General features: G+C 69.4%; 44 protein-coding genes (2 of these 44 only partly in view). 14 read left to right on the top strand and 30 right to left on the bottom strand.

The window, feature by feature from the left end; genetic code table 11:
• The 18 genes from queC to ABQJ56_RS09395 all read right to left on the bottom strand — a co-directional run.
• Positions 1 to 481: the 5' portion of a 7-cyano-7-deazaguanine synthase QueC gene (gene queC / locus ABQJ56_RS09480; protein WP_367844765.1), read on the bottom strand. 215 nt of this gene lie to the left of the window's left edge; the window shows 481 of its 696 coding nt (coding positions 1–481); the start codon lies at positions 479 to 481; its stop codon lies beyond the left edge, outside the window.
• A gap of 71 nt (positions 482 to 552) precedes the next feature.
• Positions 553 to 1,242 (bottom strand): 7-carboxy-7-deazaguanine synthase QueE, encoded by a 690-nt coding sequence (gene queE, locus ABQJ56_RS09475; protein ID WP_367844764.1) that lies wholly within the window; start codon positions 1,240 to 1,242, stop codon positions 553 to 555.
• 10 nt (positions 1,243 to 1,252) lie between these two features.
• On the bottom strand, positions 1,253 to 2,068 hold the full coding sequence (ybgF, locus tag ABQJ56_RS09470) for a tol-pal system protein YbgF (RefSeq protein WP_496430679.1): 816 nt from the start codon (positions 2,066 to 2,068) through the stop codon (positions 1,253 to 1,255).
• A gap of 66 nt (positions 2,069 to 2,134) precedes the next feature.
• On the bottom strand, positions 2,135 to 2,644 hold the full coding sequence (gene pal, locus ABQJ56_RS09465) for a peptidoglycan-associated lipoprotein Pal (protein WP_077482362.1): 510 nt from the start codon (positions 2,642 to 2,644) through the stop codon (positions 2,135 to 2,137).
• Between the two features lie 249 nt (positions 2,645 to 2,893).
• On the bottom strand, positions 2,894 to 4,228 hold the full coding sequence (gene tolB / locus ABQJ56_RS09460) for a Tol-Pal system beta propeller repeat protein TolB (RefSeq protein WP_496430678.1): 1,335 nt from the start codon (positions 4,226 to 4,228) through the stop codon (positions 2,894 to 2,896).
• Positions 4,225 to 5,169, bottom strand: coding sequence for a cell envelope integrity protein TolA (gene tolA / locus ABQJ56_RS09455; RefSeq protein ID WP_367844761.1), 945 nt, complete (start codon positions 5,167 to 5,169; stop codon positions 4,225 to 4,227). The genes tolB and tolA overlap by 4 nt, the downstream gene beginning before the upstream one ends.
• On the bottom strand, positions 5,156 to 5,617 hold the full coding sequence (gene tolR / locus ABQJ56_RS09450) for a protein TolR (RefSeq protein WP_367844760.1): 462 nt from the start codon (positions 5,615 to 5,617) through the stop codon (positions 5,156 to 5,158). Before tolR ends, tolA begins: the two co-directional genes overlap by 14 nt.
• Before the next feature lie 12 nt (positions 5,618 to 5,629).
• Positions 5,630 to 6,313, bottom strand: a complete 684-nt coding sequence (gene tolQ / locus ABQJ56_RS09445) for a protein TolQ (protein ID WP_367844759.1) — start codon at positions 6,311 to 6,313, stop codon at positions 5,630 to 5,632.
• Positions 6,314 to 6,344: 31 nt separating this feature from the next.
• Positions 6,345 to 6,755, bottom strand: coding sequence for a tol-pal system-associated acyl-CoA thioesterase (gene ybgC / locus ABQJ56_RS09440; protein WP_437343410.1), 411 nt, complete (start codon positions 6,753 to 6,755; stop codon positions 6,345 to 6,347).
• Entirely contained in the window at positions 6,748 to 7,797 is a 1,050-nt protein-coding gene (ruvB, locus tag ABQJ56_RS09435; protein WP_367844757.1) for a Holliday junction branch migration DNA helicase RuvB, read from the bottom strand. The genes ybgC and ruvB overlap by 8 nt, the downstream gene beginning before the upstream one ends.
• 219 nt (positions 7,798 to 8,016) lie before the next feature.
• Positions 8,017 to 9,918, bottom strand: a complete 1,902-nt coding sequence (locus tag ABQJ56_RS09430; protein ID WP_367844756.1) for a potassium transporter Kup — start codon at positions 9,916 to 9,918, stop codon at positions 8,017 to 8,019.
• Positions 9,919 to 9,923: 5 nt separating this feature from the next.
• Positions 9,924 to 10,517 carry a Holliday junction branch migration protein RuvA gene (gene ruvA / locus ABQJ56_RS09425; protein WP_367844755.1) on the bottom strand — a complete coding sequence of 198 codons (594 nt, stop codon included), beginning with the start codon at positions 10,515 to 10,517 and terminating at the stop codon, positions 9,924 to 9,926.
• Positions 10,514 to 11,035, bottom strand: coding sequence for a crossover junction endodeoxyribonuclease RuvC (gene ruvC, locus ABQJ56_RS09420; RefSeq protein ID WP_367844754.1), 522 nt, complete (start codon positions 11,033 to 11,035; stop codon positions 10,514 to 10,516). The genes ruvA and ruvC overlap by 4 nt, the downstream gene beginning before the upstream one ends.
• 33 nt (positions 11,036 to 11,068) lie before the next feature.
• Complete coding sequence (locus ABQJ56_RS09415; protein WP_367844753.1) at positions 11,069 to 11,797, bottom strand: YebC/PmpR family DNA-binding transcriptional regulator; 729 nt, start codon at positions 11,795 to 11,797, stop codon at positions 11,069 to 11,071.
• 79 nt (positions 11,798 to 11,876) lie between these two features.
• Positions 11,877 to 12,509 carry an alpha/beta fold hydrolase gene (locus ABQJ56_RS09410; protein WP_367844752.1) on the bottom strand — a complete coding sequence of 211 codons (633 nt, stop codon included), beginning with the start codon at positions 12,507 to 12,509 and terminating at the stop codon, positions 11,877 to 11,879.
• Between the two features lie 178 nt (positions 12,510 to 12,687).
• On the bottom strand, positions 12,688 to 14,451 hold the full coding sequence (aspS, locus tag ABQJ56_RS09405) for an aspartate--tRNA ligase (RefSeq protein WP_367844751.1): 1,764 nt from the start codon (positions 14,449 to 14,451) through the stop codon (positions 12,688 to 12,690).
• 92 nt (positions 14,452 to 14,543) lie between these two features.
• On the bottom strand, positions 14,544 to 15,059 hold the full coding sequence (locus ABQJ56_RS09400; protein WP_367844750.1) for a DUF3011 domain-containing protein: 516 nt from the start codon (positions 15,057 to 15,059) through the stop codon (positions 14,544 to 14,546).
• Between the two features lie 104 nt (positions 15,060 to 15,163).
• Entirely contained in the window at positions 15,164 to 15,460 is a 297-nt protein-coding gene (locus ABQJ56_RS09395) for an FmdB family zinc ribbon protein (RefSeq protein WP_367844749.1), read from the bottom strand.
• A gap of 284 nt (positions 15,461 to 15,744) precedes the next feature.
• Here ABQJ56_RS09395 and ABQJ56_RS09390 point away from each other — a divergent pair, with 284 nt between their 5' ends.
• Positions 15,745 to 18,234, top strand: a complete 2,490-nt coding sequence (locus ABQJ56_RS09390; RefSeq protein ID WP_367844748.1) for a TonB-dependent receptor plug domain-containing protein — start codon at positions 15,745 to 15,747, stop codon at positions 18,232 to 18,234.
• 68 nt (positions 18,235 to 18,302) lie between these two features.
• Here ABQJ56_RS09390 and clpB read toward each other — a convergent pair whose 3' ends face one another.
• From clpB to rluD, 3 genes are all read right to left on the bottom strand, one after another.
• Complete coding sequence (clpB, locus tag ABQJ56_RS09385; RefSeq protein WP_367844747.1) at positions 18,303 to 20,885, bottom strand: ATP-dependent chaperone ClpB; 2,583 nt, start codon at positions 20,883 to 20,885, stop codon at positions 18,303 to 18,305.
• 128 nt (positions 20,886 to 21,013) lie between these two features.
• On the bottom strand, positions 21,014 to 21,763 hold the full coding sequence (pgeF, locus tag ABQJ56_RS09380; protein ID WP_367844746.1) for a peptidoglycan editing factor PgeF: 750 nt from the start codon (positions 21,761 to 21,763) through the stop codon (positions 21,014 to 21,016).
• Positions 21,764 to 21,879: 116 nt separating this feature from the next.
• Positions 21,880 to 22,854, bottom strand: coding sequence for a 23S rRNA pseudouridine(1911/1915/1917) synthase RluD (gene rluD, locus ABQJ56_RS09375; protein WP_367844745.1), 975 nt, complete (start codon positions 22,852 to 22,854; stop codon positions 21,880 to 21,882).
• A 95-nt stretch (positions 22,855 to 22,949) separates the two neighbouring features.
• Here rluD and ABQJ56_RS09370 point away from each other — a divergent pair, with 95 nt between their 5' ends.
• Positions 22,950 to 23,816: an outer membrane protein assembly factor BamD gene (locus ABQJ56_RS09370; RefSeq protein WP_367844744.1), complete on the top strand. Its 867-nt coding sequence runs from the start codon at positions 22,950 to 22,952 to the stop codon at positions 23,814 to 23,816.
• A gap of 219 nt (positions 23,817 to 24,035) precedes the next feature.
• Here ABQJ56_RS09370 and ABQJ56_RS09365 read toward each other — a convergent pair whose 3' ends face one another.
• Positions 24,036 to 25,658 (bottom strand): NAD+ synthase, encoded by a 1,623-nt coding sequence (locus tag ABQJ56_RS09365; protein WP_367844743.1) that lies wholly within the window; start codon positions 25,656 to 25,658, stop codon positions 24,036 to 24,038.
• A 116-nt stretch (positions 25,659 to 25,774) separates the two neighbouring features.
• Positions 25,775 to 26,389, bottom strand: coding sequence for a LysE/ArgO family amino acid transporter (locus ABQJ56_RS09360; protein WP_367844742.1), 615 nt, complete (start codon positions 26,387 to 26,389; stop codon positions 25,775 to 25,777).
• 105 nt (positions 26,390 to 26,494) lie between these two features.
• Here ABQJ56_RS09360 and ABQJ56_RS09355 point away from each other — a divergent pair, with 105 nt between their 5' ends.
• Positions 26,495 to 27,403 carry a LysR family transcriptional regulator ArgP gene (locus tag ABQJ56_RS09355; protein ID WP_367844741.1) on the top strand — a complete coding sequence of 303 codons (909 nt, stop codon included), beginning with the start codon at positions 26,495 to 26,497 and terminating at the stop codon, positions 27,401 to 27,403.
• A 65-nt stretch (positions 27,404 to 27,468) separates the two neighbouring features.
• Here ABQJ56_RS09355 and sucD read toward each other — a convergent pair whose 3' ends face one another.
• Together sucD and sucC are read right to left on the bottom strand one after the other, a co-directional pair.
• The gene (sucD, locus tag ABQJ56_RS09350) at positions 27,469 to 28,344 is read right to left on the bottom strand and encodes a succinate--CoA ligase subunit alpha (RefSeq protein ID WP_367844740.1); all 876 of its coding nucleotides are present in this window, start codon (positions 28,342 to 28,344) and stop codon (positions 27,469 to 27,471) included.
• 123 nt (positions 28,345 to 28,467) lie between these two features.
• Positions 28,468 to 29,628: an ADP-forming succinate--CoA ligase subunit beta gene (gene sucC / locus ABQJ56_RS09345; RefSeq protein ID WP_367844739.1), complete on the bottom strand. Its 1,161-nt coding sequence runs from the start codon at positions 29,626 to 29,628 to the stop codon at positions 28,468 to 28,470.
• A 433-nt stretch (positions 29,629 to 30,061) separates the two neighbouring features.
• Between sucC and ABQJ56_RS09340 the strand changes: the two genes are divergently transcribed.
• Positions 30,062 to 31,639 carry a sensor histidine kinase gene (locus ABQJ56_RS09340; RefSeq protein WP_367844820.1) on the top strand — a complete coding sequence of 526 codons (1,578 nt, stop codon included), beginning with the start codon at positions 30,062 to 30,064 and terminating at the stop codon, positions 31,637 to 31,639.
• A gap of 10 nt (positions 31,640 to 31,649) precedes the next feature.
• On the opposite strand, the gene ABQJ56_RS09335 is transcribed toward ABQJ56_RS09340, so the two are convergent.
• On the bottom strand, positions 31,650 to 32,609 hold the full coding sequence (locus ABQJ56_RS09335) for a LacI family DNA-binding transcriptional regulator (RefSeq protein ID WP_367844819.1): 960 nt from the start codon (positions 32,607 to 32,609) through the stop codon (positions 31,650 to 31,652).
• A gap of 279 nt (positions 32,610 to 32,888) precedes the next feature.
• On the opposite strand from ABQJ56_RS09335, the gene pgmB reads away from it, so the two are divergent.
• The 9 genes from pgmB to ABQJ56_RS09290 all read left to right on the top strand — a co-directional run bounded on the left by pgmB (position 32,889) and on the right by ABQJ56_RS09290 (position 49,852).
• Positions 32,889 to 35,966: a beta-phosphoglucomutase gene (gene pgmB, locus ABQJ56_RS09330; protein ID WP_367844738.1), complete on the top strand. Its 3,078-nt coding sequence runs from the start codon at positions 32,889 to 32,891 to the stop codon at positions 35,964 to 35,966.
• A 26-nt stretch (positions 35,967 to 35,992) separates the two neighbouring features.
• The gene (locus tag ABQJ56_RS09325; RefSeq protein WP_367844737.1) at positions 35,993 to 38,557 is read left to right on the top strand and encodes a TonB-dependent receptor; all 2,565 of its coding nucleotides are present in this window, start codon (positions 35,993 to 35,995) and stop codon (positions 38,555 to 38,557) included.
• Between the two features lie 163 nt (positions 38,558 to 38,720).
• The gene (locus ABQJ56_RS09320) at positions 38,721 to 39,980 is read left to right on the top strand and encodes an MFS transporter (protein ID WP_367844736.1); all 1,260 of its coding nucleotides are present in this window, start codon (positions 38,721 to 38,723) and stop codon (positions 39,978 to 39,980) included.
• Positions 39,977 to 41,332, top strand: a complete 1,356-nt coding sequence (locus tag ABQJ56_RS09315) for a sulfatase family protein (RefSeq protein WP_367844735.1) — start codon at positions 39,977 to 39,979, stop codon at positions 41,330 to 41,332. The genes ABQJ56_RS09320 and ABQJ56_RS09315 overlap by 4 nt, the downstream gene beginning before the upstream one ends.
• A gap of 136 nt (positions 41,333 to 41,468) precedes the next feature.
• Complete coding sequence (locus tag ABQJ56_RS09310) at positions 41,469 to 43,289, top strand: tetratricopeptide repeat protein (protein ID WP_367844734.1); 1,821 nt, start codon at positions 41,469 to 41,471, stop codon at positions 43,287 to 43,289.
• Positions 43,286 to 45,556, top strand: a complete 2,271-nt coding sequence (locus ABQJ56_RS09305) for a glycoside hydrolase family 65 protein (protein ID WP_367844733.1) — start codon at positions 43,286 to 43,288, stop codon at positions 45,554 to 45,556. Before ABQJ56_RS09310 ends, ABQJ56_RS09305 begins: the two co-directional genes overlap by 4 nt.
• Positions 45,553 to 47,220 carry a trehalase family glycosidase gene (locus ABQJ56_RS09300; protein ID WP_367844732.1) on the top strand — a complete coding sequence of 556 codons (1,668 nt, stop codon included), beginning with the start codon at positions 45,553 to 45,555 and terminating at the stop codon, positions 47,218 to 47,220. The genes ABQJ56_RS09305 and ABQJ56_RS09300 overlap by 4 nt, the downstream gene beginning before the upstream one ends.
• Before the next feature lie 65 nt (positions 47,221 to 47,285).
• On the top strand, positions 47,286 to 48,362 hold the full coding sequence (locus tag ABQJ56_RS09295) for an alpha/beta hydrolase (RefSeq protein WP_367844731.1): 1,077 nt from the start codon (positions 47,286 to 47,288) through the stop codon (positions 48,360 to 48,362).
• 89 nt (positions 48,363 to 48,451) lie between these two features.
• Positions 48,452 to 49,852, top strand: coding sequence for a sigma-54-dependent transcriptional regulator (locus ABQJ56_RS09290; RefSeq protein WP_367844730.1), 1,401 nt, complete (start codon positions 48,452 to 48,454; stop codon positions 49,850 to 49,852).
• A 789-nt stretch (positions 49,853 to 50,641) separates the two neighbouring features.
• Here the strand turns inward: ABQJ56_RS09290 and ABQJ56_RS09285 are convergent.
• The 4 genes from ABQJ56_RS09285 to ABQJ56_RS09270 form a co-directional block, all read right to left on the bottom strand.
• On the bottom strand, positions 50,642 to 52,204 hold the full coding sequence (locus ABQJ56_RS09285; RefSeq protein ID WP_367844729.1) for a response regulator: 1,563 nt from the start codon (positions 52,202 to 52,204) through the stop codon (positions 50,642 to 50,644).
• A 30-nt stretch (positions 52,205 to 52,234) separates the two neighbouring features.
• Positions 52,235 to 52,681 (bottom strand): response regulator, encoded by a 447-nt coding sequence (locus ABQJ56_RS09280; RefSeq protein WP_367844728.1) that lies wholly within the window; start codon positions 52,679 to 52,681, stop codon positions 52,235 to 52,237.
• Positions 52,678 to 54,480 carry a sensor histidine kinase gene (locus tag ABQJ56_RS09275; RefSeq protein ID WP_367844727.1) on the bottom strand — a complete coding sequence of 601 codons (1,803 nt, stop codon included), beginning with the start codon at positions 54,478 to 54,480 and terminating at the stop codon, positions 52,678 to 52,680. Before ABQJ56_RS09275 ends, ABQJ56_RS09280 begins: the two co-directional genes overlap by 4 nt.
• 99 nt (positions 54,481 to 54,579) lie before the next feature.
• Positions 54,580 to 56,916 (bottom strand): GH92 family glycosyl hydrolase, encoded by a 2,337-nt coding sequence (locus ABQJ56_RS09270; protein WP_367844726.1) that lies wholly within the window; start codon positions 56,914 to 56,916, stop codon positions 54,580 to 54,582.
• A 145-nt stretch (positions 56,917 to 57,061) separates the two neighbouring features.
• Here ABQJ56_RS09270 and ABQJ56_RS09265 point away from each other — a divergent pair, with 145 nt between their 5' ends.
• Positions 57,062 to 57,671, top strand: partial view of a LacI family DNA-binding transcriptional regulator gene (locus ABQJ56_RS09265; protein WP_367844725.1) — the 5' portion only. 452 nt of this gene lie beyond the right edge of the window; only the first 610 of its 1,062 coding nucleotides appear in the window; it begins with the start codon at positions 57,062 to 57,064; its stop codon lies beyond the right edge, outside the window.

Here is a 57,671-nt window from a genome sequence, read left to right as displayed (position 1 = left end):
CCACGCCGGCCTTGGTGGCCACGTTGGCCAGCCGCTCGAAGGCCTCGACGAAGGCGGGGCGACAATCCGGGTAGCCGGAATAGTCCACCGCGTTGACGCCGCACCAGATGTCGCTGGAGCCCAGCACCTCGGCCCAGCCCAGCGCGATCGACAGCATGATGGTGTTGCGCGCCGGCACGTAGGTCACCGGGATGTGGCCGTCGCCGTCGTGCGCGCCGTCGTCCAGCGGCACGTCGATGTCGGCGGTGAGCGCCGAGCCGCCGATGCTGCGCAGGTCGACCTGCACGGTCTTGTGCTCGGCCGCGCCGAGCATCTTCGACACGCGCCCGGAGGCTTCCAGTTCGGAACCGTGGCGCTGGCCGTAGGCCACGCTCAACGCGTGCACCTGGTAGCCCTGTTCGCGCGCGATGGCGATGGTGACGGCCGAGTCCATGCCGCCGGAGACGAGCACGACGGCCTTGCGCTGGAATGTCTCAGACATGGGGTTCATCCACTGAAGTACGGCCGGTCACCGGCCGGAAAAACGCCACCGGCAACACAGGCCGAAGCGCACTACTTTCCCCTGGCGTCGTTCCACAGCAGCTTGTGCATCTGCAGCTGGAAACGCACCGGAAGCTTGTCGGCGATGATCCATTCGGCCAGTTCGCGCGGTTCGACCTTGCCCCAGACCGGCGAGAACAGCACCATGCAGCGCCGCTCCAGCGCATGTTCGGCCACCACGCCGCGCGCCCATTCGTAGTCGGCGCGGCTGGCGATCACGATCTTCACCTGGTCGTGTGGCAGCAGGTGATCGAGGTTGGGCCACAGGTTGCGCGCGCTTTCGCCGGAATCCGGTGCCTTCAGGTCCATCACCTTGCGCACGCGCGGATCGACCGCGGCCACGTCCAGCGCGCCGGAGGTTTCCAGCGACACCTCGTGGCCGGCATCGCACAGGCGTTGCAGCAGGATCAGGCAGCGCTTCTGCGCCAGCGGTTCGCCGCCAGTGACGCAGACATGCCGCGCGCCATGGCTGGCGACCTCGGCCAGGATGTCGTCGATGGCGCGCCACTCGCCGCCATGGAACGAGTACTCGGTGTCGCACCACACGCAGCGCAGCGGGCAGCCGGTGAGGCGCACGAACACCGTGCGCCAGCCGATCGCGTCGGCCTCGCCCTGGATCGAGTGGAAGATCTCGGTGATACGCAACCGCCCGGCGACGGCCGGGGGCACGGCGTCGACCGCGCTGGTGCTGGTCTCGCTCACCACATGGCCCTCAACCAGCCGTGGTCTGGATGCGGCTCAGCCGCTCCTTCGCCAGGCTCGCGGCCTTGGAGCTGGGGTATTTGCTGACCACGGACTCGAGCGTGGCCTTGGCGGCCGGTACCTGCTTCAGCTCGTACTGGCAGTAGCCGACCTTGAGCAGCGCATCGGGCGCCTTCTCGCTCTGCGGGAACTGGCTCAGCAGGTGCTGGAAGGCCTGCAGCGCCACCTGGTAGTTGGTGGTGACGTAGTACGACTCGCCCAGCCAGTAGAACGCGTTCGGGGTGAGCGGGTGATCCGGGTACTGCTCGATGAACTTGCGGAAATCGCGCGAGGCGCCGACGTAGTCGCCGCCGCGCAGGGTCTTGAAGGCGGCGTCATAGGCCGCCTGTGCCGCGGCGTTGTCCGCGGCGGAAAGCGGCTTGCCGTTCCCGGCAGGCGGTGCCTTGGCGGCCGGGGCGGCCGCGCTGCCTGCCGCGGCGGCGGCTGTGGCGGCTGCGCCCGGAGCGGTGGCGCTTCCCGCGGTGGCCGGTGCGCTGCTGCCGGAAGCCGGCGCCGCGCCCGTCTTGCTGGCGGCCTCGAGGCGTCCCACGCGGGAGTCGAGGTCGATGTACTGGTCCTTGCTCTTGTCCTGGAGCTGCTGCAGCTGGTGCTGCAATTCCTCGATCTGGCCCTGCATCTGCTGCAGTTGCGATTGCATCTGCTGCAGCTGGTTGACCATCGCAACGCCGCTCTGGTCCTTGTTCTGCGCCCGCTGCTCAAGCAGGGAGACGCGATCGGCGAGGCTCAGGCGCGAGTCCTGCGCGAACACCGGCAGCACGAAAAGCATGGCGGACGCGATTGCGCCCGCCATGCCGATCCTGGCTGCAAGTTTGCCGGCCAGTGGTTTCATCGCTTACTCGGCCGTGTAGACGATCTCGACGCGGCGGTTCTTGCTCCAGCAGTCCTCATTGTGCTCGCGGCACACCGGCTTCTCCTTGCCGTAGCTGATCACGCTGATCTGGCTGGCGGAACCGCCATTGGCCTGCAGCGCGCTGGAGACCGCGTTCGCACGACGCTCGCCCAGGCCCAGGTTGTATTCCTTGGAGCCGCGCTCGTCGGTGTTGCCTTCGAGGCGCATCTGGGCCATCGGACGGTCCTGCAGGTACTTGGCGTGGCAAGCCATGATCTGCTGGAACTCCGGCTTGATCTCGGACTTGTCGAAGTCGAAGTACACGACGCGCTGGCGCAGGCAGGCATCGGTGTTGAGGTCGGCCGGCGTGTACTTGCCGCTGGTCTCGGCCGGCTGGGTCTGGGCGACAGGCTCGCTGGCCGGAGCCTGCGGCTTGACTTCCTGCTTCTTGGAACAGGCGGCCGCGCCAACGCAAAGCAGGGCGACCAGGGCGACGCGAACGGTCTTATTCATGGTGACGTTCCTTCAAACGTGTTGAGTTCCGGCATACAGTGACGGACTGGTTACGGGACGAAATCGCCGGTGGACCGGCTGTTGTTTATTCTGGTCTTGCAAGATCAACGGCGTGTGATGCGCGCCTTCAATGGCTGACCCTGGCGCGCGAAGGCGCTGCGGCCGGCAAAACATGCCGGGCGCGCCCCTTGCGGGCCGCCCCCGGCGGCATCGGCCGACGCATGCGAATGCGGCGGCACGAAAACTCATTCATTGCTGTCGATACGGCCCCCAAGCGGGATCGCTCACGCTGCCATTGGCAAGCGCGAGACGCTGGCGCACCATGCCATCGGCCGACGTAGCATACAGCACACCGCGCGGACCTTCAGTAGCGCCGTACAGCAGCATGCTGGCGTTCGGCGCCCAGCTGGGGCCGAAATCCAGAGACCCCGGCGAGAGGTAATGCACCTGCCCGCCCAGTCCCAGGTCCATCACCGCGATGCGGAACACGTTGCCGTTGCTCTGCACCATGGCGAGTTGCTTGCCATCGTAGCTGATGTCGGCGTTGGAGTTGGACTGGCCCTGGAAGCTGACGCGCTCGCCGGTACCGCCGCTGGCCGGGATCTTGTAGATCTGGGCACGGCCGGAGCGGTCGGAGGTGAAATAGATGGACTGGCCGTCCGGCGCCCACACCGGCTCGGTGTCGATCGCGAGGTTGTGGGTCAGCCGGGTCTCCTGGCGGCTGGCCAGGTCGAGCACGAACAGCTCGAGGTTGCCCACGTAGGAAAGCGCCACCGCCAGCTTCCTGCCATCGGGCGACCACGCCGGCGCGCCGTTGATGCCCTTGGCATGCGACTCCACCAGCTGGCGGGCGCCGGTGGTGAGGTCCTGCACGTAGATCTGCGAGTTGCCGCTCTCGAAGGAAACGTAGGCGATCTTCTTGCCGTCGGGCGACCACGCCGGTGACATCAGCGACTCGTGCGAGCGCGCCACCACCTGCGGGTTGTAGCCGTCCGAGTCGGCCACCACCAGCGAATAGCTGGTGTTGTTGCCCAGGCCGACCTGGGTGATGTAGGCGATGCGGGTCCAGAACGCGCCGCGCACGCCGGTGATCTTCTGGTAGATCGCGTCGGCGATCTGGTGCGCCACGCCGCGCAGGTCACCGGCCGGCGCGGTGTAGGACGCCGCCAGCAGGTTCTGCTGCTTGTTCACGTCCCACAGCTCGTAGTTGATCTTCAGCATGCCGCCGCCGGCGTCGCTGACGCTGCCCACCGTGATGAAGTCCTGCTTGAGCAGGCGCCAGGTGGCGAACTTGATGTCCGCGCCCTTGGCGGGGAACTCCACGATGTCGCTCTTGGCCAGCGAGCGGAACTTGCCGCTGCGATTGAGATCGTTGCGGATCACGTCGGCCACGTCGGTGGGCAGCGGCGCCACCCCGGGCTGGGCGAACGGCACCACCGCGATCGGGGTGGCGGTCTTCACGCCGCCGACGATCTGGATGTCGAGTCCGGAGGACTGGGCGGCCGCCGGTCCGGCGAACAGTGCCGTCGCGAGCAGCAGGATGAGGACGTACAACGGATTCGGTTTGCGCATCGGGCTCATCATTGCGGCGTGAATGTGAAGGTCAGGTTGCGCTGGAACACGCTCTCGAAACCCTTGTACGGCAAGGTCCTGGTGCGCAGGATAGCGTTCTCCACCGAACGTCGGCCCGCATCGTCGTACGGGCAGCTGGGATCGACGGTGGCGCTCATCACGTCGCCGCCCGGCAGCTGCACGATATGAACCTTGCACGGGGCATTCGGCATGTTATCCGGCCTTAACCAATTCGGCGTGACCGCATTCTGAATGGCTGCTGCATATTCGTCGGCAAGGTTGCTGTTCTGGGCATTGTTGCCGGTCTGCCGCTGCGCGGCATTGGGCAGGTCGGCCTGGCCGTTGTCCTGGGCATTCTTGAGGTCGGCCAGCTGCTGCTTGGCCTGCTTCGCCTTGCTGTCGGCGCGCTTGGTCTGTGCCGAGGCCGCGTCCATCTTCGCGAACAGGTCGTCGATCTTCTTCAGCTCTTCCTGCTTCTTCTTGGCGGCGGCCTGCGCGTCCAGTTCGGCCTGGCGCTGGCGCTGCTTCTCCTCCTGCACCTGCTTTTCCTCGGCCTGCTGCAGGCCCTGCTGGACCACGCGCTCCTGGTCCTTGATGTCCGGATGCTCTGGCGGCGGCGGCAGCGGCGCCACCTTGGGCTTCACTTCCGGTGGCGGCGGGGGCGGCGGCACCGCCGGCGGGGGCGGCACGGTGTTCGGGATCGGCTTGGTCTTTACTGCCTTCGGCGGCGGGCTGCCGGTGGGGCCGATCAGGGTGGCCTCGATCACCGGCCCCTTGAGTTCCAGGGGGCGCGAGCAGGTGATCGGGTTCATCCACGCCGGCAGGTGCAGCGCGCTGAAAAACGCCTCGTAGCTGGCGCACGGCAGCACCGCGAGGAACAGGAACGCCACGATGCCCAGGTGCAGCAGGGCGGACAGCACCACCGCCCGCGGGGTCGCCTTACGGTCGTCCATGGGACCCCTGACCCTGGCCGGAACCGTCGCCAGGCGTGCTCATCAGGCCGACCTTGTCCACCCCTGCCTGCTGCAGGTCCGCCAGCACCTTGTACACGCCGCCGTAGTTGCCGCCGGTATCGCCGGCCACCAGCACGCTGAGTTGCGGGTTGGCGTCCATGAAGGCCTTGACCTTGGTCTGGAGATCGGCCTCCTCCAGCGGCTGCGGCTTGCCGTTGCCTATGACAAGGGCCAGGCTGCCGTCCTTCGCCACCTGCACGACCAGCGAATCCTTCTTGCCTTGCAGCGCCTTGGCATTCGCCTGCGGCAGGTTCACGTCGACGTTGGAGTTCAGCATGGGCGTGGTGACCATGAAGATGATCAGCAGCACCAGCATCACGTCGATGTAGGGAACGACGTTGATCTCGGATTTCAGCTTGTAGCGCCGGTGGCGCTTCGCATTGCGCATGGCAGGCTCCGCTCAGGCCGCGTCGTCGGACTGGATCTGCCGCTGCAGCACGGAGGAAAACTCCTCCTGGAACACGTCGTAGCGCGAGGCGATGCGCTCCACCTTGGTGGCGTAGCGGTTGTAGGCCCACTGCGCGGGGATCGCCGCGAACAGGCCCATCGCGGTGGCGATCAGCGCCTCGGAGATGTGCGGCGCGACCACGGCGATGGTGACGTCCTTCATGTCGCCCAGGCCCTGGAACGCGCCCATGATGCCCCACACCGTGCCGAACAGGCCCACGTAGGGGCTGATCGAGCCGACGTTGGCGAGGAACTCCAGGCTGCGCTCCAGCACGCCGATCTCGCGGGTGCTGGCCACCTGCATCGCGCGCTCGGCGCCCTCGATCACGCCGCGCGCATCGTGCGTCTTGCGCTGGCGCTGGCGGGCGAATTCGCGGAAGCCCGACTCGAAGATGGTTTCCATGCCGCCCTCGGCGCCGCGGTGGCTCACCTCGCGGAACAGCTGGGCCAGGTCGCCGCCGGACCAGAAGCGCTCCTCGAAGCCCTCCGCATTCTCCATCGCGGCCTTGGTCTGGCCGTACTTGCGGATGATGATGACCCACGACAGGAAGGAGAACACCAGCAGGATCAGCAGCACGCCCTGCACCGGCAGGCTGGAATTGGCGATCAGTTCGAAAACGTTGAGTCCGCCGTTCATGGGCTTGGGGTACTCCGCACAGGCAGGGTGGTCAGGGGGAAGGTTCGGGGATCAGGTCGGCGGGTATCGCCACGGCGCGCATGCGCCGGGTGTCCACGCAGGCCACGCGCACGTTGGCGCGGACCAGGCAGGCACCGTCGGCGCGGGCGATCGTCTGGCCGAAAAGGATACTGGCTGCGCGCCGTTCCTTGACAGCCACCGTCACCGTCAGTTCATCGTCCAGCAGGGCGGCGCGCAGGAAATCCAGCTGCATCTCGCGCACCAGGAAGGCCAGCCCGGTGGTCTCCTTGAACGCCATCTGGCCGATGCCCAGCGCGCGCAGCCATTCGGTGCGGGCCCGCTCCAGGAAGCGCAGGTAGCTGGCGTGGTAGACCACGCCGCCGGCGTCGGTGTCCTCCCAGTACACCCGCACCGGCCAGCGGAAGGGCTCGCGCTCAGCCATCGAGGGCATCCCCCGCGAACAGGTCGGCCGGCTGCGGCTGGCGCGGCGGCGGGGCGAGGCCGAGATGGCGCCAGGCCCGTGCGCTGGCCATGCGGCCGCGCGCGGTGCGCACCAGGAAGCCCTGCTGGATCAGGTAGGGCTCGACCACGTCCTCCAGCGTGCCGCGGTCCTCGCTGAGCGCGGCGGCCAGCGATTCCACGCCCACCGGGCCGCCGTCGAAATTCTCGATGATGGTGCCCAGCAGGCGGCGGTCCAGCTCGTCGAGGCCGTCCGGATCGATCTTCAGCATGTCCAGCGCGGCCTGCGCCGCGGCCAGGGTGATCTGGCCGCCCGCGCGCACCTCGGCGTAGTCGCGCACCCGGCGCAGCAGGCGGTTGGCGATGCGCGGCGTGCCGCGCGCGCGGCGGGCGATCTCCTGCGCGCCGTCGATCTCGCAGGGGATGCCGAGGATCTTCGCCGCGCGGCGCACGATCGCGGTCAATTCATCGACGGTGTAGAACTCCAGCCGCTGCACGATGCCGAAGCGGTCGCGCAATGGTGCCGTAAGCATCCCGGCCCGCGTGGTGGCGCCGATCAGGGTGAACGGCGGCAGGTCGAGCTTGATCGAGCGCGCGGCCGGGCCCTCGCCGATCATGATGTCGATCTGGAAATCCTCCATCGCCGGATAGAGCACCTCCTCCACCGCGGGCGACAGCCGGTGGATCTCGTCCACGAACAGCACGTCGTTCGGCTGCAGGTTGGTGAGCAGCGCGGCGAGGTCGCCGGCGCGTTCCAGCACCGGGCCGGAGGTGGAGCGCAGGCTCACGCCCAGCTCGTTGGCGATGACATGGCTCAGCGTGGTCTTGCCGAGACCGGGCGGTCCGAAGATCAGCACGTGGTCCAGCGCGCCGCCACGCCTGCGCGCCGCCTCGATGTAGATCTCCAGTTGTTCGCGCACCGCCTGCTGGCCGAGGTATTCGGCGAAGCGCCGCGGACGGATCGTCGCCTCCAGCGCCTCGTCGTCGAGCTGGGAGACGGGGGTGATGAGACGGGGGTCGGTCATGGCGCCATTATGGCGGCACTGGCTCCGAAAAAGGAGCGAAAAGCAAGAGCAAGAGCGCCGTTCCTATGAGCCCAGGAAGGGCTTTCCTGCCCTTCCTGGGCTCGCCCCGGCCGGACTACGCCCGATCGGGGCTCCGCATGCCGACCGCAGCGCGGTCGGCATGCGGGCGGTCCATCCATGGACCGCGGGGCGCGGGCGGAAATCTGATCCGTGTGCGGATCAGATTTCCACCTGCGCCCCCAGCTCTATGAGGCGGTTGCCGGGAATCTGGAAGTATGCGGTGGCCGGCAGCGCGTTGCGCGCCATGAAGGCGAACAGCTTGTCGCGCCACAGCGCCATGCCGGGCCGGCGCTTGTCGGCCACGATGTTCTCGCGTGACAGGAAGAAGGTGGTATCCATCATGTCGAAGCCGAGGCCGGCGCGCGCGCATTGCGACAGCGACAGCGGCACGTTCGGGTCTTCGGCGAAGCCGAAACGCAGCGCGATGCCGTAGAACTCGTCGCCCAGCGCGTCGATGTGGATGCGCTCCTCGGCGTCCGCCACCGGCGTCTCCAGCATCTCCACCGTCAGCAGCACGTTGCGCTCGTGCAGCACCTTGTTGTGCTTGAGGTTGTGCAGCAGCGCATGCGGCACCGCGTCCTGGTTCGCGGTAAGGAACACCGCCGTGCCCGGCACGCGCAGCGGCGAATGCTCGCGCATCGCCTCGATGAACGGCGCCAGCGCCAGGCCGCCCTGCTTGATCTCGCGCACCACCAGCTCGCGGCCGCGGCGCCAGGTGGTCATCCAGGTGAATACCGCCAGGCCCAGCACCAGCGGGAACCAGCCGCCGTACTCGACCTTGATCAGGTTCGCGCCGAAGAAAGACAGGTCGATCACCAGGAACAGCACGCCCGCCGCAAACACCACCGGCAGCTTCCAGCCCCACTGCCGGCGCGCCACGATCAGCGCCAGCACCGTGGTGATGCTCATGGTGCCGGTCACCGCGATGCCGTAGGCCGCGCTCAGGCGCTCGGAACTGCCGAAATGCAGCACCGCGAACAGCACCATCAACAGCAGGAAGTTGTTGACCCAGGGCACGAAGATCTGCCCGGACATCTCGCGCGAGGTGTGCACGATCGGCATGCGCATCGAATAGCCCAGCGACATCGCCTCGCGGGTCATCGAAAACGCGCCCGAGATCACCGACTGCGAGGCGATCACTGCCGCGGCGGTGGCCAGCCCGATCATCGGGTACAGCAATACCTGCGGCACCAGCTTGAAGAACGGGCTGTCGATCGCCTCCGGGTGCATCAGCAGCAGCGCGCCCTGGCCGAAGTAGTTCAGCACCAGCGCCGGCAGCACGAAGCTGAACCAGGCCACGCGGATGGGCTTCTTGCCGAAATGCCCCATGTCCGCGTACAGCGCCTCGGCCCCGGTCAGCGCCAGCACCACGCCGCCCAGCGCGATGAAGGCCTGCAGGCCATGGGTGAAGAAGAACCTCACTCCGTACCAGGGGTTGATCGCCAGCAGCACCTGCGGGTGGCGCACGATCATGTTGACGCCCAGCAACGCGATCACCATGAACCAGACCATCATCACCGGGCCGAACAGCTTGCCTACCCGCTCGGTGCCGTGCCGCTGCAGCAGGAACAGCAGGATCAGCACCACCACGGTGATCGGCACCACCCATTTGCCCAGCCCCGGCGCGATCACCTTCACGCCCTCGACCGCGCCCAGCGTGGTGATCGCCGGCGTGATCACGCCGTCGCCGTAGAACAGCGCCGCGCCGAAGATGCCGAGGATCACCAGTACCCAGCGCAGCCGGGGCTGCTCGCGCACGCAGCGCTGGGCCAGCGCCATCAGCGCCATGATGCCGCCCTCGCCCTTGTTGTCGGCGCGCATGATGAACACCACGTACTTCAGCGACACCACCAGGATCTGCGCCCAGAAGATCAGCGACAGCACGCCGTAGACGCTGGCCGGCGAGGGATGCAGGCCGTCGTGGCTCAGCGTGGTCTGCAGGGTGTACAGCGGACTGGTGCCGATGTCGCCGTAGACCACGCCGATGGCGCCCACGGCCAGCGCGGCAAGGCGCCGCTTGGTTTCGGCAGCGGCATCGCCGCTGGCAACGGTATGGCTCACTTGACTCAACTCCCCAGCGCGGCGCGCAGCGCCTTGCGGATGATGGCTTCGGCGTCGTCGCCATCGGCGGCGGCCTTCTGCACCAGCCGCGCCACCTCGGCGGGCTTGTAGCCCAGTTGCTGCAGCGCCACCGTGGCCTCGCCGGCCGCATCCAGCGGCGCACCCGCCGCCGCGGCGCCCGGCAGGCTGGTGGCCATGCCGTCCACGCGGTCGCGCAGTTCCACCACGATGCGTTCGGCGGTCTTCTTGCCGATGCCGGGGATCTTGGTCAGCGCCACCACGTCGCCGGCATGCACCAGGCGCGCGAAATCGTTCGTCGACACGCCGGACAGCACCGCCAGCGCGATCTTCGCGCCGATGCCCGAGACCTTCTGCAGGTTGCGGAACAGCGCGCGCTCGGCCTCCTGCAGGAAGCCGTACAGCGCCACGCTGTCTTCCTTCTGCGCGTAGTGGGTGAGCAGGGTCACTTCCTTGCCCAGCCCGGGCAGGTCGTAGATGGTGGACATCGGCGCCTCCAGCTCGTAGCCGACGCCGCCCACTTCCACCAGCAGCCACGGCGGCTGCTTCGCCACCAGCGTCCCGCGCAGGCGACCGATCATCGCCGCCGCCTCCAGGCCGTGCGCGGAATGCCCACGCGTTCCAGGCTGGCGCGCGTGTGCGCATGCGCCACCGCGATCGCCAGCGCATCGGCGGCGTCGGCCTGCATGGGGCCTTTCAATCCCAGCAGCACGCCGACCATGTGCTGCACCTGGGCCTTGTCGCCGCGACCGCTGCCGACCACCGCCTGCTTCACTTCCGTCGCTGCATATTCGTGCACCGCGATTCCCCGGCTCACCACCGCGCAGATCGCGGCGCCCCTCGCCTGCCCCAGCTTCAGGGCCGAATCGGCATTGCGCGCCATGAACACGCGCTCGATGCCGCACTCGTCCGGGCGATGGGCGGCGATGATGTCATTCAATTCGTCAAAAATGCGTTTCAGGCGCAGCGGGAAGCTGGCCTCGCCCGCCACCGCCAGGGCGCCGTGGAACACATGCGTGAGCTTGCCGGCAGCATCGACGTCGATGATGCCCACGCCGGTACGCTGGCTGCCCGGGTCGATGCCGAGGATGCGGGTCATCACGGAGTGCCGGCGACCGCGACGCGTGGCCGCTTACGCACCTGCCTCGGCCGGCAGCAAGGCGTTGTGGTAGACCTCGCTCACGTCGTCCAGCCCGTCGAGCTTGTCGAGCATGGCGGTGAGCGCTTCCAGTGCCTCGCCGCTCACCGCAGTGCGGTTGTTGGGACGCATGCCCACGCCGGCGTGCTCGGATTCCAGCCCGGCCGCGGCCAGCGCCTGCTGCACCGCCTCGAAATGCTCCGGCGCGCACAGCACGGTGCTCTCGCCATGCTCGTTGACCACGTCGTCGGCACCGGCTTCCAGCGCCGCCTCCAGCACCCGCTCCTCCTTCGCCGCGTCGCCGCCGGTGGCGAACACCAGCTCGCCGCAGCGGGTGAACTGGAAGGCCACCGAACCCGAGGTGCCGAGGTTGCCGCCATGCTTGGTCAGCGCGTGGCGCACATCGGCCACGGTGCGTACGGGGTTGTCGGTGAAGCAGTCGATGATCAGCGCGATGCCGCCCGGGCCGTAGCCCTCGTAGCGCATCTCCTCGCCGGCGCCGTCGGCGCCCGAGCCACGCTTGATCGCGCGCTCGATGGTGTCCTTGGTCATGTTCGCCGCCAGCGCCTTGTCCACCGCGGCGCGCAGGCGCGGATTGCTCGCCGGATCGGCCACGCCGGCGCGGGTGGCGACGGTGATCTCGCGGATCAGCTTGGTGAACACCTTGGCGCGCTTGGCGTCCTCGGCATTCTTGCGGCCTTCGATGGACGGACCTCTACCCATGGCGGTTCCCGGACTCGGTTCAAAAAGGACAAGCGGGCGATTTTACCGCAAGTCGCGGCAGCAACCGCCAGTCCGCCGGTCAAATCGCCGCGGAATCGAACCGCCCCTGGCGCAGGAACGCGGTCGTCAACCGCGCCACTTCCTGCGAAAACAGCAGGCCGGTGTGGTTGGCCTCGACCACGCAGTGGCCGGCCACGCCGGGCAAGCGGGTTTCCTCCACCGCCACGGTGCCGTCGTGCTCGCCATCCAGCTGGCCCAGCATCGCGCCCAGGCCCAGCGGCAGGCGGCCGGCGATCACGCCGACCTCGCGCGGACCGTCCCAGCGCTCGAAACCCTGCTCCAGCAGGGTGCGATTGTGTCCCAGCAGCACCTCGCTGCCACGCCCCCAGGCGGCGAAGGCGCGCGCCGCCGCACTGCCCTTGAGCGGCGAACCGAGGCAGACCACGCGCCCCGGCGGCAGTGTCGCCGCATCGAGGCAGGCGCGCAGCGCCAGCAGGCCGCCCAGGCTGTGACCCACCAGGTGCACCGCATCGGGCGCGCATTCGCCCATCCGCGCCTGCAGCCGCGCGAGGATGCGCTGCTGCGACGAAGCCACGCTGAGGTAGTCGAAGCGATGCACGCGGAAGCCGTCGGCGATCAGCCGACGGTGCAGCAGGCCCAGCGCGAAGCCGCGCATCCACAGGCCGTGCAGCAGGATCACGTGTTCGGTCATGAGCTTCCCGGGTCACTCCCTCTCCCCTTTGGGGAGAGGGCGGGGTGAGGGGCCAATCTTGCGTCGAGGCCAGCCTCGCCCCTCATCCGGCCCTTCGGGTCACCTTCCTCGCTCCTCAAGGCCGGCGCCATCCATGGCGCCTCCCCGCGTACTCCCCAGCGGGGAGAAGGAAACATAGTCAGGCTTTCGTGGCCACCACCGCCACGTGCAGTTCCTTCAGCTGCGCCGCCGACACTACCGACGGCGCATCGGTCATCAGGTCCTGTGCGCTGGTGGTCTTGGGGAAGGCGATCACGTCGCGGATCGACTCGGTGCCCGCCATCAGCGCGGCGATGCGGTCGATGCCGAAGGCCAGGCCGCCGTGCGGCGGCGCGCCGAACTTCAGCGCCTTGAGCAGGAAGCCGAACTTGGCCTCGGCTTCTTCCGCGCCGATGCCGAGCAGCTCGAACACCGCGCTCTGCATCTCCGGGCGATGGATGCGGATCGAGCCGCCGCCGATCTCGTTGCCGTTGAGCACCATGTCGTAGCCGCGGCTCACCGCGGTGGCGGCGTGGCTCTTGAGGTCGGCGATGTCGTCGATCTTCGGCGCGGTGAACGGGTGGTGCAGGGCCACGTAGCGCCGCTCGTCCTCGTCGTACTCGAACATCGGGAAGTCGGTGACCCACAGCGGCTTCCAGCCGTCCTCGACCAGGCCACGATCCCTGCCCACCTTGAGCCGCAACGCGCCCATGAAGTCGGTGACCGCCTTCCACTTGCCCGCGCCCACGAACACGATGTCGCCGGACTCGGCGCCCGTGGCCTTGAGCACGGCGTCCAGCGCCGCATCGTCGAGGAACTTCGCCACCGGCGAGTTCACGCCCTCGCGGCCCTTGGCGAGGTCTTCCACCTTGATCCAGGCCAGGCCCTTGGCGCCGTACCTGGCGACGAACTCGGCGAGGCCATCGATCTCCTTGCGCGACAGCGCTGCGCCACCGGGCACGCGCAGCGCGGCCACGCGTCCGGCCGGATCGTTGGCCGGATCGGCGAACACCTTGAACTCGAGGTGCTTCAGCGCCTCGGCCACGTCCGCCAGCTCCAGTGCGATGCGCAGGTCCGGCTTGTCCGAACCGTAGCGGCGCATCGCCTCGGCCCAGCTCATGCGCGGGAACGTCGCGTCCAGTTCCACGCCCTGCACTTCCTTGAACACGTGGCGGATCAGCTCCTCCACGAAATCCTGCACGTCCTTTTCCTCGACGAAGGCGAACTCGAGGTCGAGCTGGGTGAACTCGGGCTGGCGGTCGGCGCGCAGGTCCTCGTCGCGGAAGCAGCGCGCGATCTGGTAGTAGCGGTCGAAGCCCGCCATCATCAGGATCTGCTTGAACAGCTGCGGCGACTGCGGCAGCGCGTAGAACTGGCCCGCATGCACGCGGCTGGGCACCAGGTAGTCGCGCGCACCCTCCGGCGTGGCCTTGGTGAGGATCGGCGTCTCGATGTCCTGGAAGCCGCGCTCGTCGAGATAACGGCGCAGCGCCTGCACCAGCCTGATGCGCTTGCGCATCATCGCCTGCATCTCGGGACGGCGCAGGTCGAGGTAGCGGTAGGTCATCCGCATGTCCTCGTTGGGATTCTCGTGCAGCGCGAACGGCAGGTCCTTCGCGGCGTTGAGGATCTCCACCTTGTCCGCCAGCACCTCCACCGTGCCGGTGCGCAGCTTGTCGTTCACCGAGACGCGCTTGCGCAGCGTGCCGGTGACGCGCACGCAGTATTCGTAGCCCAGCTCGCCGGCCACCGCGAACGCATCGGCGTTGTCGCGCTCCACCACCACCTGCGCCAGGCCCTCGTGGTCGCGCAGGTCGACGAAGGCGACATGGGCCTGCAGGCGGATCTTGTTGACCCAGCCGCACAGGGTGACGGTCTGGCCGAGCAGCGACTCGTCGATGAGGCCACAGTAATGCGTGCGCATGCGCTTGAAGCTCCGGGCCACGGCCCTTGGGGAAACGGGAGGAAAGACCCGGAATATTAGCATCCCGGCCGCAGCGGCCGGCAGCGGCGCGGCTACCGGCGCGGCCGGTCGCCGCGGGCATCGCGGAACTGGGCCCGGCAGCCACCCTTCACCCACACGCTGTAGGAGTCACTGCCCCAGGTGCGCCCCTCGATGCAGGCCGCGTCGGACATCTGCCGCGACAGCACCGAGTAACGCCACGGCATCTTGCAGCGCGTGCCGCGGCTGTCGTTGCTGGCGCAATAGACTTCCCGGCTGTCGCGGTCATGCCGGCCGTAGCCTCTCGCATCGCTGAAGTTGCCGCGGCAACCGCCCTTGACCCACACGCTGTGGGGATCGCTGCCCCAGGTGCGGCCCTGGACGCAGGCCGCCTTGGACATCTGCTGGGCGAGCACCGAATCGCGCCACGGCACCTGGCAACGCGTGCCGCGGCTGTCGTTGCTGGCGCAATAGACCTGCTGCCCCGGGCCACGACTGCCGTAGCCCTGGGCCAGCGCGTCGCGCGGGGCGACGCCCGCGCCGATCAGCAGCATGCCGCCGGCCAGCACGATCTTGAGCTTGGTGTGCATGACAGCCCTCCATGACGGTGATGGTGCCGCCACGATAACCGAGCCGCCAGCCCGCAGGTACCACGGAACACACGCCGCGGCATGCGGCGATTCAGCCTGCAGGGTCAGTCGCCCGGACTGGGTGCGGGCGCCGGCGCGGGTGCCGGGGCGGGTGCCGCAGAAGGTGCGGGCGCCGGCGCGGCGGCGCCGTCGCCAGCCAGGTTGCGCTTCTTGTCGCCGTCCTTCTTGAAGTCGGTCTCGTACCAGCCGCCGCCGGCCAGCCGGAACGCGGGGGCGCTCACGCGCCGACGCACCTGCGGCGCACCGCACGCGGGGCAATCGGCGGGATCGGCATCGGACAGTTTCTGCAGGCGGTCGAAGCGATGACCACACTGGCTGCATTCGAATTCGTAGATGGGCATGGGCACTCCGGAACTGCCGGGTCGCCGCGCCCGGGCCGGGCAGGCGACGCTGCAGCATCCCATTATTCGGGCCATGCCCCCGCTTTTCAATGCGCCACATGGCGCATGGACAGGCGGGTCCGGATCGCGGCAGGCTGGCCAGCAGGGGACTCCGGACCGTCACGCGACACGCACAGACACGCAAGCTGCTTCATTTGGACGTCTATACGGCTATTGACTGGCAACGGCCGTACCACTAGCCTGCGGTTGTTGCAACGCAGCAAACATCTGCCCGGGGAGACACCATGAACAAGCCGCACCGCATCCTGCTTCCCACCACGCTGGCCGCTTCCGTGCTGCTGGCACTGGTCGCCATGCCTGCCGCCGCCCAGGACAACGCCACCAGCAACTCCACCACGCCCGCCAAGGCCAAGCAGCTGCAGACGGTGATCGTCACCGGCACCCGCTCCGCCAGCCGCACCGAAAGCAGCGCGCTGACGCCGATCGACGTGGTCTCCGCCCAGGTGCTGCAGCAGACCGGCACCACCGACCTGCCCACCGCGCTGGCGCGCATCATCCCCTCGCTGAACTTCCCGCGCCCCGCCGCCGCCGACACCGCGGACACCCAGCGCCCTGCGCAGCTGCGCGGCCTGTCGCCCGACCAGGTGCTGGTGCTGGTGAACGGCAAGCGCTGGCACCCCGGCGCGATCCTGCTCAACAACGGCGTGATCGGCCGCGGCTCGCAGCCGGTGGATCTCAACACCATCCCGCTCTCGGCGATCGACCACATCGAGGTGCTGCGCGACGGCGCCTCGGCACAGTACGGCTCCGATGCCATCGCCGGCGTGATCAACGTGATCCTGAAGAAAGGCGCCAAGGGCGGCGACGTGGAAGTGAGCGGCGGCCAGTACTCCGCGGGCGACGGCCGGCAGTGGCTGGGGTCGGCCAACTTCGGCATCCCGCTCGGCAACGACCAGGGCTGGATGCGCTTCACGCTGGAAAGCGGCAACGAGGACAACACCAACCGCGCCGGCCCGGACAACCGCTCGCCGGCCTGGCAGGCGCTGGGCGTGAACTTCCGCCAGGGCGATCCCTGGGTGCACAGCAACAACGTGCTGCTCAACGCGCAGTACGACATCACGCCGGACGTGCAGTTCTACGCGTTCGGCCACTACGGCCGCCGCAACAGCATCTCGCCGGCGTTCTTCCGCTACGGCCTGAATTCCCCCTCGCCGAAGAGCCCGCTGATGGCCTCGATGTATCCCGACGGCTTCCTGCCGCTGGAGAACGCCGACTCCTTCGACCAGTCGCTGGTCGCCGGCCTGCGCGGCACGGTGGACGGCTGGCGCTGGGACGTCTCGGCCAACGCCGGCGGCAACCGCGTCTCCTACGAGACGCAGGACAGCATGAACTTCGCCTACTTCAACGACTTCGGCACCTCGCCAGCGGTGTTCCAGGACGGCATCCTCAAGGCCAACCAGCAGTCGTTCGACATCGACATCGCCAAGGACTTCCGTCCCGGCTGGCTGCCGAATCCGCTGACCGTGGCGTTCGGCACCGAGTACCTGCGCCAGAGCTACCAGATCACCCCGGGCGACCTGGCCTCCTGGTACGTGGGCACCTCGGGCGTCTCCGGCGGCGCGCAGGGCTTCGCCGGCTGGCAGCCCGTCAACGCCGTGAACGCCGCGCGCCACGACGTGGCCGAGTACCTCGACTTCGAGACCAACCTCACCGACAAGCTCGGCGCCTCGCTGGCGGTGCGCCACGAGGACTACTCCGACTTCGGCAACACCACCTCGGGCTCGCTGTCGGCGCGCTACGACTTCACCGACAGCTTCGCCCTGCGCGGCAGCGCCTCCACCGGCTTCCGTGCACCGGCGCTGGGGCAGGAATACTTCTCGCAGGTCTCCTCGCTGTACTTCGCCAACGGCAACTCGGCCGGCCTGCCGGCCGGCATCTACAACAGCGGCCTGGTGCCGGTGGGCAGCCAGATCGCCACCCTGCTCGGCGCCGAGGCGCTGAAGCCGGAGAAGTCGCGCAACTACACCCTGGGCGCGGTATGGAACCCCACCGACACGCTGAACCTCAGCCTGGACGTCTACCAGATCTACATCGACAACCGCATCGCGTTGTCCGGCGCCATCTCCACCACCTCGCCGGCCGTGACCAGCTACCTGGCCGCCAACGGCATCACCAGCCTCAACTACAGCAGCGTCAACTACTTCACCAACGCGGGCGACACGCGCACGCGCGGCGTGGATTTCGTGGGCAGCTACCTGTCTGACTTCGGCGACGCCGGCACGCTGAGCAGCACGCTCACCGCCAACTACAACCAGAACAAGGTCACCAGCGTGAAGCCGAACCCGGCGGTGCTCGGCAACCTCGGCGTCAACTTCGTGCGCCTCAACCGCCAGGACATCGAGGGCTACCTGGCCAACTCCTCGCCGCGCAGCAAGCTGATCTGGAACGAGCTGTACACGGTGGGCAACTGGAGCGTGAACGGCACGCTGACCCGTTACGGCCGCTACACCAGCTACGTCAGCAGCCTGGCCAGCTACAACCCCGCGAAAGGCGTCGTCGACCAGACCTTCAGCCCCAAGTGGATCTTCGACCTGTCGGGCAGCTACCGCTGGCAGAGCTGGACCTTCACCCTGGGCGTGGACAACGCGCTGAACGTCCATCCCGACCGGAACATCGCGAACAACACCAACAACGGCACCCTGCCCTACTCCACGTTCTCGCCGTTCGGCTACAACGGCGCCTACGCCTACGGCAAGGTGCGCTACAGCTGGTGACGCGACAGCGCGCAGGGAATGCAACGAAGAACCCCGGCGATTCGCCGGGGTTCTTCGCTTCCGCCTGATCAAGCCGGCTGGAACACCAGATGGCCGCCGGCGGCATCCACCGCGATGACGTTGCCCGGCGCGTAGCGGCCTTCGAGGATTTCCTTCGCCAGCGGGTTCTCCAGCTGCTGCTGGATCGCGCGCTTCAGCGGCCGCGCGCCGTACACCGGGTCGAAACCCACGTTGCCGAGCAGGTCCAGCGCCTTCTCGCTGATCTCCAGCTTGAGCTGGCGCTCGGCGAGGCGCTTCTCCAGCGCGGTGAGCTGGATCAGCGCGATGCGGCGGATCTGCTTCTTCTCCAATGGGCGGAACACCACCAGCTCGTCGAGGCGGTTGATGAACTCGGGACGGAAGTGCGCCTGCACCACGCCCAGCACCGCGGCCTTCATCTGCAGGTAGTCCGCTTCCGAATCGCCCGCCTGTTCCTGGATCAGCTGCGAGCCGAGGTTGGAGGTCATCACGATCACCGTGTTGCGGAAGTCCACGGTGCGGCCCTGGCCGTCGGTGAGGCGGCCGTCGTCCAGCACCTGCAGCAGGATGTTGAACACGTCCGGATGGGCCTTCTCCACCTCGTCCAGCAGGATCACGCTGTACGGGCGGCGGCGCACCGCCTCGGTGAGGTAGCCGCCTTCCTCGTAGCCCACGTAGCCCGGGGGTGCGCCGATCAGGCGGCTCACGGCGTGCTTCTCCATGAACTCGCTCATGTCGATGCGCACCATCGCGTCCTGCGTGTCGAACAGGAACTCGGCCAGCGCCTTGCACAGCTCGGTCTTGCCCACGCCGGTGGGGCCGAGGAACAGGAAGGAGCCACTGGGCCGGTTCGGGTCGGACAAGCCCGCGCGCGCACGGCGCACCGCGTCGGACACCGCGCGCACGGCCTCGTCCTGGCCCACCACGCGCCTGTGCAGTTCGTCCTCCATGTGCAGCAGTTTCTCGCGCTCGCCTTCGAGCATCTTGCTGACCGGGATGCCGGTCCAGCGCGCCACCACCTCGGCGATTTCCTCGGCGGTGACCTTGTCCTGCACCAGGGTGAACTCCTGCTTCTCGGCCGCCTGCGCCGCGGCGAGCTGCTTCTCCAGTTCCGGCAGCCTGCCGTACTGGATCTCGCTCATCTTGGCGTAGTCCTGCCGGCGCTGCGCCGCGTCCAGCTCCAGCCGTGCCTGCTCGATCTGCTCCTTCACCTTGGTGGTGCCCTGCAGCGCGGCCTTCTCCGATTTCCACACCTCGTCGAGGTCGGAGAACTCGCGCTCCAGCTTGGCGATGTCGGTTTCCAGGTCGGCGAGGCGCTGTTTCGACTCGCTGTCCTTTTCCTTCTTCAGCATCTCGCGCTGGATCTTCAGCTGGATCAGCCGGCGCTCGAGGCGATCCAGCTCCTCCGGCTTGGAGTCGATCTCCATGCGGATGCGCGAGGCCGCCTCGTCCATCAGGTCGATGGCCTTGTCGGGCAGCTGGCGGTCGGGGATGTAGCGGTTGGACAGCGTGGCCGCGGCGACGATCGCCGGATCGGTGATCTCCACGCCGTGGTGCACCGCGTAGCGCTCCTTCAGGCCGCGCAGGATCGCGATGGTGTCCTCCACCGAGGGCTCGCCCACGAACACCTTCTGGAAGCGGCGCTCCAGCGCGGCGTCCTTCTCGATGTACTGGCGGTACTCGTCCAGCGTGGTGGCGCCGATGCAGTGCAGCTCGCCGCGCGCCAGCGCGGGCTTCAGCATGTTGCCGGCGTCCATCGCGCCCTCGGCCTTGCCGGCGCCGACCATGGTATGCAGCTCGTCGATGAACAGGATGATCTGGCCCTCGTTCTTGGCGAGGTCGCTGAGCACCGCCTTCAGGCGCTCCTCGAACTCGCCGCGGAACTTCGCGCCGGCGATCAGCGCGCCCATGTCCAGCGCCAGCACGCGGCGGTCGCGCAGGCCTTCCGGCACCTCGCCCTTGACGATGCGCTGGGCCAGGCCCTCGACGATCGCGGTCTTGCCCACGCCGGGCTCGCCGATCAGCACCGGGTTGTTCTTGGTGCGCCGCTGCAGCACCTGGATGGTGCGGCGGATCTCCTCGTCGCGGCCGATCACCGGATCGAGCTTGCCCGACTCGGCGCGCTCGGTGAGGTCGATGCAGTACTTCTGCAGCGCCTGGCGCTGGTCCTCGGCATTCTCGCTCTGCACCTTCTCGCCGCCGCGCACCTGCTCGATGGCGGTTTCGAGGTTCGCCCTGGTCGCACCCGCGGCCTTCAGCGCCGCGCCCAGCTCGCCCTTGTCCTCCAGCGCCGCCAGCACGAACAGTTCGCTGGCGATGAACTGGTCGCCGCGCTGCTGCGCCAGCTTGTCGGTGAGGTTGAGCAGGCGGTTGAGCTCATTGCCCACGTTGAGGTTGCCCTCCTGCCCGCTGACCCTGGGCAGGCGGTCGAGCAGCTCGTTCACGCGCTGGCGCAGCGCCGGCACGTTGACCCCCGCGTGCGTCAGCAGCGGCGCAGTCGAACCGCCCTGCTGGGCGAGCAGCGCCGCCATCACGTGCACGGGTTCGAGCATGTTGTTGTCGCGGCCCACGGCCAGCGACTGCGCGTCGGCCAGCGCCTGCTGGAAACGCGAGGTGAGTTTGTCCATACGCATCGGTGCCATCCCCGCAAATGGTTTGGCGGCCGCGCCGCCACTGGGCAGGGAGATGCGGACGGCGCCCGCTGATTCAAGCAGGAAGGGCGGCCAGCCGGCGTCAAGGCTTCAGCCGGCGGGCAGGCTGATCAGTTGCCCGCCAGCCAGATCAAGCTTGCGAAGCGCCCGCTCCGCGCGCCCTCGCGCCGATACGAGTAAAACCGCGTATCGGTGAAGGTGTCGAACCCGCCACCATGCACGCGCGCCACGCCGGCCGCCGCCAGGCGCTGCCGCGCCAGGCCCTCCAGATCGCAATGCCAGTGCCCCGGCCGCGTCGCCACGAAGCAGGCGGCCGCCACAGGCGAGCGCTCCACGAAGGCGGCGCGCACCTCCTCGCCCACCTCGTAGGAAGGTCCGCCGATGCACGGCCCCAGCCATGCCAGCAGGCGCGACGGCGCGATCTGCATCTGCTCGATGGTGGCCTCCAGCACGCCGGCGGCAAGGCCGCGCCAGCCTGCATGCGCGGCGGCTATGGCGCTGCCATCGTCGGCGCAGAACAGCACCGGCAGGCAGTCGGCGGTGAGGATGGCCAGCGCGGTGCCGGGGATGCGCGATACCGCGGCGTCGGCCTGCGGCTCGGCGGCGCCGGGCAGCGGGCCCAGCTCGGCGACGGTGGTGCCGTGCACCTGGTGCAACCAGCGCGGAGCGCTGGACAGGTTCAGCGCCTGCTGCAGCACGCTGCGGTTGCTGCCCACCACCTCGGCGGATTCGCCGCTGCGCAGGCCGAGATTGAAGCGGCCGAACGGCGGCGCCGAGACGCCGGGGCCTTCGCTGGTGCTCGCCGCCGCGTGCACGCGCACCGGCGCCGGCCAGTCGGGAAAGATCCAGGAATCGGTCATGCCCTTCGACGCGATGAGGGACGGGGAAGCGCCTAGCTTCGCATACCTGCGCGCTTCATGGCTCGGAAGCAGCCCACCCCGATTCTCCCTGCGCGCAGGAGGACGACGCGCGATGCTCAATCGTCGTCGTGGCCGCGGGCGACGAGGTCGTCACGCAGGGCTGCGATCAATGCGGTCATGTCGGCGGGGCGTGCGGCGGCGAAGGACAGCGGCTCACCCGTGACCGGGTGCTCGAACGCCAGCCGCTCGGCATGCAGCGCCTGGCGGCGGAAGCCGCGCAACGCGGCGACCAGTTCCGGCGTGGCGCGCTTCGGCAGCTTCAGGCCGCCGCCGTACAGCGGATCGCCCACCAGCGGATGGCCGGCATGGGTGAGGTGCACGCGGATCTGGTGGGTACGGCCGGTCTCCAGGTTGCACTGGATCAGGCTGTGCGCGCGGAAGCGCTCGCGCAGGCGGTAATGGGTGACGGCGCGCTTGCCGCTTTCCTCGTCGCGCACGGCCTGGCGCAGGCGGTCGCCCATGCTGCGGCCGATCGGCGCGTCCACCGTGCCGCCGGAAACCAGGCTGCCCAGCACCACGGCCTCGTACTGGCGCTCGACGTCGTGGCGCGACAGCAGCTCCACCAGCGCGGTCATCGCGGGCAGGGTCTTCGCCACCACCATCAGGCCGGAGGTGTCCTTGTCCAGCCGGTGCACGATGCCGGCGCGCGGCAGCTCGGCCAGCTTCGCGTCGTGGTGCAACAGCGCGTTGAGCAGGGTGCCGGAGGGATTGCCCGCGCCAGGATGCACCACCAGGCCGGCCGGCTTGTCCAGCACCAGCAGGTGTTCGTCCTCGTGCACGACGGCAAGCGCGATGGCCTCCGGCGCGCTGGCCACCTCGGCCTCCAGCTCGGCCTCCAGGCGCACCAGCTCGCCGCCGCGCAGCAGCTGGCGGGGCGCCGCCGTGGCGCCGTCCAGCGTGGCCGCGCCGGACTTGATCCATGCGGAAAGACGCGAACGCGAGTAGTCGGGGAACAACTCGGCCAGCGCCTGGTCGAACCTGCGTCCGGCCGCGGACAGCGGCACCCGGGCCTCGTGGCGTATCACGGTCATGCGCCGGCCCCCGCCGGACGGGGGGCGGCATGCCGCGGAGCGGCACCGGTTTGGGCTATCATGCCTTTTCGATCAAACATCTGAATCCCTAATTCATGCGTCCAACAATCGACTCGCTCAAGCTGCCGATGACCACCCGGTTCTGCCTCAGGACGCTCGCCGTGCTCGCGCTGGCGCTGGCGATGAGCGCATGCTCGCTGTTCCACCACAAGCGCGACAACATCGATACCATGCCAGTGGGCGCCTTGTACAACAACGCGCACACCTCGCTGGAAAACGCCGACTACTCCGCGGCCATCAAGGCCTACCAGCGCCTGATCGCCCGCTTCCCGTCCGGCGACTACAACGAGCAGGCCCAGCTGGAGCTGGCCTACGCGCAGTACAAGGACAGCCAGTCGGATGACGCGTACTCGACGATCAACCGCTTCATCAAGACCTATCCGGCCAACAAGCATGTGGATTATGCCTATTACCTGCGCGGCCTGATCAATTTCGACCGTACCACCGGCTTCGTGGACCGCATCTCGCACGACAAGGAGGCGCAGTCGCGCCGCGACCAGGCCTACAACCTGCAGGCCTTCGACGACTTCGCCGAGCTGTCGCGCCGCTTCCCGAACAGCGCCTACGCGGCCGACGCGCGCCAGCGCATGATCTACCTGCGCAACGTGCTGGCCCAGTACGAGATCAACGTGGCCGAGTTCTACCTGCACAACCGCATCTACGTCGGTGCCGCGGACCGCGCGCAGTACGTGATCGAGCACTACCAGCAGGCACCGCAGACCGGCGACGCGCTGGCCATCCTCACCCGCAGCTACCTCGCGCTGAAGCAGGACAAGCTGGCCGCGCAGTCCCGCCAGGTGCTGGCGCTCAACTACCCGGACCATCCTTACCTGAAGGATCCGAAGTGGCCGCACGAGATGTCCATCTGGCACAAGATGATTCCGTTCACCAGGCACCACTGAGACGGTCGACCAGGCACAAAAACCGGCGAGTGATCGCCGGTTTTTTTGTGCGCGGTTTTCGCAGGCCTGGCGCGCCCCGCCCCTTCCTCGCTCCTCCGCGCGGAGAGAGCACGGGGATGCGCCCGGCTCCGGGGAGCCAAGCAAAGCAGGGCCAGCCATGGCGCTCGTCTCCGCGTCCGCAAGCGGAAGAGTGGGCAATCGTGCCGTGCGTGCCGCGGATCAGCGCCAGCCGGAAGTGATGGGGTAGCGCCGCTCGCGGCCGAACGCGCGGGTGGTGACGCGCGGACCCGGGGCGGACTGGCGGCGCTTGAACTCGTTGGCCAGCACCAGCCGCACCACGCGGTGCACCATGTCCGCGGCGAAACCGGCCGCGATGATCTCGGCCTGCGACTGCTCGCCCTCGATGAAGCGCGCAAGGATCGCATCCAGCACCTCGTAGGGCGGCAGCGAATCCTGGTCGGTCTGGTTGTCGCGCAGCTCGGCCGAGGGCGGGCGCTCGATCACGGCCACCGGGATCGCCTCCTCGCCGCCGGCCTGCGCGTTGCGCCAGCGCGCGAGGCGGTACACCGCGGTCTTGTAGACGTCCTTGAGCGGCGCATAGGCGCCGCACATGTCGCCGTACAGCGTGCAGTAGCCCACCGCCATCTCGCTCTTGTTGCCGGTGGCGAGCAGCAGGCGGCCGTGCTTGTTGGACAGCGCCATCAGCGTCACGCCGCGCGTGCGCGATTGCAGGTTTTCCTCGGCGGTGTCGGCGCTCTTGCCCCCGAAGGCGGGAGCCAGCGCGGCGAGGAAGGCCTCCGTCATCGGTTCGATGCCGATGATGTGGTAGTCCACGCCCAGCCGTTCGGCCTGCGCGCGCGCGCCGTCCAGCGACAGCTGCGAGGTGTAGCGCGTGGGCATCATCACGGCGGTGACGCGGTCCGCGCCCAGCGCATCCACCGCCAGCGCCAGGGTCAGCGCGGAGTCGATGCCGCCGGACAGGCCCAGCAGCACGCCGGGGAAGCCGTTCTTGTCGATGTAGTCGCGGATGCCGCGCACCAGCGCGGCATACAGCACGGCCTCGCTGCACGCATCGCCCGCCACCGGCCAGCGCTCGGCACGCAACGTGCGCGTGGCCGGGTCGAACTCGGTCCACAGCAGCGCGTCGACGAAGGCCGGCGCGCGGGCGGCGATCGAACCGTCGCCGTTCACCAGCAGCGAGCCGCCGTCGTAGACCACCTCGTCCTGGCCACCGACCAGGTTGAGGTAGGCGAAGGCGCAACCGGTTTCCCGCGCGCGCGCGACCAGCACCGCCTCGCGCTCGGCCTGCTTGGCGTCGTCCCAGGGCGAAGCATTGATCACCACCACCAGCTCGGCGCCGGCGCACGCCACGGCGGCGGCCGGCTCGGGTCGCCACACGTCCTCGCAGATCAGCAGGCCGACGCGCACGCCGGCCAGCGTGGTCACCGCGCTGGCGTGGCCGGGGCGGAAATAGCGCTTGTCGTCGAACACGCCGTAGTTCGGCAGCGCCTGCTTGTGCGCGATCTGCGCGATGCGGCCGTCGCGCAGCAGCGCGGCGGCGTTGAACACCTCGCCCTCGCTGTGCGGAAAGCCCACCAGCACCGCCAGGCCGTTCGTCCCGGCCGCCAGCGCCTCCAGCTCCTGCTGGCAGGCTGCAAGAAAACTGGGGCGCAGCAGCAGGTCTTCCGGCGGGTAGCCGGAGAGGGTCAGCTCGGGGAACACCACCAGGTCGGCGCCACCGCTGCGGGCCTGCGCCATCAGGTCGCCCGCCTTCGCGGCATTCGCCGCGACCGCACCGACCGGGAAATCGTGCTGGGCCAGCGCCAGTCTCAGGACAGCCATGGATCAAGCTCTTCGGGGGATGGGATCGGGGACGGAATGGTAGTGCATCGCCATCCGGACAAGAGGCCGCGATATCCCGAGCCTCCCGTCGCCCCGCCACCGCGACGCCGCCGGCCTCAGGTCAAAGGCTGCAGCAGCAGCATGGCCAGTCCCCACATCAGCCCCGCCACGAGCACGTCGAACACGCGCCAGGCGGCCGGGCTGCGGAACACCGGCAGCAGCAGCCGCGCGCCGTAGCCGAGCGCCGTGAACCACAGCACGCTGGCGGTGCCGGCACCGGCGGCGAACGACCACCGGCCGCCGCCGTCGTAATGGGTGGACAGGCTGCCGAGCAGCACCACGGTGTCCAGGTACACGTGCGGGTTGAGCAGGGTGAAGCCCAGGCAGGCCAGCACCGTGCGCCCACGCCCGGCCGCCGCCGCGTCGGCGGGCCGCAGGCCGCTCTCGCCGCGCCAGGCGCGCCGCGCGGCCAGCAGGCCATACGCGGCGAGAAAGGCGGCGCCCACGAAGCGCAGCACCTGCAGCAACCCGGGCTGCTGCTTCACCGCAAGCCCCATGCCGGCCACGCCCAGCGCGATCAGCACGACGTCGGCCAGCACGCAGACCAGCACCACCGCGCCGACATGCAGGCGCTGCAACCCCTGGCGCAGGACGAAGGCGTTCTGCGCGCCGATGGCGACGATCAGGCCGGCGCCGGTACCGAGTCCGGCGAAATAGGCGGATGGCAGCATGCAGGGACCTCGCGGAGGGAGGCCCACTTTCGAATGGACGTCCGCAACAGTAAAACTATATTTCCTTAAGCCGGTTCAATTTTCCTGAACCCCGGAGCCCGTCCCGTGCGCTTGCTCAATCCCCAACTGGCCGCCTTCCTCGCCGTGCTGGACGAAGGCAGCTTCGACGGCGCCGCCCGGCGGCTCGCGCTGACGCCCTCCGCCGTCTCGCAGCGCATCAAGGCGCTGGAGGACCGCCTGGGCCAGGTGCTGGTGCTGCGCCAGTCACCCAGCCGGGCCACCCCGGCAGGGGAACGGCTGCTGCGCGGCGTGCAGCAGATGCACCTGCTGGAGTCCGAGATCCTGGGCGACTTCGCCGTCGAGACCGCCCATGCCGCGCCGGTCACGGTGTCCATCGCCGTGAACGCGGATTCGCTCGCCACCTGGGTGCTCGGCGCCCTGGTCGAACCGCACCAGCGCGACGGGCTGCTGTTCGACGTGCGGGTGGAGGACCAGGACCATTCCGCCGGCCTGCTGCGCGACGGCTCGGTGCTCGGCGCGATCACCGCCGACGCCCGCCCCGTGCAGGGCTGCACGGTGAAGAAGCTGGGGGTGATGCGCTACCTGCCGATCGCCTCGCCGGGCTTCGTCGCCCGGCATTTCCCGCGAGGCCCCGACGCCGCCTCGCTGGGCGCGGCACCCATGCTGGTGTTCAACCGCAAGGACGCCCTGCAATGGCGCTTCGTGCGTAGCGTGACCCACGCGCGGCTGGCCCCGCCCATGCATTACCTGCCTTCTTCCACCGCCTTCGTGGAAGCCGCGGCGTTGGGCCTGGGCTGGGCGATGGCGCCGGAGGCCATGCTGGAACAGCCCTTCGCCCAGGGCGTGCTGCAGCCGATCGCCCCCGGACGCTGGCTGGACGTGCCGCTGTACTGGCAGCACTGGTCGATCCGTTCGGCCGCGCTAGGCAAGGTCACCGACGCCCTGCTGCGCGCGGCGCGGCAGGGCCTGCGCGGCACGCGCGCTTCTCCGTAGACGCAGGAACCAAAAAGAAGGGCCGCACGACGGCGGCCCTTCTCGCATCGACCGGGCGGACCCGATTACTTCTTCATCAGCCTGGCGAGCGTCTTGCCGAGGTCGGCCGGCGACTTCACCGTGGTGACGCCGGCCTTCTCCAGCGCGGCGAACTTCGCCGCCGCCGTGCCCTTGCCGCCGGAGATGATCGCGCCGGCATGGCCCATGCGCTTGCCGGCCGGGGCCGAGGCGCCGGCGATGAACGACACCACCGGCTTCTTGACGTACTCGCCGATGAACTCGGCGGCATCTTCCTCGGCGCTGCCGCCGATCTCGCCGACCATGATGATGCCCTCGGTCTGCGGGTCGTCCTGGAACAGCTTGAGGCAGTCGATGAAGCTGAGGCCGTTGATCGGGTCGCCGCCGATGCCGATGCAGGTGGACTGGCCCAGGCCCTCGTTGGTGGTCTGGAACACGGCTTCATAGGTCAGCGTGCCCGAACGCGACACGATGCCGACCTTGCCCGGCTGGTGGATGTGGCCCGGCATGATGCCGATCTTGCACTCGCCCGGGGTGATCACGCCGGGGCAGTTCGGCCCGATCAGCACGGTCTCCGGATGCTGCTGCAGCACGTTCTTCACGCGCAGCATGTCCAGCACCGGGATGCCCTCGGTGATCGCCACGATCACGCGGATGCCGGCGTCGACGGCTTCCAGGATGGAGTCGGCCGCGAACGGCGGCGGCACGAAGATCACCGACGCGTCGGCGCCGGTCTCATCGACCGCCTCGGACACGCTGTTGAAGACCGGCAGGCCGATGTGCTCGCTGCCGCCCTTGCCGGGGGTGACGCCGCCGACGACCTGGGTGCCGTAGTCCAGCGCCTGCTGCGCATGGAAGGTGCCCTGCTGGCCGGTGAAGCCCTGCACGATCACCTTGGTGTTCTTGTTGATCAAAACGCTCATGGATCAATCCTCGAAATGCTTGCCCGTAGGAGCGGCCTGGGTAGGAGCGCCTTCAGCCGCGATGGCTGCAGGATCGCGGCTGAAGCCGCTCCTACAACCACCCCGCGCCGCGCCCACAGGTGATTATTTGGCGGCGGCCACGGCTTTCTGCGCCGCGTCGTTGAGATCGTCGGCCGGCGTGATCGCCAGGCCGGAATTGGCCAGCAGCGCGCGGCCCTGCTCCACGTTGGTGCCCTGCAGGCGCACCACTACCGGGATCTTCAGGCCCACTTCCTTCACCGCGGCGATGATGCCCTCGGCGATCAGGTCGCAGCGGACGATGCCGCCGAAGATGTTGACCAGGATGGCCTTCACCTTGTCGGAGGAGAGGATCAGCTTGAACGCCTCGGTGACGCGCTCCTTGGTGGCGCCGCCGCCCACGTCGAGGAAGTTGGCCGGCTCGCCGCCCGCCAGCTTGATCACGTCCATGGTGGCCATCGCCAGGCCCGCGCCGTTGACCATGCAGCCGATGCTGCCGTCCATCGTCACGTAGTTGAGGTTGTTCTGCACCGCGGCGGCCTCGGCGGCGTCTTCCTGGGTGAGGTCGCGCATCGCGGCGAGGTCGGCGTGGCGGAACTCGGCGTTGTCGTCGGAGTTCACCTTGCCGTCCAGCGCGGCGAGGCTGCCGTCGGCGAGGATCGCCAGCGGGTTCAGCTCGACCAGCGAGAGGTCCTTCTCGTTGAACAGCTTGTACAGGCCCAGCATGATCCTGGTCAGCTGGTTGACCTGCTTGGGATTCAGGTCCATCGCGAAGCCGAGGTTGCGGCACTGGTAGGGCTGCAGGCCCTCGACGAAGTCCACCACCACGGTGTGGATGTCCTCGGGGGTGTCCTTGGCCACCTGCTCGATGTCCACGCCGCCGTGCTTGGAGGCGATGAAGGAGACGGCCTTGGAATCGCGGTCCACCAGCACCGACAGGTACAGCTCCTTGGCGATGTCGGTGGCGTCGGTGACCAGCACCAGGTTCACCGGCAGCGCGCGGCCGGCCGACTGGTAGGTCTCCATCTTGGTGCCCAGCATGCCCTTGGCGGCGGCGTGCACGTCATCGAGGCTCTTGCAGAATTTGACGCCGCCAGCCTTGCCGCGGCCGCCGGCGTGGATCTGCGCCTTGACCATCCATTGGGAACCACCCAGCGCCTTGGCGGCGTCGACGGCGGCGTCGGGAGAGTTGGCGACCTTGCCCGGCGGTACGGTGATGCCGTACTGCGCGAACAGTTCTTTGGCCTGGTATTCGTGGAAATTCATTCGATAGCCTCGAGCGAACGGGAAAACGGCCTCGCGCGGAGAGGGACGCGGCGCGGGCTTGCGGGGAGTCGGACGGTGCGAGTACATCGCCGGCATGCGGTGCGCACCGCCTGCCCGTCAGGGCAAAACCGCGCAACACGGCCGCTTATTTTCGCGGAAGCGGCCTCCGATGGAAAGGGGCGGCCGCGGAACCGGCTCCGGGCATGGCTTTCCGCCCGCCCGCGGGAGCCGCGCCGCCCTGGCCGTCCGCTGGCGGCATGGCATCGCGGGATCCGCCCGCCCCGCCAGCGAGGCCGACTGGACGGCTCGAAGTTTCCGAGTAGGCAACCCTATACTTCCCCGGCATCGCCCCGGAGTGCCGTCCATCGTGTCCAGCCCCGTCCTGCCGCAGCTCAACGTCCAACGAGCCGTTCCGGCGGCGATCCGCCACGAGATGCTGTTCCTCAACACCTTCCGGCTGATCCAGGCGGTGGTGTACATCGGCCTCGCGTTCGCGCCGATGCAGATCGGCGGCGTGCCGCTGACCTCGCCGCAGCTCGCCCTGCTGGTCACCCTGCCCTACCTGCTGTTCGCCATCGCGGCACTGGCGCTGACTGGGCGCTGCGTGCCCTACGCGAAGGTGACCGTGTCGATCTGGCTGGTGGTGGACATCGCCGCCGCGGTGCTGGCGCTCAGCGCGATCGACTACGCCCGCATCGGCATCGCGATGATGCTGGCGGTGAACCTCGGCGTGGGCGCGCTGATCCTGTCGCTGCGGCTGTCCAGCTTCTTCGCCGCGCTGGCCACGCTGGGCCTGCTCACCCACGCCCTGCTGGCCCAGCCCGGCATCGCCTCCGGCGACCGCAACCTGCTGGAGTCGGCGCTGTTCGGCCTGGCCTATTTCGCGATCACCACGCTGTGCCACGTGCTGGGCCGCCAGCTGCGCGCCAGCGAGGCGCTGGCCGAGCAGCGCAGCACCGACCTGGCCAACCTGTCGCAGGTCAACGAGCTGATCATCCGCCGCATGAAGACCGGCGTGCTGCTGGTGGACGACGCCAACCGCATCCACCAGATCAACGAGTCGGCCTGGATGCTGCTGGGCAACCCCAGCGCCGAGCAGCGCGACCTGGGACGGCTGGCGCCGGAACTCTCGCGCCGGCTCTACCACTGGATGACCTCGGGCAAGCTGGACGAGACCGCCACCCAGCTCGCCGACGGCGTGCCCGAGGTGGTGCCGCGCTTCTCCCGCCTCGCGCCGAACGACGACTCGCTGGTGCTGATCTTCCTCGACGACACCTCGCTGCTGTCGCGTCGCGCCGAGGAACTCACGCTCAGCTCGCTGGGCCGGCTGTCCGCCTCGATCGCGCACGAGATCCGCAACCCGCTGGCGGCGATCCGCTACTCCGCGCAGCTGCTCGCAGAGTCGGAGAAGATGGACGCCTCCGACCAGCGCATGGTGGAGATCATCAACAACCACTGCGTGCGGCTCAACGAGATCATCGAGAACATCCTGCAGCTGTCGCGGCGCGAGCGCTCGCGGCCGGAAACGCTGGACCTGGGCCGCTGGGCGCAAGGCTTCGTCGACGAGTACAAGCTCGGCAACGACATCGGCAACGACACCCTGCGCGTGGTCGTGGGCGGCACGGCCGCGGTGGCCGCGATGGCCGACCCGCAGCAGCTGCAGCAGGTGATGTGGAACCTGGTGCAGAACGCGCTGCGCTACGGCCGCCTGCCCGGCGAGCCGGCGCGGGTGATGGTGATCGTGCGCAACGGCGAGCACGGCGAACCGATCCTCGAGGTGACCGACCGCGGCCCCGGCATCGCGCCCAAGGTGGCCGCGCAGATCTTCGAGCCGTTCTACACCACCCACGAATACGGCACCGGCCTCGGCCTGTACCTGGCGCGGCAGATGGCCGAGGCGAACCAGGCCTCGCTGGAATACGTGCGCGTGGCCGGCGGCGGCAGCTGCTTCCGGCTGCTGCTCACGCCGCCGCAGATGAACCGCCTGGCCGGCGAGGCGGCAGTGGGCTGAGAATCCCGGCTCAGGTCGCCCGCACGATCAGGCTGGTCGGCAGCATCTGCGAGGCCACCGGCTGGCCGTCGATCAGCGCCAGCACCTTGCGCGCCAGCAGCACGCCGCCCTCCTGCCAGTTCTGCCGCACGGTCGACAGCGGCGGCAGGAAGCTGGCGCCGTGCGGGGTGTCGTCGTAGCCCACCACCGAGACGTCGTTCGGCACCGACAGGCCCAGCTCCACCAGTGCACGGATCGCCCCCATCGCCAGCAAGTCGCTGCAGGCGAAGATCGCGTCGAAGTGCACCTTGCGGCTGGCCAGCGAGCGCACCGCGTCGACGCCCGACTCCAGCGTCCAGTCCACCCGCTGCAGCAGCAGCGGCTTGATGCCGTGGCCGGCCAGCTCGTCGACGAAACCGTGCAGGCGCTGGGCCATCTCCGGATGGTCGGAGTTGCCGATGAACACCGGGTGGCGCCGCCCGATCGACAGGAAGCGCTCGGCCACGCTGACGCCGCTGTGGCGGTTGTCGCTGCCCACCACGATGTGGCTGTCCTGCGCCGATTCGGCGCCCCACACCACCATCGGCAGGCCCATGCGGTCGTACAGCTTCACCGCGTCCTGGTGCACGCCCTGGCCCAGCAGGATCAACCCGTCGGCCGCCTGCACCGCGGCGTTCGCGGCGTCGTGGCGGGTGGTCAGCAGCACGCTGTAGCCGGCCGAGGTCAGCTCCTGCGAGATGCCGCCCAGCAAGGACAGCGGATAGGGATCCCACATGGTGCGGCCGGACGAGGGCCTCATCTCCACGATCACCGCCACCGTGTGGCTGCGCCGCAACCGCAGGTTGCGCGCGCTGACGTTGAGCTTGTAGCCGTGCTTGCGCGCCAGTGCCTGGATGCGCTCGCGAGTCTCCAGGGTCACCAGCGGGCTTTCGCCCAGCGCCCGCGACACGGTGATCTTGGACACCCCGGCCAGCTTCGCCAGGTCCGCCATGGTCAGGCCGGATTGCGCCGCGGCAGGCTGCTTCTTCTTGGCGGAACTCACGCGACGGCACTCCGGGCGATGGCTGCGGGCAGCAAACGAGGAGCTAGTGTCGCCCGCGATGAGGGCATGTTCAATGCGCCGGCGGCTGGTCGGCCGGTCGCTCCGGGTCTGTTCCACTGCGAATGATATCGATATCTTGATATCGATATCATTCGCCCGTATGCTGCACCCGAACCCGCGCCGGATGCTGTCCCGGCGCCAATGCAACCAGGCAAGGGGAGTCATCCAGTGCAGACTCATGATGCGGCTGCGCCTGCCCTGCCCGCCGACGCGGGCACGGTGCCGCATGCGCCCGCCGCCATCGACCCCTGGCAACTCGTCCGCAGCGATCACGACCGCGCCGGCTTCGCCCAGGACGAAAGCCTGTTCGCCCTCGCCAACGGCTCGCTGGGCGTGCGCGGCGGCCTGGAGGAAGACGACAGCCCCAGCCAGGGCTGCTTCCTCGCCGGCGTGTGGGAACGCTCACCCATCGCCTACCACGAACGCTTCACCGGTTACGCCCGCCACACCGACACCCGCGTGCCGGTGGCCGACGCCAGCCGCATCCGGCTGCGGCTGGGTGGTGCGCCGGTGCGGCTGGACGAGGGCGAGTGGCTGGCGCTGGAACGCCGGCTCGACCTGCGCAATGGCTGCTACCGCCGCACGCTGGGCTGGCGCGCGCCGGGCGGTGGCACGCTGGAGATCACCGCCGAACGGCTGGTGCCGCTGGACCGCCCCGGCCTGCTGGCGATCCGCTACCGCGTGCGCTCGATCGACTACCGCGGCCCGCTCACGCTGGAATCGGCGATCGATACCGCACGCACCGCCACCGGCCAGGGCGACGACCCGCGCATCGGCGCGCACCTCAGCGGCGGCCTGCAGCTGCACGACGCCCATGCCGACGCGGACGCCGCCTGGGTGGCCCAGCACACCACGCACAGCGGCATCCGGCTGGTCTGCGCGCAGGCGCATCGCCTGGCCGATGCCGCATTGACGTTCCAGGACGCGACGCGCACGCCGCACGGCGTGGCGCAGACCTGGGCCGGCCAGCTCGCCCCCGGCACCGAGCTGGTGCTGGAGAAATTCGCGGCCTGGGCCTGGTCGCCGCCCGGAGCCGGCCCCGCCATCGATCCCGTCCTGCTGTCCAGCGCCACGGATGCGCTGGATTCGGCCGGCCACGCAGGCTTCCCCTCCCTGCTGGCCGGCCAGGCGGGGCAACTGGCCGCGCTGTGGCGCAATGCCGACCTCGCCATCGACGGCGCGCCGGAGGTGGAACAGGCGCTGCGCTTCAACCTGTTCCAGCTGTTCCAGTCCGGCAACCGCGACGACCACGGCAGCGTGGCCGCCAAGGGCCTCACCGGCGAAGGCTACGAGGGCCACTGCTTCTGGGACGCCGAAGCCTTCATGCTGCCGGTGCTGGCCACGGCGGCGCCCGAGCTGGCGCGGCACATGCTGGCCTGGCGCCACGCCACGCTGGACCGCGCCCGCGCCCATGCCCGCGAACTGAACCACCCGCGCGGGGCGCTGTACCCGTGGCGCACCATCGCCGGCGACGAATGCTCGGCCTACTTCCCCGGCGGCTCGGCGCAGTACCACATCAACGCGGCGGTGGCCTGGGCGGTCCGGCTGTACGTGGACGCCAGCGGCGACGAGGCCTTCCTGCGCGACATGGGCGCGGAGATGCTGTGCGAGACCGCGCGCATCTGGCTGCAGATCGGCCACAGCAGCCCGCGCCGGGGTGGCGCCTTCTGCATCCACGAGGTGACCGGGCCGGACGAATACTCCGCGCTGGTCGACAACAACCACTACACCAACCGCATGGCGCAGCGGCACCTGCGCGACGCCGCCGCCACCGTCGAGTGGCTGGCCGCCGCGCATCCCGCCGAGCACGCCGCGCTGGTGCAGCGCATCGGCCTGGACGCGGCCGAAGTCGCGCAATGGCGGCGTGCCGCCGACGCGATGTACCTGCCGGTGGACGCGGAGCTGGGCATCTTCCCGCAGGACGACGGCTTCCTCGACAAGCCGCGGCTGGCGCCGGCGCAGATGCGCGATCCCGCGCTGCGCCCGCTGCTGCTGCACTGGCACCCGCTGACCATCTACCGCCACCAGGTGTGCAAGCAGGCCGACACCCTGCTGGCGCTGGTGCTGGCCGGCGAGGACGTGGACGTGGCCGCCAAGCGGCGCAACTTCGACTACTACGAAGGCGTCACCGTGCACGACTCCACGCTGTCCGCCTCCACCTTCGCGGTGCTCGCCGCCGAGGTGGGTCGCGAGGCGCAGGCGTACCGCTACTTCCTCGACACCCTGCGGGCGGACCTGGACGATTCGCACGGCAACGCCGGGCACGGCCTGCACATGGCCGCGATGGCAGGCAGCTGGCTGGCGCTGAGCTGGGGCTTCGGCGGCCTGCGCGTGCGGGGCGGCAAGCCCGCGCTGGCGCCGCAACTGCCCGCGGCGTGGAACGGCTACCGCTTCGGCCTGCGCTGGCGCGACGCGCAACTGCGCGTCGAAGTGGACGCCGCCGGCGTGCGCTACACCCTGCTCGACGGCGAGGCGCTGGACTTCCTGCACCGCGGCCGGCCGCAGCGCCTGCGCAAGGGCGAATCGCTGCAAGTGCCGCATTCCGGCGTGGCGCCGCACGCGCTGAAGGCGGTGATCTTCGACCTCGACGGCGTGCTCGCCGACACCGCCGTGCTGCATCGCGCGGCATGGCAGCGACTGGCCGCCGAGATCGACGCGCCGTTCGACGAGGCGATCGCCGAGCGCATGAAGGGCGTGGACCGCATGGGTTCGCTGGAGATCCTGCTCGAGCGCGCGCCGCGCCGCTACAGCGACGCGGAAAAGGCCGAGCTGGCCGCGCGCAAGAACGCCCGCTACGTCGAACTGATCGACCGCCTCGACCCGCGCCACCTGCTGCCCGGCGCACGCGCCGCGGTGGAATCGGTGCACGCCGCCGGGTTGAAGACCGCGCTGGCCTCGGCCAGCCGCAACGCGCCGCAGCTGCTCGAACGGCTGGGCATCGCCGGGCTGTTCGACTACGTGGTCGACGCCGGCCGCATCGCGCGCTCCAAGCCCGACCCGGAGATCTTCCTCGCCGCCGCCGCCGGCCTCGGCCTGGCGCCGGCGGACTGCCTGGGCGTGGAAGACGCCGCGGCAGGCATTGCCAGTATTCACGCCGCCGGGATGGCGGCGATAGGTGTCGGCCGGGCGGACGCCCTGGCCGATGCCGACGTGCTGTTGTCGAACATCGCCGCGTTCGACATCGACCGGATCACAACGACAAGCGGCCCATCGGCCCGGCCTCGCGCCGACGCCGCATCACCTTGAAATCAGAACTGATGGGGAGTCAGAACATGAGCGCTCGGTTATTCACAAGCTTGACCCTGTCCACGGCCATCGCGGCCGCCCTGGCCTCCGGCACCGCACTGGCCCAGGACAACGGCCAGACCACCGGCAACGCGCCTGCCACCGCCAATGCCGCGCAGAAAACCGACGGCAAAGCGAAGAACGGCAAGTCCGTGCAGTCGCTGCAGCAGGTCGTCGTCACCGGTTCGGCCAACAGCGCCGGCGTGCGCAAGATCGACGCCAGCTACTCGATCACCACCGCCACCTCCGCGCAGATCCAGCAGGCCAACCCGCGCAGCTCCGCCGACCTGCTGAAGCTTGCGCCCGGCGTATGGCCCGAATCCACCGGCGGCGAGACCGGCGCCAACGTCGAGATCGCCGGCTTCCCGGGCGGCGGCGACGCGCCGTTCTACACCAACCAGATCATGGGCACGCCGCTGTACGGCATGCCGTCGCTGTCGTTCTTCGAACAGAGTTCGATGTTCCGCCTCGACGACACCATCGACCACGTGGAACTGCTGCTGGGCGGCCCGTCGGTGGTGTTCGGCGACGGCCAGATCGGTCTCACCTCCAACTACATCCTCAAGCAGGGCACCGACACGCCGTCCGGCGACATCGGCGTCACCTACGGCACCGGCAACCTGCGTCGCGTCGACGGCTTCTACGGCTTCCCGATCGGCAAGAACGGCTGGTACGGCAGCGTAGGCGGCTTCTACCGCGACTCCGACGGCGTGCGCAAACCGCAATACCCCTCCGACAAGGGCGGCCAGCTCACCGCCACGCTGACCAAGGACTGGGACAACGGCTCGCTGGTGTTCTGGGCGCGCGGCCTCGACGACAAGAACCAGTTCATCACGCCGATCCCGCTGATCCAGACCGGCCAGGGCACCTTCTCCGAGTATCCGGGCTTCGACCCGCTGACCGGCACCTACTACAGCAAGGCGATGCAGCACACCTACCTGGAGAGCTACCCCGGCGGCGGCACCAGCGTGAACCTCGCCGACGGCCGCGGCGCCCAGCTCGGCTTCTTCGGCGTCAACTTCGACTGGGACTTCGGCAACGGCTGGAACGTCAGCGACAAGTTCCTGGTCGACGGCGGCAACATGGACACCAACGCGCTGTTCTCCGGCTCCAACCCGCAGTCGCTGAGCAGCTGGGAGGGCACCGCCGGCACCTATCCCGACAACGCCGTTCCCGCGGGCGCCGTGTACACCGCCAGCTACACCAACGGCGCCGGCACCATCACCAACCCCAACCTAGACGTGATCAGCCAGGGCCTGTGGCACATCCACAAGAACCTGAAGAGCGTGGTCAACGACTTCCGCCTCAGCAAGGAACTGTTCGAGGGCAATACGCTCACCGCCGGCCTGTACCTGGCGCACTACACCGACGATGACCGCTGGTCGCTCGGCAACCCGATGCTGATGACCAACACGCCGAATGCCACCCCGATCGCGGTGAGCTACGTGCAGGGCGGCCAGACCTACTACGTCACCAACAGCCAGGGCCTGATCTACAACGGCGGCTTCAACATCACCGAGAACGGCGTGTCCACCAACAAGGCGTTCTACCTGTCGGACTCGTGGAACCTCGACAAGTGGATACTCGACGCCTCGGCCCGCGTGGAGAACGAGGACGCCCGCAACACCGTGTGCAACCTCTCCAACGTGGACATCGACGGCAACCCGAACACGCTGTACGACAACGCCGTGGCGATGTGCAACGGCACCTATGCGGTCACCGACTACAACAAGACCCACACCTCGTGGACGGTGGGCGCCACCTACAAGATCCAGGACAACATGTCCGTCTACGTCCGCGCGAACAAGGGCGCGCACTTCAACAGCTTCGACGACATGCGCGGCAGCACCACCGGCGATACCCCGCCGCTGCTGAAGGTCCAGAACTTCGAGGTGGGCTACAAGTACCAGGCCAACTGGCTCAACGCGGATGTCTCGTTCTACCACCGCCAGTTCAACGGCCTGAGCTACCAGCCCTCGCTGCTGGGCGTACCGTTCGGCAGCAAGTCGACCTACGGCTCGGACACCCGGGGCATCAACTTCAACCTGATCGCCACCACGCCGGACAAGATGTTCTCGGTGATCGCCTCCGGCGACTGGATGCAGGGCCACTATTCGCACTTCAAGGGCGATGCGGAGTTCTTCGGCCTGCCGACGTCGGACAACCCCACCGGCGAATTCATCAGCACCTACGAGGGCAAGCAGCTGCAGCGCCAGCCGAAATTCCAGGTCCGCCTCACGCCGACGCTGCTCCTCCCCACGGCCCATGGCGACCTGCGGCTGTGGGTCACCATGGAGTACGTCGGCCCGCACACCCAGGACCAGCTCGCGCTGCAGCAGCTGGGCAGCTACACCGACTTCAACGTCGGCGCGCAGTACACCTACGACAAGCACTGGGTGTTCACCCTGCTCGGTTCCAACGTCACCGACACGCTGGGCCTGACCGAGTCGAACTCGCGCATCGCGGGCAACGCCACCGATGCGACGGGCGTGCTGCTGGCCCGTACGCTGGAAGGCCACCAGTACAGCTTCCAGGTGAAGTACCAGTTCTGATATGCATGCGTGAAGCCGCCCCTGCCGTCGCCACCGCACACGCGGAAACGACGGCAGGGCACGGAAGCTGCTGCTGCAGCAGTTCTCCCCGCGTTCCGGCCCGGATTGCGCGATGGCGGTTCGGGCCGTCTTTTTCCGCAAGGCTTGCCGCCTCGAGGTGCGCATGAATCGTTACCGCATGATCGCCGCCCTCGCGCTGACCTACATCGTCTTCGCGATCCTGCTCAACAGCGTGGGCACGGTGATCCTGCAGTCCATCGCCAGCTTCGGCATCGACAAGCCGGCGGCCAGCGCCCTGGAACGCTACAAGGACCTCACCATCGCCGTCGCCTCGTTCGCGGTGGCCTCGTTCCTGCCGCTGCTGGGCTACCGCCGTTCGATGATGCTGGCGCTGGCGATCGTCGGCGCCGCCTGCGTGCTGATGCCGTTGTACCCGAGCTTCGTCACCACGCGGCTGCTGTTCGCCTGCGTGGGTTTCGCCTTCGCGCTGACCAAGGTCGGCGTGTATTCCTCGATCGGCCTGCTCACCGCCGACAAGGCCGCGCACGGCCGGCTCACCAACACCATCGAGGGCCTGTTCATGGTGGGCGTGCTGGGCGGCAACTGGCTGTTCAGCCTGTACGTCGACTCCGCCAACCCGGGCGACCCGGCGTGGCTCAACGTGTACTGGACGCTGGCCGGGCTGTGCGCCTTCACCCTGCTGCTGCTCGCCACCGCGCGGCTCGACGAGAGCGCCGCGCACGTGCACGGGCACAACCGCTCGATGAGCGACGCGATGCTGGAGATGGCACGGCTGCTGGCGCGCCCGCTGGTCTACGTGTTCCTGTTCTCGGTGTTCCTGTACCCGATGATCGAGCAGAGCTTCGGCACCTGGCTGCCCACCTTCAACAACGAGGTGCTGAAGCTGCCGAACGCGATGAGCATCCAGTTCGCCAGCATCCTCGCCGGCATGATCGGGCTGGGCCGCTTCCTCGCCGTGCTGGTGCTGCGCCGGGTCAACTGGTACGTGCTGCTGAACGCCTGCGTGATCGGCATGGCGCTGCTGGTGATCGTGGCCCTGCCGCTGGCGCGCGGCGTGGCGGAGCGGCCGGGCATCGACTGGTTCCACGCCCCGCTGGCGGCCTACCTGATTCCCCTGCTCGGCCTGCTGATGGGGCCGATCTACCCGGTCATCAATTCGGTCTCGCTGAGCTCGCTGCCCAAGCCGATGCACGCGGCCATGACCGGCCTGATCGTGGTGGTCTCGGCGCTGGGCGGTACCACCGGCTCCTACGTCACCGCGCGGGTATTCGCCGGCTTCGGCGGCATCCACGCGTTCTACTTCTCGCTGCTGCCGATCTTGCTGATGCTGGCCAGCCTGTTCTTCTTCAAGCGCAAGGTGGACCGGTTGCCGGCCGCCGCGATCGCCGGTGAAACCGCATGACCGCCGCCCCGCGCAACGTGCTGCTGATGGTGGCCGACGACCACGGCTACGACCTGGGCTGTGCCGGCGGCGCGGTGCACACGCCCGCGCTCGACCGGCTGGCCGCCGAAGGCACGCTGTTCACCGAGGCCTATGCGGCCGTTTCCTCGTGCAGCTCCAGCCGCGCCACGCTGTACACCGGCCTCTACGCGCACACCAACGGCATGTACGGGCTGTCGCACGACGTGCACAACTTCTCGCTGCGCGACGACGTGCAGACGTTGCCGTGGATGCTCAAGCAGGCCGGCTACGCCACCGCCATCGTCGGCAAGCTGCACGTGAAGCCGGAGATCCTGCTGGACTACGACGCCTGGCTGCTGCCCGAGCGCCCGGGCCACCGCGACGTCGCCGCGATGGCGCACGAGGCCGGCCGCTGGATCCGCGAACAGGGCGGCCGCCCGTTCTTCCTCACCGTGGGCTACAGCGACCCGCACCGCGCCGGCGACCCCACCCAGTTCGCCAACACCCGCGACTGGCCCGAGGTGCCGCGCCGCCGTTACGCACCCGCCGACGTGCGCATCCCGTCGCACCTGCCCGACCTGCCCGCGGTGCGCGAGGATCTCGCGCACTATTGCGAAGCGGTGAGCCGGCTCGACAGCGGCGTGGGCCTGATGCTCGCCGAACTCGCCGCCGCCGGCCACGCCGACGACACCCTAGTGGTCTACCTCAGCGACCACGGCCGCGCCTTCCCCGCGGCCAAGGACAACCTCTACCGCGAAGGCATCCACCTGCCGCTGATCGTACGCTCGCCACAGCGGCAGGCCGGCAACCTGCGCTGCCGCGCGATGGTGAGCTGGGTGGACATCGCGCCCACCCTGCTCGACTGGGCCGGCGTGGCGACCTCTGCGGACTACCGCTACGCGCCACTGCCCGGGCGCTCGCTGCTGCCCATCCTCGAAACGCCCGACCCGGCCGGCTGGGACCGCGTGTTCGCCACGCGCACGTTCCACGAGGTCAACCAGTACTACCCCGTGCGCTCGGTGCGCACGCGCAGCCACAGCTACTTCCTCAACCTGGAACCCGCGCTCACCGTGCCGGTGGCGGGCGACGTGTCGCTCTCGCCGAGCTGGCGGGCGATCCTCGCCACGCCGGACGCGCGCCTGGGCAGGCGCACGCTGGATGCGTTCCTGCATCGCCCCGCGGAGGAGCTGTACGACCTTGCCGACGATCCGGACGAAGTGGTCAACCTCGCCGCCGATCCCGCGCATGCCGGTGCGTTGGAAGAACTGCGCGCCCAGCTGGCCGCATGGCGCATCGCCACCCACGATCCGTGGATGGCCGGCGTCACCGATCCGTTCGGCCCCGCGCACTGAGCCCGCGCCGCGACTGCAAAGACCGGGAAACACGCCATGCCTGGCCACCGCCACCGACTGCTTCGCATCTTCGACGCTGCCCGGGGCGAACTACAGGACTCCATGACCAGCCACCCACCGTACTGATGCCCTCCTGATGGCCACGCCCGCACCCACCCTGCTCGAATCCATGCGCCAGGTCGGCACGCTGCTGCAGTCGGGCGAACTGCGCGGCGCGCACGACAGGTTGCAGGCCATCGTCGCGGAGCACCCGGACTGCGCGGAGGCGCTGCGCCTGCTCGGCGGCCTGCGCCTGGGTTCAGGCGATGCCGAGGGTGCCGAGGCACTCCTGCGCCGGGCCCTGGCGCTCGATCCGAACTGGGCGCCCACGCTCGCCACGCTGGGCGAACTGCTGCTCAACGCGGGCCGGCACGACGAAGCCGAAGCGCTGTTGCGCCGCGCCGCCACCAAGCTGCCGCAGGCCGCCCTGCTGCTGGCGCGCCACTGCAACGACCAGCGCCGGCCGGCCGAGGCGCTCGCCCTGCTCGCACCGTTCTGCGCCAGCGGATCGGTCAACGCCGAACTGGCCGCGCAGCACGTGGCGGCGCTGGCCGCGCTGGGACGCGCCGGCGAGGCCGTGGATTTCTACCGCCGCGCCGCGGAAGCCGCGCCCGACGACCCGGTCCCGGCACATGCCTTGGCCATCGCCCTCGCCGCGGCCGGACAGCACGCCGAGGCCGAACGCCACGCCAGCCGGGCACTGGCGCGCGGCCATGCCGACGCCGCCACGCATTTCACCCACGCACGCAGCCTGGTCGCGCTGGGCGAATTCGCGCGCGCGGAGGCGGCCCTGCGCGATGGCCTGCGACTGGAACCCCGCCACATCGAGGCGCACGACCACCTCGCACGGCTGGTCTGGATGCGCAGCGGCGACCTCGCGCAATCCACCGCGGCTTTCGACGAGGCGCTGCGCCGTTTCCCCGGCGACCCGGCCCTGCTCGCCGCCAAGGCGGCCGTCCTGCAGGGCGCCGGTGACGCACGCGGCGCCTACGCCTGCCTCGCCGCCCCCGCCACGCATGCGCACGCCACGCCTGCACTGCTCGTGCGTGCGGGGCTCAGCGCGCTGGAGTTCGATCCGGCGAGCGCGCTCGCGCTGGCGGAGCGCGCGCTGCGCCTGGCGCCTTCCGCCACGGCGGCGCGCAACCTGCAGGTCGCGGCCCTGCTCGGCGTCGGCGACGCAGGCCGCGCCCTGCCCTGTTGCGAAGCCCTGCTCGCCAACGCGCCCGACGACCAGTACCTGATCGCGCTGCAGACCACCGCCTGGCGCCTGCTCGGCGATGCGCGCCACGACGCGTACTGCGACTACGCGCAACTCGTGCAGCCGTACCGCCTGCAGGTGCCCGCCGGATGGAGCAGCCTCGCCGGCTTCCTCGCCGACCTGAAACGCAGCCTGGAACGCCTGCACGATCCGCACGGCCACCCGCTGCTGTTCCAGTCGCTGCGCCATGGCACCGAGACCACGGAAGACCTGACCCGGCACGCCGACCCGGTGATCCAGGCGCTGTTCCAGGCCTTCGATGCGCCGATCCGCGATTACATGGCCTACGTCGGCCAGGGCGACGACGCGCTGCGCCGACGCAATCGCGGCAACTACCGCTTCAACGGCAGCTGGTCGGTGCGGCTGCGCAACGCCGGCTTCCATGCCAGCCACGTGCATCCGCGCGGCTGGATCTCCTCGGCCTGCTACATCGAACTGCCCGAGGGCATGGCCGATGCCGGGACGGCGGACGGCTGCCTCGCCTTCGGCGAACCCGGCATCGCCACGGCGCCGCCACTGCCGGCGCAGCACGTGGTGCGCCCCGAGCCCGGCATGCTGGTGCTGTTCCCCTCCTATGTCTGGCACGGCACCGTGCCGTTCCACGGCGACCGCACGCGCCTGACGGTGGCCTTCGATGCCGTGCCGGGAGCTTCCGCATGAAGCGCGTCGCCGTTGCCACGCTCCTGTCCGCGCTGGCGATGGCGCCCGCTCTGGCCGCCGCCGACGCCGCCGACTTCGTGCTGCAGGCCAGCGCCGCGGACTGGGCCCGTTATTTCCCCGGCCAGTTGGGCAACGGCTACGCGTCCACCTTGACCGCACCGCGCGGCACCGAGGACACACCGGCCTATCTCGCCGCCTTCATGGACCGCACGCCCGGCGACATCGCGCGCCCGGCCGTGGTGCCGGCGTGGAGCGGCATCGACTACCGCGCCGGGGGCGGCGCCTGGCTCGACGCCGCGCCGCTGGACGCCGCGCATTTCCAGGACTACGCGCAGACGCTGGACATGCACGACGGCACGCTGGCCACGCGTTACGCCTACCACGACGGCGAGCACGCCACCGATGTGGAAGTCCTCTCGCTGGTGAGCCAGGCCTCGCCGCACCTCGCCGGCAGCCGGCTCACCCTCGTGCCGCATTTCGACGGCCGCGTGGAACTGTCGTTCGCGCTGGACGCCTGGGCGCCGCACCAGCCGCGCTTCGCGCTGGGCCGCATCACCGATGCGGAAATGCACAGGGAACTGGACAAGTACCACCTCAAGCTGCAGCCCGTCGCGCCCGCCACGCCGGATCGCGCCGCACTGTGGTATCCCGGCACCACCGGGGTGCTGTCGCGCGACGGCGACGCCACGCGACTCACGCTGTGGCTCAACGGCCGCGCCGCAAACAGCGCGACGATGGCCGAGGCCGTGGCCGTGTCGTTGCCGCAGGGCATGCATCCCGTTTCGGCCAGGGTGGTGCGCGACGGCCTGCGGCTCGCGCTCGACGTGGTGCTGGACGTGCGCAAGGACCATCGCTACCGCTTCGCCAAGTTCGTCGCCGTCTCGCGCCAGGGCTGGGGCGGCGACGCGCAGGCCGACCTCGCGCTGGCCACGCAGGCGCGCGAGCAGGGTTTCGACGCGCTGCTGCGCGCGCAACGGGAGGCCTGGCATGCGCTGTGGGAGTCCGATGTCGTGATCGACGGCGATCCCGCCGCGCAACGCATCGTGCACGCGGACCTCTACTACCTGCTGTCCAACGTGGCGCCGGACACCGCGTGGGCCACCGGCGCCTGCGGCATGACGCCGGGCTACGCCGGGCACGTGTTCTGGGACAGTGACAGCTGGGTGTTCCCGGCCCTGCTCCTGCTGCATCCCGAGCGCGCGAAGTCGCTGGTGGCGTTCCGCGCCCGCACGCTGCCGGCGGCCGAGGCGCGCGCCCGCGCGCGCGGCCTGCGCGGCGCGATGTACCCGTGGGAGGCCGATCCCGACGACGGCAGCTCGCAGACGCCGCACTCGGCCCAGGTGCTCGACGAGCACGAGATCCACGTCAACGGCGACGTCGCCATCGCGCAGTGGCAGTACTGGCTCGCCAGCGGCGACAAGCACTGGCTGCAACAGCACGGCTGGCCGGTGATCCGCGCCGTCGCCGACTTCTGGGCCAGCCGCGCCACCCGGGTGGCGGCGAAGCACCGCTGGGAAATCGAGCACGTCACCTCGGTGGACGAGGACTACAGCGACGTGCCCAACGACACCTATACCAACGCCGTGGCGCGCAAGGCGCTGCAGATCGCCGACGCCGCGGCCGCCGTGCTCGGCACGCCGCCCGACCCGCGCTGGGCCGCGGTGGCGAATGGCCTCTACCTGCCGTTCTCGGAACGGGACGGCCATCATCTCGACTTCGACCCCGCCGTGCCGCACGACCGCGACACCTGGGGCGGCAGTTCGCTGCCGATGCTCGCGCTGCCTTCGCTGGACCTGCCGATGGACACGGCCGTGCGCCGCCGCGACTACGCCTACGCGCTGGGCCCGATCGAGCATTCGAGCCGCGATCCGAACAGCATGGGCCTCGCCCCGCTGTCGATCACCGCCGCCACCGCCGGCGACGCCGCCGACGCCGGCGACTGGTTCGAGCGCAACCTCCGCGCACACGTGGTGAAGCCGCCGTTCGACGTGCGCACCGAAACCGCCAACAACAACACCGGCTATTTCCTCACCGCCAGCGGCGGCATGCTGCAGAACATCCTGTACGGCTTCACCGGCCTGCGCATCGCGCCGAAGGGCCTGCTGCCGGCCTACCCGCCGATGCTGCCCGCGCACTGGACCGCGCTGACGCTGCGCAACCTTGTCTTCCGTGGCCGGCTCTATGACATCAGCGTACGACGCGGCGCCGACGGCAAGCCCGTGCTGTCGATGACCGCCACGCCATCCACCGGGAGTCGCCACCCATGAAAATCCGCATCCGCCTCGCCGCCCTCCTGCTTGCGCTGCTTTCCGCGCCCGTCGCCTCCGCGGCCACGCCCGATGCCGCGAAGACGCTGGACTACATCCACCACGCCTGGCCCACGCTCACGCGCCGGATGGACGACTGCTCCGCCTTCGGCAAGGGGCCGGGCGACACGCAACTCGTCATCTATCTGCCGCAGCAGTTGCCGATGCCGGACGATCTCCCGCGCATCGCCAGGGCCTGCCGCGTCGAGGTGCGGCGGCTGCCGCAGACGATCCGCCAGCTCGGCGATTTCGATGCCGCAAGGTTGCCCGTGCAGGGCCTGCTCTACCTGCCGCATCCCTACGTGGTGCCCGGCGGCTTCTTCAACGAGATGTACGGCTGGGACAGCTACTTCATCGAGCTGGGCCTGCTCGCCGATCACCACGAGGCGCTGGCGCGCGACATGGTGGACAACGCGCTGTTCGAGGTGCAGCACTACGGCGGCGTGCTCAACGCCAACCGCAGCTACTACCTCAGCCGTTCGCAGCCGCCCTTCCTCGGCGCGATGATGGCCGCGCTGCTGGCCGACCCCGCCAGCTTCCGCGACGCCGCCGACAGGCGCGCGTGGCTGGCGCAGGCCTATCCGCTGGCGGTACGCAACCACGATCTCTGGCTGCGGCCCGGGCACCGCGCCGGCGATACCGGCCTGGCGCGCTACTTCGACTACGGCCACGGACCGGTGCTGGAGGCGCGCGACGCCAGCTACTACCAGGGCGTGATCCGCTGGCTGCTGGCGCATCGCGCGGACGACCCCGGTTATCTCCTCAAGGCGCCGCAACATCCCGACGCCGCCGAAACGGCACGGCTGAAAACCGCGAGCTGCGACGTCACGGCCTCGAAGGCCTGCGCCGGCGCGTGGGTAGACGGCTACCGCCTGACCGCCGACTACTACCTCGGCGACCGCGCGATGCGCGAATCCGGCTTCGACACCGACTTCCACTTCGGCCCGTTCGCCGGCTCCACCCACCACTACGCGCCGGCGGGATTGAACAGCCTGCTCTATCGCTACGAACGCGACCTGCGCGACTTCGCCACCGCCCTCGGCAAGACGGCCGATGCCACGCGCTGGCAACAGGCGGCCGCGGCTCGCAGGGCGGCGATGGACAAGTACCTGTGGCAGCCCGCCCAGGGCAGGTACATGGACTACGACTTCGTCGCGGGCAAGCCTTCCACCGATCCTTACCTCACCATGTTCTACCCGCTGTGGGCCGGCGCGGCCTCCGCCGGGCAGGCGCAGGCGCTGCGCGGCAAGCTGGCGCTGTTCGAGCAGCGCGGCGGCCTGGCCATGAGCACGCGCGCCACCGGCGTCCAGTGGGACGCGCCCTTCGGCTGGGCGCCGACGAACTGGCTCGCCATCGCCGGCCTGGACGCCTACGGCTTCCATGACGACGCGCGCCGCCTCGCCGGCAAGTTCATGGCCACGGTGGATCGCGGCTATGCCGACGACGGTACGATTCGCGAGAAATACAACATGGCGCAGGGCAACGCCGACGTGAAAGTGAGCGCGGGCTACACCGCCAACGTCATCGGCTTCGGCTGGACCAACGGCGTGTACCTGAAGCTGCACCAGTTGCTCGACGGCGCCACGACCGGAAAGCCCGCAGCCCGACCGGCCGCGGCGCACTGAACAGCATCCGCGGCGCGCGTCGCCTCCCGGCACGCGCCGCCATCGGCATCCAGCGAGGAAACGCCATGAACCGCCCACGCTTTCCGCACCTCGCCTCGGTGCTGCTGCTCTGCGGCGGCCTGGCCGCCAGCGGCGCCCCCGCGCAGGACGGGCCGCCAGGCGTGCGGCCCGACGGCGCCGTCACCGCGCCCTCCGCCAGCGTGCCCTACTCCGCGTTCGCCTCGCCGCAGGCACGCGCCTTCTTCCCACAGATGCTCGCCGAAGGCAGCAAGGCGCCGCCGCTCACCGCGCCGATCGCCGAGAGCCGCGCCTTCTACGACCGCATGAACAGCGACCGTGCCTCGCGCATGGAGAAGCTCTATCCGGTGCGGACCCGCCGCGACACGATCGCCGGCGTCGGCGTCGACGTGGTGCTGCCCGCCCAGGGCGTGGCGCCGGAGAACCGCCATCGCGTGCTGCTCAACCTGCACGGCGGCGCCTTCCTGTGGGGCGCGCACAGCGGCGCGCTGGTCGAGGCCATCCCGATCGCCGGCCTCGGCCGCATCGAGGTGGTCGCCGTGGACTACCGGCTGGGCCCCGAGCACGTCTTCCCCGCCGCCAGCGTGGACGTGGAAAAGGTCTACCGCGAGCTGCTGAAGACCCACAAGCCGGAGCAGATCGGCATCTACGGCTGCTCGGCCGGCGGCATCCTCACCGGCGAGGCGGTGGCGCGCTTCATCACCGACAGGCTGCCGGTGCCCGGCGCGATCGGCATGTTCTGCGGCGCGCTGACCGACCTCGGCGGCGACTCGGCGTACGTCGCACCGCTGCTCAACGGCCAGGGCGTGCCGGCGCACCCGCTGGGCCTGGCCGCGATCCCCTACTTCCGCGGCGCGAATCCGCGCGACCCGCTGGTGCAGCCGGGCCTGTCGCCCGCACTGCTGGCGAAGTTCCCGCCCAGCCTGCTGATCACCGGCACGCGCGACATGGCGCTGAGCTCGGTGGTGCACGGCAACGAGCTGCTGCGCCAGGCCGGCGTGCCCACCGAGCTGCACGTGTGGGAGGGCATGTGGCACTCGTTCTTCTCCGACCCGGAGCTGCCGGAGTCGCGGCAGGCCTACGCCGCCATCGTCGCCTTCTTCGAGCGCCGGCTGGCACGTTGAGGCGGATCGCCGCCACCGGCTGCGCGCTTTGCCCCCCGCCGACGCCGCGGGTATCCTGACCGGCAACCCCGCCACCAGCGCCACGACCCATGAGCCAGCAGACCGTCCTGGTCATCGACGACGAACGCGACATCCGCGAACTGCTCACCATCACGCTGGGACGGATGGATCTGCAGGTCGACGCCGTGGGCACCGTCGCCGAGGCGCGCCGCGCGCTGGCCGACAAGACCTTCGACCTGTGCTTCACCGACATGCGCCTGCCCGACGGCAGCGGCCACGAGATCGTCGAGCACATCGCCGCCAACCACCCGGACATGCCGGTGGCGATGATCACCGCCTACGGCAACGTGGACGCCGCGGTGAACGCGCTGAAAGCCGGCGCGTTCGACTTCGTCTCCAAGCCGGTGGACATCCAGATGCTGCGCCAGCTGGTGCGCACCGCGCTGCGGCTGGCCGAGGAGAAACGCAGCGGCAAGGCCGCGGCCAAGGCCGGCGGCGCCGGCGAGCGGCTGATCGGCGACTCGTCGGCGATGCAGCTGGTGCGCTCCACCATCGTCAAGCTCGCGCGCAACCAGGCGCCGGTGTACATCGCCGGCGAATCCGGCGTGGGCAAGGAGCTGGTGGCGCGCCTGATCCACGAGCAGGGCCCGCGCGCGACCGGCCCCTTCGTGCCGGTCAACTGCGGCGCGATCCCGTCCGAGCTGATGGAGAGCGAGTTCTTCGGCCACCGGAAAGGCAGCTTCACCGGCGCGCACACCGACAAGGAAGGCCTGTTCCAGGCCGCGCACGGCGGCACCCTGTTCCTCGACGAGGTGGCCGAGCTGCCGCTGCACATGCAGGTGAAGCTGCTGCGCGCGATCCAGGAAAAAGCCGTGCGCCCGATCGGCGCACGCGAGGAAGTGCCGGTGGACGTGCGCATCCTCTCCGCCACGCACAAGAACCTCGCCGCCCTGGTCGAGCAGGGCCAGTTCCGCCAGGACCTGTTCTACCGCATCAACGTGATCGAGCTGCGCGTGCCGCCGCTGCGCGAACGCCGCGGCGACGTACCGCTGCTGGCCGACTTCATCCTGCAGGCCCTGGCCCGCAAGAGTGGCGGGCAGCCGAGCCACCTGCTGCCCGAGGCGCGACAGGCGCTGGAAGCCTACGACTTCCCCGGCAACGTGCGCGAGCTGGAGAACATCCTCGAGCGCGCCACCGCGATGTGCGACGGCGAACACATCGACGCCGGCGACCTGATGCTGCCGCAGCGCCTGCCGCGCGCGGAGGCCGCGCCCGCCGCCCACGGCCAGCCGCCGCTGCCGCCCACAGCACCCGCGCCCGCCAGCGCCACCGGCGACGGCGGCCTGGACGACTACATCAGCAACCTAGAGCGCAGCGCGATCGTGAAGGCGCTGGAGGAATCGCGCTACAACAAGACTGCCGCGGCGAAGAAACTCGGCATCACGTTCCGGGCACTGCGCTACAAGCTGAAGAAACTCGGCATCGACTGACGCCTGCCTTTGGCTCCTCGCTCACCCGTGGGAGATACTCATCCTTCTCCCCTCTTATTGCTAGAAGCAGAGCAGTTTCGTGCGCCTGCCGGCGCCCGAGCTACTTCTCTTTTGCTTGTCCAAAAGAGAAGTAGCCAAGAGAAAACGACACCCCGGTTGGCGCATGCCGGGCCTCCTGCCCGTCAAGTCCGTGAGGCGTGGCCGGGCTTTTCGACGGGACTCCTGTCCCGGCGAAAAGGCATCGCCATCCCTGGCGATGCCCGCTGCGCGGCCTGATCGTCCCCGCCTCACCGCCGCCCAGGGGCCCCACAAAAGCAGGCGCGCATCCTGCGCACCAGAAGCAAAGCGCAGACGCACGGCACCACCGACACGACCTGCATATCCGAACTCCCGACACGATAAGACATATCGGCCTCGTTTCGCGCGATAAGCACGCAGCAAGGCATTTCTCGCATGTATTTCAAAGGCCGGATCAATGACACGGCGCCTTACCCGGGGGCCACCCGCGCACCCGCAGGGCAGGATGCCCAGAGGGCGCGCCATCGGGGTGCCGTTTCTCTTTGGTTCCTTTCTCTTTACTCCGGGCATCCTGCCCTCCGCCCTGGCGGGCCAGCTTTGCTGTTCGCCCGCGCTCCTGCGCGTGCGTGGGCACGCAAAGAGAAAGGAACTCGGGCGCCGCCAAGCGCACGAAAGCTCCTGGCAAGCCAAGTCCCCAGCGGCAAACATTCCCGCGAGCGCCCGCCCCTCACCCCAACCCTCTCCCCGCCGGGGAGAGGGCTTTGAGCCGCCTCAGCCCGCGGCGCTGACCAGCGCCAGCCGCAGCGTGCGCAGCAGCTTCCGCGTGGTGACCGGCTTGTCGAGCACGTGCAGGCGCGGCAACGGCGGCAGTTCGTCGAGGTTCGGCGGTGCGTCGGGACGTACCAGCATCACCACCGCGCCGGCGTAGCCCTGCTCGATCAGCGCGCCCAGCGTGCGCACGCCGGTGAACAGGTTCATGTCGGCGTCCATCAGTACCAGGTCGGGCAGGCCGTGGGCGCCTATCCACTGCAGGGCGGCGGTGCCGCTCTGGCTGGCATGGGCCTGGTATCCCCATGCATCCAGCGTGTCGCTGAGCAGGGACAGCTGGGTGGCCGCCTCGGCCACCACCAGCACTTGTTCGGCGGCGCCTTCGAGGCTGTCGCTGTCGTCGCCGTTCGCCTCGGCGGTGTCCGCGGCCAGTTCCTGCAGCGGGATGTACAGGTCGAAGCGGGTGCCGCGGCCGGGCGCGCTGTCCACCCGCATCACGCCGCCGTGGCTTACCACGATGCGCCGGCACGACAGCAGGCCGAGGCCGGTGCCGTTCTCCTTGGTGGTGAAGAACGGCTCGAACAGCCGCGCCAGCACCTCGCGGCTCATGCCGGGGCCGTTGTCGATCACGCTGAGGCGCAGGTGCCGGCCGGGATGCGACTGCTCGTCGGACATGAAGAACTCCGCATCGAGCCGCTCCTGTGCCGTCTCGATGCGCAGCTCGCCGCCCTCCGGCATCGCCTGGATCGCGTTGAGGCAGAGGTTGAGCAGGCACTGCTGCAGCTCGGTGTGGTTGCCGGCGAACGTGAGCTCGGGCGCGTCGACCACCATCCCCATGTGGATCGCGCGCGGCACGCTGCCCTGCAGCAGCAGGCCCAGCGCGTCCATCAGCGCGCCGAGGCGCACCTGCTCGGCACGCCGCGCGCCGCGGGCGAAGGACAGCATCGACTGCACCATGTCCAGCCCGCGCTTGCCGCAGTCGCGCACCAGCGCGCCGAGCCGCGCCAGCTGCGGGTCCTCGGCGTGGTCGCGCAGGCTCTCGCCCGCGAACAGCAGTGGCTGCAGCAGGTTGCGCAGGTCGTGGCTGAGGCCGCCGGCCAGCATCGCCAGGCTCTCGAAGCGCTGCGCCCGGATCAGCTCGGTCTGGGCGCGATGGCTGGCGCGCCGCTCCGCCGCTTCCGCCAGCGCGCGCCGTACCGCGCTGGCGAGGCGTGCGGGGTTCTGCTTGAGGATGTAGTCGGTGGCGCCGTTGCGCAACGCCTCGATCGCCGCCTCCTCGCCCAGCGTGGCGGAGACGAAGATGAAGGGCAGGTCCGCGTCGCGCTGGCGCAACAGCTCCAGCGCACGTTGCCCGGAGAAGCCCGGCAGGCTGAGGTCGGACAGCACGATGTCGGGCATGAACTCCTGCAGCGCGGCGACATAGGCTCCCTCGTCGTCGACCACCCGCGCCTCGTGGGCGATGCCATCGTCGTCGAGCTCGGCCAGCGCCAGCTCGGCGTCGTTGCGGTTGTCCTCCACCACCAGCACCCGGATCGGACGCGCGGTGCGGACTTGCGAACCGTGCATGGGCATTCCCCTCGTCTCGCGGCAGCCGCCTCAGTCCTGCTCGGGCGCCTGGTTCAGCACCGCCCAGAACTGCCCCAGCGTGCGCACCGCGGTGAAGAACTGGTCCACGTCCACCGGCTTGATCACGTAGGCGTTGACGCCGAGGTCCCAACTGCGCGCGAGGTCGCTCTCCTCGCGCGAGGAGGACAGTATCACCACCGGGATGCGCCGCAACCTCTCGTCGGCGCGCATCCGGGTGAGCACCTCCAGCCCGTCCATGCGCGGCATCTTGATGTCCAGCAGCACCACGGCGGGGTTGCCGGGCTCGCGCGTGGTCCACTGGCCGCGGCACTGCAGCCAGTCCATGCACTCCACGCCGTCCTGCAGGTGCACCACCGGGTTGGCGAGGTTGGCCTCGTGCAGCGCGTCCAGCGACATTTCGGCGTCGGCCATGCTGTCCTCGACCAGCAGGATGGTGCGGATGTGGCGATTGATCATGTGGTCCTCTCGAGCGATGTGCCGGACAGGTCCCGCGCCGGCAGGGAAAAGTGGAAGCGCGCACCGCGCTCCGGCTCGGCCTCGGCCCAGACCCGGCCGCCGTGGCGGGCGAGGATGCGCCGCACGTTGGCCAGGCCGATGCCGTTGCCGGGGAAATCCGAGGCGTGGTGCAGGCGCTGGAACACGCCGAACAGCTTGTCGGCGTACTGCATGTCGAAACCGGCGCCGTCGTCGCTCACGGTGAACTCGTAGTCGCCGTTGCGGTTGCGCTGCACGTCCACCGCGATGTGCGCCAGCTCGCGCCGGCCGGTGTACTTCACCGCGTTGCCGATCAGGTTCTGCCACACCGTGCGCAGCATGTTCTCGTCGCCCACCACGATCGGCAGCGGCGCGATCGACCAGGCGATGCGCCGCCCCGGCGCCTCCGCCTCGCACAGCGCGCGCGCCTCCTCCGCCAGCGATTGCATGTCCACCGGCTGCAGCCGCAGCGCGCCGCGGCCGAGGCGCGAGAACACCAGCAGGTCGTCGATCAGCTGCGCCATGCGCTGCGCCGAGTTGCTGATCACGTCGAGGTAGTGGCTGCCGGTGTCGTCCACCTGCTCGCCCAGGTGCTGGCGCAGCTTGCGGGCGAAGCCGGCGATGTGGCGCAGCGGCGCGCGCAGGTCGTGCGAGACGGAATAGCTGAACGCCTCCAGCTCGCGGTTGACGTCGGAGATCTGCACCACCTTGCCCTCCAGCTGGTGGTTCAACTCGTTGACCTTCTGCTCGGCCAGTGCACGCGCGGTGACGTCGCTCACGGTGAGCAGCAGCGCCTGGGCGTCGCTGTCCTGTTGCTGGATGCGGCGCGCGTTGATCACCACGTGGCGGTCCACGCCGTCGGCGGTGCGCTGCACCAGCTCGTAGTCCCACAGCTCGCGGTTGCGCAGCAGCACGTCGTTGAGCCGCTGCTGCAGTGCGCCGTCGCTCCAGGCGCCGTCGCCGATCTGCGGCAGCGGCAACGCGCGGTGGTGCTTCGGGTCCATCCCGTACAGCTCGCTGAAGGCGGCGTTCACCAGCAGGCTGCGCAACTGCTCGTCGAACAGCGCGATAGGCTCGCGCACCGCCTGCACGATCATCTGCGAGCGCAGCACCGCGCGGCCTTCGCGGGTCTCCGCCAGCTGGCGCTTGCCGACCTGCCGCTCGGACGAGATCACCACCACGATCAGCAGCACCAGCTGCGCCAGCGCGGTGAGCCCTAGCACGAACTGGCTGCGGGTCACCTGCTGCGCGACGTCGCGGGTGCGTTCCGCCAGCAGGTGGTCCTCGGTCTGCGCGATGCCGTCGATCAGCATGTGCATGTGGAACAGGTCGCCGGTGTCGCGCAGCGACTGCCGCGCCCCGGCTGCGTCGCCCTGACGCAGCCGCGCCAGCGCCTGGTCCACCAGGGTGATGCGGCCGCTCGTGACGCTCTCCAGCGCGCCGATGCGCGCCTGCTGGTCGGGGTTGTCGCGGGTCAGGTTGCGCAACTGCGCCAGCAGGGCCGGCACCTGTTCCTTGGCGCCGCCGGCGCGCAGCTCGGTCTGCGCATCGCCGTCGCCGGCGAGGATGCGGTAGCTGGCCGCCTCGCTGTCACGGATCAGGTAGGCGATGCGGTAGGTGAGCGCCTTGACCGCGCTGGCATGGTTGAGCCAGAGGTTGGCCTGTTGCGTCTCCTCGGCCATCACCCGCGTGGCGAGGTACGGCAACGCCACGATGACGACCATCGCGAGCAGCAGACCGGCGACGCGCCAGCGCAGCAGACCCCTGACTTTCACTTTCATCGGACGGTCGTCATCGGCGGCTCTCGCCCGGCGTCGCCCGGGCACCGGACTATTCTGCGCAGGTTTCACCGCCAGCCACCAGCCCGGCGCCGCGGCCGTTCACGGCCGGTAGGCGCTCATCGCCGCCGGCCGCGCCGCCACCGCCGTGCCCCACTGCCGGTTCGGCGCGGCCTGCATCACGAAGCGCAGCTCGCCGCCGGCGAGGATCTCGCCGTGGCGCAGGTAGACCCGCTCCAGCGGCTTGCCGTTCAGCGTGACCTGGCCGACATAGGGATGCGCGCTGTCCAGGTGCTCGGCCACCACGGTGAAGCTGTGCCCGTTCGGCAGGTGCAGCACCGCTTTCGGCACGAACGGCCGGCCGATCGCGTACTCGTCGCTGGCCGGCGTCACCGGGTAGAAACCCAGCGCGGTGAACACGTACCAGGCCGACATCTGGCCCAGGTCGTCGTTGCCGGCCAGGCCGTCCGGGCGCGCGGCGTACTGGCTGTCCATGATCTGCTTCAGGCGCTGCTGAGCCTTCCACGGCGCACCGGCGTAGTCGTACAGGTAGGCGATGTGGTGGCTGGGCTCGTTGCCGTGCGCGTACCAGCCGATCAGGCCGGTGATGTCCTCCACGTTCTTGAAGTGCGCGGGATCGACCTTGGCGTCGAAGAGTTCGTCGAGCTTGGCGACGAATTTCGCATCGCCGCCCATCGCCGTGACGAGACCGGCCACGTCCTGCGGCACGTACCAGGAGTACTGCCAGGCGTTGCCTTCGGTGTAGTCACTGCCGTAGCCGGCGAAGGTGGGGTCGAACGGGGTGCGGAACTGGCCGTTGCTGAGCCTGGCGCGCATGAAACCGCTCTGCGGATCCCATGCGTTGCGCCAGTTCGTGGCGCGCTTGTCGAAGGTGGCGGCGATCTTCGTCTTGCCCATCGCCTTCGCCATCTGCGCCAGCGACCAGTCGTCGTAGGCGTATTCCAGGGTCTTGGAGGCGGCCTCCGGCTCCTTGTCGATCGGCACGTAGCCGAGCTTCATGTAGTCGGCCAGGTCGCCGTAGGGGCCGTAGGTGGCGCTGGCCACCATCGCCTGCAGCGCCTTGTCCGCATCGAAGCCGCGCACGCCCTTGACGTAGGCGTCGGCGATCACCGGCACCGCGTGGTAGCCGATCATGCACCAGGTCTCCAGCCCCTGGTACGCCCACACCGGCAGGATGCCGAACGGGCTGGCCTGCTGCGCGGCGATCAGCGAGCGGATGAACTGCGCGCTGAGGTCGGGCCGCAGCAGCACCATCAGCGGCTCCTCGGCGCGGTAGACGTCCCACATCGACCAGCTGGAATAGAAGTCGAAGCCGTCCGCCTTGTGCACCTGGTGGTCGGGCCCGCGGTATTCGCCGTTGGCGTCCATGCTCAGCGTGGGCGCGAGCATCGCGTGGTAGAGCGAGGTGTAGAACTGGGTGCGCTGGTCCGGCGTGCCGGATACGTCGATCACCGACAGCGCCTTGTTCCACGCCGCGGTCGCGTCGGCGCGGCGCGCGTCGAAGTCCCAGCCCTTGCCGTCCGCATCGAGGTTGGCGATCGCGTTGGCCTCGCTCACCGGCGAGATAGCCACCTTCACCAGCAGCGGCTTGGCGAGCTTGCCGAAGTCGAACACGCCTTCCAGCGCGCGACCGTTCTCGGCGTCATGGTCCTCGGGCTGGTTGCCCGGACCCTTGAAGCCCTTGTAGGTGACATCGGTCTCGCGGTCGTACAGCGTGCGCGAGACCATGGGCTGCGAGAAGCGCATCGCGAAGCACAGCTCGCGCCCCGGCGCCCAGCCACGGGTGGTGCGGCAGCCGCTGACGGTGCCGTCGGCGCGCACGCGCAGGCGCGACCACAGCACCTTGCCGGGGTAGTCGTAGATGCTGGGGCGCAGGTCCAGCAGCAGGTGCGCCGGCTTGTCCGCCGGGAAGGTGTAGCGGTGCCAGCCGACGCGCCGTCCCGCGGTGAGTTCGGCGCGCACGCCGTAGTCGGAAAGCGTCACCGCGTAATAGCCGGCCTGCTCCACCTCCGTTGCGTGGCTGAAGCGCGAGCGGTAGCCGCTGCCCGGCTTGTCCGCGTCACCCGGGTCCAGCTTCACGTCGCCGGCGATCGGCATCACCAGCACGTCGCCCAGGTCCGAATGGCCGGAGCCGGAAAAATGCGTGTGCGAGAAACCCATGATGGTGGGGTCGCCGTACTGGTAGCCGGCGGCCCACTTGTAGGCATGCTTGAAGTCCGGCATCGCGGTGTCGGGCGAGAGCTGGATCATCCCGAACGGCACGGTGGCGCCGGGAAAGGTGTGGCCGTCGCCGCCGGTGCCGATGCGCGGATCGACCGCGCCCGCATGGCCGCTAGCGGCCGCGGCGCCGCTGGACAGCAGGGCAAGCGAGGCGGCCAGGGCAAGCGTCAGCCAGGCATGCGGAACAGGTTGCTTCATGAGGCTCCCCTTGCATCAAAATTTGGATCGTTCCAAGCTGCGCACGCTAACACCGGGACAAGCATCGACGCATGTTGCATCGCGGAACCATCCGCGACGCGGTTCCGGTACATTTTGATCGTTCCAATCGCCTACGACGACGAGCATGGCCACGGAAAGCACGCCTCACGCCAATCGCAAGATTACCCTCGCCGATATCGCCGCAGGCTGCGACGTGTCGCGTGCCACGGTGTCGCTGGTGCTGCGCGGCAGCCCCCTGGTGAACAAGCTCACCCGCGCGCGCGTCGAGGAGGAACTGCGCCGGCAGGGCTACGTGTACAACCGCGCCGCGGCCAACCTGCGCCGGCGCACCTCGTCCAGCATCGCGCTGGTGCTGAACGACCTCGCCAACCCCTTCTTCGCCGAGTTTGCCACAGGCGTGGACGAGGCGCTGGGCGGCGCCGGTTACGTCACCCTGCTGGGCAGCACCGGCGAATCAAGCGCGCGTGAGCAGGCGGTGCTCGCCTCGCTGCTTGAGCACGATCCGGCCGGCATCATCCTCTCGCCCGCCGAAGGCAGTGCCGCCGCGCGGGTGCTGGCCACGGTGGGCATGCACACCCCGCTGCTGCTGTTCAACCGCGAACTCGACGGCGCCGCCTCGCCCGACGCGCCCTGGGACCGCCTGATGCTGGACAACCAGCGCGGCGCGCGGCTCGCCACCGAGCACCTGATCGCGCTCGGCCAGAAGCGCATCGCGTTCTTCGGCGGCCACCAGG

The sequence above is a fragment of the Rhodanobacter geophilus genome, from assembly GCF_040812275.1.
Classification (GTDB): domain Bacteria; phylum Pseudomonadota; class Gammaproteobacteria; order Xanthomonadales; family Rhodanobacteraceae; genus Rhodanobacter_A; species Rhodanobacter_A geophilus.
Note: the sequence above shows the minus strand (reverse complement) of the source record. Positions and strands in the feature narration are given on the sequence as shown.

Excerpts from the sequence above, each read along its gene's own strand:
- sucC (WP_367844739.1), bottom strand. The coding sequence starts at position 29,628 with ATGAATTTCCACGAATACCAGGCCAAAGAACTGTTCGCGCAGTACGGC.
- ABQJ56_RS09270 (WP_367844726.1), bottom strand. The coding sequence starts at position 56,916 with ATGAAGCAACCTGTTCCGCATGCCTGGCTGACGCTTGCCCTGGCCGCC.
- ABQJ56_RS09295 (WP_367844731.1), top strand. The coding sequence starts at position 47,286 with ATGAACCGCCCACGCTTTCCGCACCTCGCCTCGGTGCTGCTGCTCTGC.
- pal (WP_077482362.1), bottom strand. The coding sequence starts at position 2,644 with ATGAATAAGACCGTTCGCGTCGCCCTGGTCGCCCTGCTTTGCGTTGGC.
- ABQJ56_RS09365 (WP_367844743.1), bottom strand. The coding sequence starts at position 25,658 with ATGGCTGTCCTGAGACTGGCGCTGGCCCAGCACGATTTCCCGGTCGGT.
- ABQJ56_RS09360 (WP_367844742.1), bottom strand. The coding sequence starts at position 26,389 with ATGCTGCCATCCGCCTATTTCGCCGGACTCGGTACCGGCGCCGGCCTG.
- tolR (WP_367844760.1), bottom strand. The coding sequence starts at position 5,617 with ATGCGCAATGCGAAGCGCCACCGGCGCTACAAGCTGAAATCCGAGATC.
- ABQJ56_RS09325 (WP_367844737.1), top strand. The coding sequence starts at position 35,993 with ATGAGCGCTCGGTTATTCACAAGCTTGACCCTGTCCACGGCCATCGCG.
- aspS (WP_367844751.1), bottom strand. The coding sequence starts at position 14,451 with ATGCGCACGCATTACTGTGGCCTCATCGACGAGTCGCTGCTCGGCCAG.
- ABQJ56_RS09280 (WP_367844728.1), bottom strand. The coding sequence starts at position 52,681 with ATGATCAATCGCCACATCCGCACCATCCTGCTGGTCGAGGACAGCATG.
- ybgF (WP_496430679.1), bottom strand. The coding sequence starts at position 2,068 with ATGCTTTTCGTGCTGCCGGTGTTCGCGCAGGACTCGCGCCTGAGCCTC.
- ABQJ56_RS09285 (WP_367844729.1), bottom strand. The coding sequence starts at position 52,204 with ATGCACGGTTCGCAAGTCCGCACCGCGCGTCCGATCCGGGTGCTGGTG.
- ruvA (WP_367844755.1), bottom strand. The coding sequence starts at position 10,517 with ATGATCGGTCGCCTGCGCGGGACGCTGGTGGCGAAGCAGCCGCCGTGG.
- ABQJ56_RS09320 (WP_367844736.1), top strand. The coding sequence starts at position 38,721 with ATGAATCGTTACCGCATGATCGCCGCCCTCGCGCTGACCTACATCGTC.
- ABQJ56_RS09305 (WP_367844733.1), top strand. The coding sequence starts at position 43,286 with ATGAAGCGCGTCGCCGTTGCCACGCTCCTGTCCGCGCTGGCGATGGCG.
- clpB (WP_367844747.1), bottom strand. The coding sequence starts at position 20,885 with ATGCGTATGGACAAACTCACCTCGCGTTTCCAGCAGGCGCTGGCCGAC.
- ABQJ56_RS09290 (WP_367844730.1), top strand. The coding sequence starts at position 48,452 with ATGAGCCAGCAGACCGTCCTGGTCATCGACGACGAACGCGACATCCGC.
- tolB (WP_496430678.1), bottom strand. The coding sequence starts at position 4,228 with ATGATGAGCCCGATGCGCAAACCGAATCCGTTGTACGTCCTCATCCTG.
- ABQJ56_RS09390 (WP_367844748.1), top strand. The coding sequence starts at position 15,745 with ATGAACAAGCCGCACCGCATCCTGCTTCCCACCACGCTGGCCGCTTCC.
- ABQJ56_RS09415 (WP_367844753.1), bottom strand. The coding sequence starts at position 11,797 with ATGGGTAGAGGTCCGTCCATCGAAGGCCGCAAGAATGCCGAGGACGCC.
- rluD (WP_367844745.1), bottom strand. The coding sequence starts at position 22,854 with ATGACCGTGATACGCCACGAGGCCCGGGTGCCGCTGTCCGCGGCCGGA.
- tolQ (WP_367844759.1), bottom strand. The coding sequence starts at position 6,313 with ATGAACGGCGGACTCAACGTTTTCGAACTGATCGCCAATTCCAGCCTG.
- ABQJ56_RS09370 (WP_367844744.1), top strand. The coding sequence starts at position 22,950 with ATGCGTCCAACAATCGACTCGCTCAAGCTGCCGATGACCACCCGGTTC.
- ABQJ56_RS09300 (WP_367844732.1), top strand. The coding sequence starts at position 45,553 with ATGAAAATCCGCATCCGCCTCGCCGCCCTCCTGCTTGCGCTGCTTTCC.
- ybgC (WP_437343410.1), bottom strand. The coding sequence starts at position 6,755 with ATGGCTGAGCGCGAGCCCTTCCGCTGGCCGGTGCGGGTGTACTGGGAG.
- tolA (WP_367844761.1), bottom strand. The coding sequence starts at position 5,169 with ATGGACGACCGTAAGGCGACCCCGCGGGCGGTGGTGCTGTCCGCCCTG.
- ABQJ56_RS09275 (WP_367844727.1), bottom strand. The coding sequence starts at position 54,480 with ATGAAAGTGAAAGTCAGGGGTCTGCTGCGCTGGCGCGTCGCCGGTCTG.
- pgeF (WP_367844746.1), bottom strand. The coding sequence starts at position 21,763 with ATGACCGATTCCTGGATCTTTCCCGACTGGCCGGCGCCGGTGCGCGTG.
- ABQJ56_RS09340 (WP_367844820.1), top strand. The coding sequence starts at position 30,062 with ATGCTGTTCCTCAACACCTTCCGGCTGATCCAGGCGGTGGTGTACATC.
- ruvB (WP_367844757.1), bottom strand. The coding sequence starts at position 7,797 with ATGACCGACCCCCGTCTCATCACCCCCGTCTCCCAGCTCGACGACGAG.
- ruvC (WP_367844754.1), bottom strand. The coding sequence starts at position 11,035 with ATGACCCGCATCCTCGGCATCGACCCGGGCAGCCAGCGTACCGGCGTG.
- ABQJ56_RS09310 (WP_367844734.1), top strand. The coding sequence starts at position 41,469 with ATGGCCACGCCCGCACCCACCCTGCTCGAATCCATGCGCCAGGTCGGC.
- ABQJ56_RS09395 (WP_367844749.1), bottom strand. The coding sequence starts at position 15,460 with ATGCCCATCTACGAATTCGAATGCAGCCAGTGTGGTCATCGCTTCGAC.
- sucD (WP_367844740.1), bottom strand. The coding sequence starts at position 28,344 with ATGAGCGTTTTGATCAACAAGAACACCAAGGTGATCGTGCAGGGCTTC.
- ABQJ56_RS09400 (WP_367844750.1), bottom strand. The coding sequence starts at position 15,059 with ATGCACACCAAGCTCAAGATCGTGCTGGCCGGCGGCATGCTGCTGATC.
- ABQJ56_RS09315 (WP_367844735.1), top strand. The coding sequence starts at position 39,977 with ATGACCGCCGCCCCGCGCAACGTGCTGCTGATGGTGGCCGACGACCAC.
- ABQJ56_RS09410 (WP_367844752.1), bottom strand. The coding sequence starts at position 12,509 with ATGACCGAACACGTGATCCTGCTGCACGGCCTGTGGATGCGCGGCTTC.
- ABQJ56_RS09335 (WP_367844819.1), bottom strand. The coding sequence starts at position 32,609 with ATGGCGGACCTGGCGAAGCTGGCCGGGGTGTCCAAGATCACCGTGTCG.